This is a genomic window from Metabacillus sp. RB-C-LZQ-3-1, from assembly GCF_058315175.1.
In genome coordinates this window covers 57,672-115,342 of sequence record NZ_JBZFLI010000007.1, presented here as the reverse complement: position 1 = coordinate 115,342, position 57,671 = coordinate 57,672, and the positions used below count along the sequence as shown (strand labels likewise).

The following is a 57,671-nucleotide window of genomic DNA, read 5'->3' as shown; positions in this document are numbered from 1 at the left end:
ATTTTCTGAACGATACTGAATATCTAGGAAGCTTTCACGTACACGCTGAACATTTCCAGCTTCAACCCCTGTTCCAATTTGCCCTGGAATTTGCGGACGATTCAACCCAAGTGACGGATAGGATTCTGTAGCCTGAAAGTTCACACGTTGACGTGAGTATCCTGGTGTATTGGCATTTGCAATATTATTCCCTGTCGTATGAAGAGCACTTTGTTGAGTAAACATTCCTCGTCTTGCGGTTTCTAATCCCATAAATGTTGAACGCATGATTTTCCCTCCTAACTTTTAAGCTTTTGAGTCAAAAATTGATCGACGTTGTTTCTCTGGCGTTTTATTTGCCGGTTTATTATAGTTAATCTCAGTTTCTTGTGGCATTAACATATCAAGTGTCATAGCATTCAATTGCAATGCTTGTTTTGTTAATTCTTTATTCAGGCTGTTGCTCGCTTTAAGTTTATCCATAATCTCAGTAAATTCTTTTAAAATGACTTTCAGCTTTTCACTATCCGTGCCAGTGGCCTTTTCAATACAAGCTGAAAGAGTAACTTCTTCATTACTGCCTAAGTATTCTTTTGTTAGAATAACCCGTTCCTCTTCTAGTTGCTTTATCGCTTGTAAATACATTGTCTCTTTTTTAATAAGTGCTTTTAAATCTTCTACTTGGTCATTTTTCAATATCTCTGTCTTTTGAAGGGTTACTTCAAGTAAATGTTGATGAAGCTTTAATAGCTTTTCTAGCGATTGTATTAATTTCCCGGCTGACATCCATAACCCTCCTTCATTCATTATTTTCGATAAAAGTTAAGCAAGCCTTTCGCAATTTCCTTTGGTTCAATCGTATAATTCCCGCTCTCAAGCTGAGTTTTAATTGCTTGGACCTTCTCTTGTCTAGCTTTAACCAATTCATTTGATTGCTGTAAATCGATTGCTTTTGAAGAGATTTCAACTTTATCTGCTTTGGATTGCGCTTTAGGTGTTGCTGCTGCGTTTTTTTCTAGATTTTTTTTGTATGGATTAACACCCATTGAACCTATATTATTAATTTTCATGAATACCCCTCACTTTCATAGAGTACGTTCGTTGTCGTTATGTTTAATATCGGCATTTATCTAAAAACATTAAGCTTTTCGTTACTTTTTAGGACTTTGAGAATAGAAGGTCGTTTCTCTAGTTGATTGTTTGTTTCGTTCACTAATCATTTTTTCTTGTTCTAATTGATTAATTTGCTTATGGATATTACTTTTGCAATCTGCACATAAACGATCTTCTCGAATTGTTTTCCCACATTTTTCACAAGGATATCCTAGATTCGGAAAATTTGAAAGCATGATTCGACCTTGACGGATAAACTTAAGAATCAAATCTTTTGACACTCCGGTTGTTTCCACTACAACATCTAGCTCTGCCATACGATTCTCTCGTTTTCTTAAAAATTTATATACCGTCTCATAATCCTGTTCTTCTTCTTTAAAACATTTATCACATACAGTTCGAAACTGCGTCTCCACATACAACGCATTACACTTCGGACAATTCGCTAATTCACCCATCGTATATTCTCCTATCGATTTGTTATCTACTTATTATATCGGCTAGGATTTTCACTTTTTAACTTCTAATTAATGTCAAAGAAGAAACCGATGCTGCTCCATTTTCTTTTAGACGTTTTGCCGCGTGTCTCAGCGTGGTCCCTGTTGTATAAATGTCATCGATTAATAAGAGATTTTTTTCTTCTATTATACTATGGTCAGTGATCGAAAACACATTTGATGAGGAGAGTCGTTCTTGTCGGGATTTTTTTGATTGTTTTTCATGATGGGTTCGTTGAAGGATTTCTAGCTGCGGGAGGGGGAGAAGGTTTGCTAAAAGCTTTGCTTGGTTAAAGCCCCGTTCGTAGAGTCTTTCTGGACTTAATGGTATGGGAATGGCTGCATCGATTGTTTTCATGTGGAAGTTCGCTTTGAAACTTGTTTGAAAATCTTTTTGAAAGACAGCTGCTAGTGCTGCATCACCGCGGAATTTATATGTGGAGAGAACATCCTTCATAGCGTCGTTGTATTCGTAGACAGAGACATTTCGTTGCAGAATTCCTTTCCAATTGGGGTCATTTTCCCACGATTGACAGTCTGGGCAAAGATCTTGGTTACTTTGGGGTCTAAAACAGCTCGGACAAACAGGATCGTTAATTTTCACGAGAGATTGATAGCATGAGGAACAGGTTGTTGTTTCTGTAGACAGCAAAAAGCTTTTCCATGTAATTTGAAGTGATAGTTGTTCCTTACAAATTAAGCAGTACGTAATCGAAATCTACTCCTTTATTGGTAATTATCACAAAGCGGGTTGTCAGACACAATTTTTGCGCATTCAGCTAATATGACTAATAGAGATGTCATTTCCTGTTTATCAATAAACTGAGCTTTGACATACATCACTTTCTCCATATTTGTTACGTATCGAGGAGTGATTTTGTTCAGGCTCAATGCAAGAATATCGTCTAAGCATGTACTGCATGTACACTTTAATTGTAAACGATGTTTGTATTCCTCCAATAATTCCTTCATCATTTGTTCCATCGCATTTATTAGCATCTATCTCGCTCTCCTCAATCATCCAGTTACGATTATTATGCCATATAGAGGAGTTTTCTGAAAGTATCTACTATTTTCAAAAATACCCACCTTGTTTTGCTTCCTCGTTCATTTTCATAATATGTTTTCTTGCATCCACCATCGCTTGTGATTTGCCATAGTGAAAGAAAGTAACATGTCCACTAGGATATTTTGCACTTCTCCCAACTCTACCTGAGATTTGCACAAGAGCACTTTCTGTAAAAATATCATCCTCACTGCCTAACACTGCTACATCACTATTCGGAATGGTTACCCCTCTTTCTAGAATGGTGGAAGTGACGATCACGATCATTTCTCCGCTTCGGAATCTTTTTACCTTTTCGCGTCGGTTAGGGTCTTCTGCATGGACTCCCTCTATTCTTTCATCAAGTTTCCTGCAAAGCTTAACAACTTCGTCGATAATCGAGACTGAAGGGACAAAAAGAAATGCTTGCTTATTACCTTCAATTCTCGTTTTTAGCCAATTAATTACTTTTGGAGGTAATCTCCCTTTTTCAAGCTGTTTTTTCCAATTGCCAACCCAAACATACTCAGGAACAGGCAGTGGATGTCCATGATACCGGGCTGGTATTCGGACTGCTTGTCGTTTATTTTGCTGAACTTCCTGCTTCCATTTTTTATTCGGAGTTGCAGTTAGATAGATAAGGGAGCTTTTTTCTTTACGGGATTTTTGCACAGCGAATTGGAGAGAGAAATCGGCTGAATATGGAAAGGCATCAACTTCATCAACAATGATGCAATCAAACGTTTGTTTAAATCGTAAAAGCTGGTGTGTTGTTGAAATGGTGAGGGATGAAAAGGTATGCCGGTCTTCACTGCCGCCATATAACGCAGAAATAGATGTTGAAGGAAAGACCTTTTGGAGGCGTGGTGCTAATTCGAGGACAACATCTGTACGAGGAGTTGCAATACAAATTCGTTTGTGATCAGAGAGTGCCTGTTCGATTCCTTTGAATAGCACCTCGGTCTTCCCTGCACCACAAACTGCCCAAACTAGTAACTCGCTGTCCGTTTTTACAGCTCTAACAACACGATCTGATGCAAGAGCTTGTCCTTTGGATAACTGCCCCTCCCATGATAGGACAGAGGGTGAGGATTCCTGGACAGTTGGACCGCTCCAGCTATAAAGTGGTGTACATTCACTCACGCGGCCCATCATGATACAGTTTCGGCAGTAGTGGCAGTTTGGTTCCCCACATTTTGAGCATGCGAAAGATGCAAAGAAAGAAGGATTGTAATTTCCACAGCGATTACATGTTAAGCTCTTTTGTTTCTTAACAATCCCAGCATTTAGTTTGACATAGCCTTGCTCATAGTGAGCCTGGACTATATCCATTTGGAAAGGGATCTCTGTTAGGAGTAACTCTTTTCCTGCTAAATGCTTTTGAAGGTCAGTTGAAAATGGAAAATGTGGTTGAGTGGTCACCTCAGGTATTTGATGATAGCTTGAGATTGGCAGGCCTTCTTTACTGGAGAATATCGGGGTCAATATATTATTTATCAGATTAAATCTCATGAGTCACCTAAATGATTTTGGCAAATTTTTCGATAACGCTTTTCTACACTGATAGGTGTACGTGATAATTGTTCAGCTATATGTCTAAATTTCATTCCACTATTTCGTAATTCTAATAGCTTTCGGTCTTCAAGGGTTGTCCAATGACGATACGTTCGTTTTTTTTCCTCATTTGCTTGCATGGTTTGGTTTGAAGTATTAGCCAATGTTTCAAAAGCCTCCTTGCATTTCTATACAATTTCTATACATAGTATGAGGGAATATTAACCATATGTCTATGAATGTTAACGAATATAAGAAGATAGTACCATGAATGAATGGTACTATCTTCTCATAAAAACTTATTTTTTATACCATCCAATCCCCATTGCACCTTCACCAAGATGCGTTCCGATAACAGGTCCGAAATAACTGACCATACATTCAATATGGTTATACTTCTTAGAAAGTTCCTGTTGCAGCTTTTCCGCTTCTTCTTGGCGATTTGCATGAATCACGACAACACGCATTGGTTCATTTTTCTTTGCTACATCATCAAGAAGCTCTAACACTCGATTTAATGCTTTTTTACGGGTACGTACCTTCTCAAAGGGAACGATCACTTTTTCTTCAAAATGAAGAATCGGCTTTACCTGCAGCAAGCTGCCGATTAAAGCCTGAGCTCCGCTTAATCGTCCGCCTTTTTGAAGGTTGCTTAAATCATCTACCATAAAATAAGCATCAATTGTTTTTTTCATTTCATCCAAGCGCGCCAAAATATCTTTAGGATCTTTGCCTTCACGGGCCATTTCCGCTGCTTCAAGCGCATAGAAGCCTTGTACCATACAGCTAATTTCGGAGTCATATGCATAAACCTCGATGTTTTCTACCATTTCACCCGCTGACGCCGCTCCGTTGTATGTTCCACTAATTCCGCTTGAGAGGTGAATCGAAATAACCGCGTCATATTCTTTTGAAAGACTTTCAAATAATTCAACAAACTTCCCTACCGGGGGCTGTGATGTTGTTGGAAGCTCTTGTTGTCCTCGCATTTTTTCAAAAAACTGCTCTGAGGTGATTTCCACTTCCTCCTGATATGTTTCATTCCCAAAGTTCACACTTAAAGGAATCATATGAATGTCGTATTCTTTGCGAATCGATTCCGTTATATATGCTGTACTATCTGTAACAATAGCCGTTTTCATGTTTTTATTCCTTCCTTGTCCATTATCATATTCTACCTCTCATTTTAACGGAATATGTGTGGAATTTCACTATTCGTTTAGTATATGGGTTAAGTTCGGATAATTATGAATTTAAAACAAAATTAGAGGAGTTTTGATTTGCTTAGAGCAAATGAATAGAAAGAGCTTTTTCCTTTTTAAATTGGTTTATATGGTTTGTACCTATGGTGGCTGGAGCTAGACATGAAAACTTAGTAAAGGGATTTGGTCTTCATTAGAACGATGAGGACTTTTTCTCGGGTTTTTATATAGAGATCTGGTCTTCATGACGGCGATGAGGACTTTTTCTCGGGTTTTTATATTGAGTTTTGGTCTTCATAACGGCGATGAGGACTTTTTCTCGGGTTTTATTTTGAGTTTTGGTCTTCATAACGGCGATGAGGATATTTTCTCGGGTTTTTATTTTGAGTTTTGGTCTTCATAACGGCGATGAAGACATTTTCTCGGGTTTTTATATAGAGATTTGGTCTTCATAACGACGATGAGGACTTTTTCTCGAGTAAGGGTTTTAGTCTTCAAGAAAAGCTCGAGGAGCAATATCTTTAAAAGAGGAGTCTAGTTATACAAAAAAGCCAGAACCTAAAAAGGTCCTGACTCTTCATCCTTATTTCACTTCAACCCAACCATTTTTAATCGCAACAACAACTGCTTGTGTACGATCATTTACATTCATTTTTTGAAGAATGTTACTTACATGGTTTTTGACTGTCTTTTCACTAATAAATAAAGCTTCTCCTATGCCGCGGTTGCTTTTTCCGTCTGCCAGCATTTGAAGAACCTCGCATTCGCGACGTGTTAAGATATGTAGTGGTCGACGAATTTCTGGCTGTAATGGCTGCATCGATGCAGCTTGTCCATTTGATGCGGCAAGTCGTCTAAATTCATTGACTAAATTATGTGTTACCTTTGGATGCAAGTATGATCCACCATCTGCGACAACCTTGACGGCTTCAATTAATGTATCAGCATCCATTTCTTTCAATAGGTAGCCTCTTGCACCAGTTTTTAACGCATGTGTCACATAGTTTTCATCATCATGTATGGATAAAATAATGACTTTTGTGTCTTCGTTGGCTTCAATCAATTGCTTCGTGGCTTCAACACCATTTACTTTCGGCATATTAATGTCCATGATTACAACATCTGGTTTGTGTGCATCAACAAGTGCTAATGCGTCCTCTCCGTCATCACCTTCTGCAATTACCTCAAAGCTTGGCTCGAAATCTAAAATGCGTTTTACACCTTCACGAAATAATTGATGATCATCTATAATTACAATTTTCGTCTTCATGCTTACGCCTCCCCATTATCTCTTCTAGTCTAGTTCCCAGTACATTCCTACGTCAATATGCCTATAGTCATGCCACTCGGATTAATTCCCATTAAAAGGTACTTGGAACATGATAAAAGTCCCTAAATCAAGTTTGGAGTCAATTGTCATTTTTCCTCCTAATAGATCAATCCGTTCCTTCATGCCAATAAGCCCAAATGATTTCTTATCTTTATTTCCCATAGCTTCTTTAATATTAAACCCTTTTCCATTATCTTTTATGACCATGGTAATATTCTTACAGGTGACTTCAACTTTAATGGATATTTCTGTTGCTTCTGCATGCTTTAACGCATTTGTAACAGCCTCCTGCGCAAGCCGGAATAGAGCCACTTCAAAACGAGGCGGGAGTCGCTTATCTCCCATTTCACCTATGCTCTGGAAATCAATCTTAATTTTGCCATTATATTCTTCGATGGTATCCATATATTTTCTGAGGGTCGGGATGAGTCCTAAGTCATCTAACGCCATTGGCCTTAGGTCATAAATAATTCTCCTTACCTCATACAGGGCGTTTCTAACATTTACTTTTAGACTCTTTATTTCCTTAAAGCCTTCCTTAGTCCCACGCTCACGGAAAATCCGTTCAATAAGTTCTGAACGCATCATTACATTTGCAAGCATTTGTGCAGGTCCATCATGAATCTCTCTTGAAACACGCTTTCGTTCTTCCTCCTGTGCTTCAATAATTCGCAAGCCAAAATCCTGCTTTTGCTGTGCATCCTCTAAAAGCATCCCCACCTGGCGTAAATCACTATTTAAATAATTCAGCACAACTGAAATTTGTCTAACAAGACCCTCAGATCTTTCAATGATTTCCTGAAGGCCTAAAAGACGTCTTTCCAAATCATCGCGACGATCACGAAGCTGCTTCTCATGGTGCTGAAGCATCGAGTGTTCAACCTGAAGCCCATGCGCCTTTTCATAGGCCTCCCTAATTTCGTCCTCAGAGAATTCCTTGAAATTTTTACTCACCTGTGAGAGACGATTACGAGCAAGCCGGGTTTGGGCTTCAAGCTTGTCTCCTTCTTCAATGACCCTGCTCACCTGAATTTTTATTTCTTTTAGCTCTTCAACCAATGATTCGTATTGCTGCCTGGACTGCTCACCAATTTTAAAAATTTCATCCTTGCTCCCTGCAACGGTTCCAATCATCTTATCTAATACTGCATCAAGCATTTTGCTATCTATTTTTTTATGGGAGTTCATATGTATCCCTCCTGTGTTTCGACAGTTATTTTTATTTTGCCACATTTTTTACGATTGAAGTAAAAATTATGTCGTTTTATAATAATAGAATGTGCTATTCTAATTTTGCTTGCTTGTCAGGAGGTGTACAAGCATGCTTTCACATTATTATACCGTAAAAGGCTATGGAGAGCATGAGATAATTATCCAAAAATCACGTTTTATTTGCTATATAGAAAGGGCAACTTCCGAAGAAGAAGCGATTAGCTTTATTCAGAAGATTAAAAAGAAGCATCATGACGCAAATCATAATTGCTCTTCGTATCTTATAGGTGAACATGATCAAATTCAAAAAGCAAATGATGACGGTGAGCCGAGCGGTACAGCTGGAGTTCCAATGCTTGAGGTCCTAAAAAAGAAACACCTTAAGGATACTGTGGTTGTTGTGACACGATATTTCGGCGGGATCAAGCTGGGTACAGGCGGATTAATCAGAGCCTATGGAAAATCAGTATCAGAAGCATTACAAGCAAACGGTATTGTTGAACGTAAACTGATGCGTATCATGCATACAAACATTGACTATACATGGCTGGGGAAAGTGGAAAATGAATTACGTTCTTCCACATATTTAATAAAGAAAATTCACTATTTAAATGATGTAAATGTGGAAACCTATGTAGAAGAAGAGAAAAAGACTGATTTTATCGAGTGGATGACAGAACTGACGAATGGGCAGTGTAAGATTTCGGAGGGGGATGTTGTTTACCTCGAAAGCCTTGTATAAAACTTAGGGATGTTAGGAGTTACTAATTTGAATAAAACGAGACAAAGTATGAAAAAAAGGAAAAGGAAAAAGCCTATCCTTAAACGATTATTATTCCTTCTTTTGACGGTATTAATATTTATCGTAGGATATGGTGCATATATAACATATTCTGCTTTACAGGCTGCTGATAAATCCTACTCGGAACTTGAACGCGGAGAGAAATCAAAGTTACGTGTTGAACCAGTTAAGGTATCAACAGATCCCTTTTCTATTCTGTTACTAGGAGTTGAAGACTATTCCTCTGGTGGCGAAAATGGACGAACTGATTCGTTGATTGTGGCTACAATTGATCCAAAAGCACAAACAATGAAAATGCTTAGTATCCCTCGTGATACACTGGTCTATCAAGAAGAGCGTGGTAAGGAAGACAAGATAAATCACGCATATGCTTTTGGAGGAAAGGAAGCAACGATTAATGCGGTAGAATTTTTATTAGATATACCGGTCGACTATTATGCAACAGTGAATTTTAAAGGCTTCAAAGAAATCATTGATGAAATAGGCGGAGTTACGGTTGATGTTCCCTTTGATTTCTGGGAAAAGAGTGACATTACAGGAAAGCACCTGCAATTCTATGAAGGCGAGATGGATTTAAACGGTGAAGAAGCTTTAGCATATGCAAGAATGCGTAAAAGAGATCCTCGAGGTGATTTTGGTCGTAATGATAGGCAAAAACAAATTATTACTGCGGCTGTTGACCAAGTAATGAAACCAAATAATTTGTTAAAAATAGATGATATTGCTTCTCATATTGGGGAAAATGTCGAAACAAATTTACGTGTATCTGAAGCCTTAGGACTACAACAAAACTTCGGCAGTTTCAATTCTTCAGATATAGAACAACTTACAATTGAAGGTTCTGACGAATATATTAATGGTGTATATTATTTTATTCCTGATGAAGAGGAATTAGAAACGTTAAAATCAGAACTAAAGTCTCACCTAAATCATACTGTAGAATCAGATGAATTAGAAAATTAAAATCAAAAAGCATGGTTACCTAGATTCGAAAATCTAAGCAGCCATGCTTTTTCTCTTTTACTAACCCTCTTTTAGAACTTCATTCACCATTTTATTAAAAATAATATTCCAATCTTTTTCTTTAGCAATATCTATTCTTCTTTCAATGTTTATGTCTTTTTGGTCAAGTAGCTTTTCACATTTTGATATGAAGTTACTTGTTGTCACATCATCAATATATTCAAATACATTGCTTTCTGCGTATTTCCTAGTGGAGGGTAAGTTCATTCCAACTACAGGCTTCCCAACAGCTAAAAATTCAAATAATTTTAGTGGAAATACAGCTTGATTATAGACTGATTGTTTATAAGGTAGAATTCCTATATCAATCTTTTTCATATAGGCTGGTACTTCACTAGGCGGTACCTTATCGATCCATTTAACATTATTCAAGCTTTTTAAAGCAATAAACTCTTCATCACCATTTGTTCCATCTGGTCCTACCAATAATAAATCCCAATCAGGTCTTGATTTCATTACTGAATTTAATAAAGCAAAATCTAACTTCGGCTTTATTCCTCCAATAAAACCTAAGACTGGTTTACTGCTGATTGATAAATCGTTATCCCTATTCAAAGTGTCAACATTAGTAAACAGGTCAAATTCAACTCCATTTTCTAATGTCATGACTTTATCCTTATCAACACCATTTACTTTTAAAACATTATCGTGCAAGAAATCAGAAGTGCAATAAACTGTATCAGCCCTGTTAATAATTCGTTTTTCTGCTGACAATATGCTTTCTTCTCTTAGCTTGAGAACAATATTTTTGCTGCCGGTCATAGATGTCGCCCATAAATCACTACAATCATATGTCACTTTTGTCCAATTATGGGCATATCCTAAATAAGGAAACCCTGGAAATGTATACCATAAATAGTGATTATATTCACTTTTTGATTTTAAATATTGTACCAATTTATTTAAATGCTTCTGATTAAATAAATCAAAATATCTAGCAAATCTAAACAATCTATTTTTATGTAGATCAGGTACATGAAATTCCTTTATCCCATTTTCAAGCATGATGAATTGATCATTTTTTCCACCTGCACTTGGACATACCCATATTACTTCTGCTGTGTGGTCTAGTTTTGTTAAATATTCCGCTAGTCGATGTCTTCTGTATCTAAGGTTATCTAAATTCCATACTCCCGTTGCAACAATTACATGAATATTTTTTTTGGATTGATCTGTCATAGTTATCACCAGATTTTTTATAGTCTTTTCTTTAATGCGTTAAACGCATAGTTAAAAATATACCAGCTAGCAGAAAGTACATTCAGATTCTCAATTTTTCTATAAACGTACCAATTTTTTTTAATCATGTTAACTTTATTACTTGAAACAGAGCCAGGCACTATACGGTAAATTGCTAGTGATTGCTGTAGACCATATGCCTTAAACCCGCGCTTCAAAATTAACAACCAAAGAGCAAAGTCTTGTCTAGCACGAATATTCGGCATTTGAAAATCCCCTACTTTTTCCTTGTCAATCATAACAGTCAAGCAACCTATAATCGTATTTTTCAGTAGACCGTGATAATCAATCTCTGTTGGAACATGAACAGACTTGTCCAATAACTCCCCATTCTCATTCATTAAATCATAGCTTGTAAAGCTGAATGCATAATTATTATTTCTCATAAAGTCTAACTGAGTCTGCAGCTTATTTGGCTTCCATTTATCATCACTATCTAAAAAGGCTATATATTGCCCTTTTGCTAGTTTTATTGCTGTATTTCTTGCTACCGCTGCACCGCTATTCTCTTGTAAAAAATGTATTTTTACTCTTTCTTCATCTCTTGCAAGTTTTTCAAGTACAGCTCTTGAATTATCAGAGGAACAGTCATCTACTATAATCATTTCCCAATTAGTATAAGTTTGTTCTTGAACTGACTTAACAGTTTCTCTAATATACTTTTCTGAATTATAGGAAGGAGTAATGATAGATACTAATGGTTGTTTTTCAGTCATTGTATTTGAACTCCTTTTTAGAATTAGTCTTTTCTAAATACTTCAGGAATAATGATAAACCCAGCCATAATCGTGATTCCAATTAGTACCCCTAGAACGGCTCTTTTCTTCGGGGATAACTCTTCTCTTGATTCTGATGTAACAGAAAGAGGCTCTGTTATTTTTGCTTCTTCCATTGAAAAAAGCTTATCTTTTAGTTCATAGATAAACCTTAGTTTTTCTGCCTCGTCGCTAACAGTCGCTTCTTGCATATTAGTCAGGTTATCTTCTTCAAATTCTTTACGTTTTTGGTATTCTTCCTTATCTAAAGATAAAAACTTATTTGTAACATTTTCAAGAACCTCTAGAGCTTCCTCTTCATTTTGACCTGTATAGCTAATTGAAATTAACCTTTGATTGATCGTCTCTACATTTAATTTTTGAATGATATTGCTAATTTCTTCTTCTGTTAAATCCGGAAAATTCTCTGATACAAAGTGATTCCCTGTAATCATTAATTTAACATTTCCAGAATCATTAAATTGAGCATTATTATATGAGCCCAATGATATTTTAACGGTAGAGGTTGCACTAGTTGGTTCGGGTTGATTTCCTTGAATAAAGTATCCAAGGGCACCTAATAACAAAGGGATAATTAAGACAAAAAGAAAATACTTTCTTGCTCTTACTAAGACATTCTTAATTGTACTGTTCATATATATACTCCTTTTTGTTAACCTGATGGTAAACTTTTATTATCTTTACTAATTTTCAAGTAATTTATTGTTGCTATAACGAAGGACAATAGAACCCAATGAAAGAATAGATTTGAAACTGAACTTGGGCTAATACTAGAAACAATAAAACAAACTAAAGAGCCTAGGAGGGCTTCTATAATCAACTTATTCTTCGAACCCATTTTTCGATTATAGGTTTTAAACAAGAACCATATAAAATAGCCATATAGAAGAATATACCCTAAAAAAATTAGTATTCCAAAGTTCACAAAAATCTCAGCAAACCAAAAATGAATATTTACGATATTGTCTGTATCGTAAATTGGTCTTTGACTCATATAAACTTCCGCATTACCAGCTCCTATTCCCATACCAAATGAATCTAAAATAAAGTGAAAAGCATTTTTCAAAAGATTTGCCCTTCCCACATTAGATGACATCGGTTCTGCGAAATTATGGTGGATTTGGGAAGCTAAAAACAGCTCATAAAACTTGTTGTATATTTTATCATAAAAGATGACAAATACACCGACAATTCCTACTAATGCACCCCAGATACTAATTTGTTTAAGAAGCTTTGGCAAAAGAATAAAGATATAGAAAGCAATTCCTACAAATACTCCCAGCAAAGCAGCTCTAGAATCTGTAGCATAAAGTAGATATAGTAAAGCAAAAATGATAGTGAAACTAATTCCTTTAACAAATCCATTCGTCGAGTTCTTAACAAACGAAATAAAGAAAAAGACGGATATAGATAAGTATGTAGCAAAATCATTTTGATTAAAAAACACTGCAGTTGGATAATGCTGCTTATATTCAGGCCCTAAATACAGCGTAGAACTTGGTAAATGATTCTCAGTAATGTGATTCCAATATCCAATTGCCATTAAAAACACAGTCATGATCATCCAAATATAATGAAAACCAACTAAGCGATCTATTTTGTTTAAATAAAAAACTACAATAAATAGAAATAAAATTCCCATCACTAACAGTGATAGATATTTAATTCCTTCTATTACTGAAACAGACCAAAGTAGACTAATTGCAGCATATGCTAGCCAAAAGATAAAAAATAGTAATATATTTTTGACCTTAATCTGTTCCCATAGATACTTATGCGATTGATCCATGATAAATTTATAAACAATGATACACGTTACCAAAACCAGTACGATCCTATAAGGAAATAAACTAAAAAAACCGAGATTTATTTTAAAGAATGCGTTATTAAGAAAAGTTGAAGCAATCATTAAATAAATCATCAAAACGACAAAGAATTCACTCTTAAATATGGGTTTAGCCAATAATAAGATGACTAAACCTATATTAAACAGGATAATTATTGGATACTGGTCAAACCCCTTTAAGGATAAAAAATAAGTACTTATTCCACCAATAAGTGTTAGAATGACCAATGAAAAATAATCTAATAGGTATGGCTTTTTAATCATACTTCTCCTCCTAGTGTCACTTCCCAAAGATGGTGAATATCCTAGAGTTAGTATAACACAAAGATTTTTCGATATTACTCAAGAACAAGAGCGCAAGCGCCTTGATCAGTCTCAGGCAAATAAGATGATTTAGAATAGAAGGCGTTCTTTTCCTTCTATTTTAAATTAGCTTATGACCTCGAGGCAGTCTAAAATCGCGACGTCAATCTCCACGACCGCACTTGCACGTCCTGTGCTTCGGGGCTAGGCGCAGGAGCTGGATGTCGTGCGCTTATCCACATTTCGAAAATTTTGTAAATTCCTTAGCATCAAAAAAGCTGCTGACTCTTGTCAACAGCCTCTGATGATTATAAAGAATAATTAACTTTAGAATAAAACTCTAATGTTTTTCCTAAGCCGTCTTTTAAAGTATATTCTGGATTCCAATCTAATTCTCTTATCGTTTGCTCATTGCAAAGAGTACTATCTCGGATATCACCTGAACGTGCTGGCTCATAAATTGGGCTTAATGAGGCTCCTGTAATTTTGTTCATAATTTCAAATAGCTCATTTACAGTAATTGAATCATTTCTAGATACATTTAACACCATTCTTGAGCCTTTTGTAAGAGCTGCAATATTTGCATTTGCAACGTCCTCAACATAAATAAAATCACGTGATTGGTGCCCGTCACCATAAATAACAGGTGTTTCATTATGAGCAATTTTTTCGGAGAAGATTGCAACAACGCCACCTTCACCTTTTGTATCCTGACGTGGACCAAAAACATTACTGTATCGTAAAGCTGTATAATCTAAGCCATAAATCTCACTAGCGAATTTTAAATAGTGCTCTACAGTAAGTTTTGTTAAGCCATATGGAGATTCAGGATTTGTTGGGTGATTAGTGTCAACCGGTAAATACGATGGGTTTCCATAAACAGCCGCCGAAGATGCAAAGATAATTTTCTTAACATTTGCTTCAGCTGCACCCTTTATAATATTTAATGAACCTTGGACATTGATTTTCTCATCATAATACATATCTTTCATTGACTCACTGACACTGACTTGAGCAGCTTGGTGAATGATATAGTCAGGTTGAATTATCTTAATTAAATCAACCACACTATCGTCACTAATATCTTGGTTATAAAATTCTACATCATTTAATGAAATATTGTCTTTATTTCCAGTTACTAGGTTATCTATTACAACAACATGATAGTTCTTTTCGAGTAATTTCTCAGTTATGTGAGAACCAATAAAACCACATCCACCCGTGACCAATACCTTTTTCATACTATCACACCTTTTTTATTTATCGAAAATACTAACGACTTATTTTTAACATTCATTTAATGAACTTTATAATACTGACTTCTTAGCCTTTTTTATTATAATCAATATTATGTAAGTTCCTTAAATAATCAATAACCTCTTCTCTTAGATCGTTTCGATCTAAAGCAAAATCAATTGTTGCCTTTATAAATCCAAATTTATCTCCAACATCATATCTTTCACCAACAAAGTTATATGCTTTTATAGGTTGTGCATAATTTAGCGAATTAATAGCATCCGTTAATTGAATTTCTCCACCAGAACCCTTAGGAGTATTTCCTAGAATATCAAAAATTTCCGGTGTAAGAATGTATCTTCCCATAATAGCAAAATTTGAAGGAGCTTTGTCAATTTCCGGTTTTTCAACAAGTCCATTCACATCAAAAATTTGATGATCTTGCATGAAATTCCCAGGATTAATAATTCCATACTTGGACACCTCTTGTTTTGGCACTTCTTGAACACCGACAATAGAGGTTTGATGAGTATTAAAGGCATCAATTAATTGCTTTAAACAAGGCTTGTCTTTTGTTTTAACAATATCGTCGCCTAACATGACTCCAAACGGTTCATTTCCAATAAATTTTCTAGCAACCCATATAGCATGGCCTAGTCCTAGAGGTTCCTTCTGTCTGATATAATGGATATCTGCCAAATTTGCAATTGATTGTATTTCCTCAAGCATTGCGTATTTTTCTTTCTTTTCAAGTGTTTCTTCTAATTCGTAGGATTTATCGAAGTGATCTTCTACCGCTCTTTTCCCTCTGCCGCTTACGATAATAATATCTTCAATACCAGATGAAACTGCCTCTTCAACTATGTATTGAATGGTTGGTTTATCCACAATCGGTAACATCTCTTTTGGTTGTGCTTTTGTTGCTGGTAAAAATCTTGTACCTAGTCCTGCAGCTGGTATAATGACCTTTTTAATTTGCATACTAATCACCCTTTTACCTTGTTTATTGTTTTGGCGTACAATTCTTTTAACTTACTTGCATTTAAATCAGCATTATATTCGTGTGTAACTTTGGCAAAAAGATCTTCAATTATTTTTTCTGAATAAGCTGAACCATCAATATAGTCTAATACAGAATTTTTAATTTGTTGAGAAGATTTAGGCTCAATTAAAAGATGACTATAGTCACCAAACAATTCAGGTACTCCCCCAACATTAGTAGAAATGACGGGTTTTTTTAATGCGAGTGCCTCAATTAAAACTGTCGGCATGCCCTCACTATATGAAGGTAAAAGAAATATATCTGTTTTAGATAAATATGTAGTAACCATTTCATTAGGAACCTGTCCAGTAAGCATGATTTTCTCATTTAGATCAGGATCTTTAATTAAATGTTCTTTAAGTGGACCATCTCCAATAAAGATACAATAAAAGCGTTCGTCTAAGCTTTTTAAAGCTTCAGTTAATTCCAGTATTCCTTTTTCTTTGACAAGACGGCCAACATAGGTTAATATTATTTTTTCTTTTGGAATTGCTATGTCTTCGGTCCCAGTTATATCCTTCAAACTAAAAGTAGATAGATTTATTCCAATCGGCAAAACAAATGGTTTTCTATTTGTTAATTCGTTTGTCTTTAAAGATAATTTCTTACTAACCGCTACTAATTCAGAAGCATTTACAATAGCATTTTTAAATGCCTTCATAGCAAAAGAGCTATAGTGAGGGTATACATTAACATCACTCCCATGTAATGTTACAATGTATGGTTTTCTAAAAGCCTTACTTATTATATTGCCAGCTCCACCAGAAGGCATAGCAAAATGGGAATGAATTAAGTCAAACTGTAATTTTTCTTGTTCAATCAATTTTCTAATTGACTTTGCTATCCTTCGATGTGGCTGAGCCCACTTAAGCTGTCCAGGGAGAGCCGTATACGAAGGTCTATAAACATCAACACCGTTTACTTTTTCATGGCGTGGTAGTTGTGTATTTTTTTGGTTGCTTAGCTTGTACTTTTTATCAAGCAATTCAAATATTTTAGGGAGTTTAGGTACCGGCGTAATAACCGTTACTTCAACTCCTTGTTTAACAAGAGCATCGATTTGTGTTTTATGAAAAACTCCCGCTCCTGGGGCAATATCACTTGGATACTGAGTGGTAATCCATAGGACTCTCATGCTTTTTGCCTCCGAAGTCTTTTTCTTAATAGCATCCGCAAATCAGGATAGCCATAGAATAGTAATAGTGAATATATACATATTCCCACAAAAACTAATATAGCTAAATTAACCAATGGAATATTAGATATATTAACCAAAAGTTTCGTATTTAAATAATAAGTAATGACTCCCATAATCAAAGTAATGATTAATGGTTTTAAAATGGTTTTAAAATATTTTTTAAATTCCATATCGATTACGACTTTAAGCAACCATCTACCAACAAAAAAGTTGATAAAACTTGTCACAACATATGTCCAGGCAACAACTTCTAAGTTATAATTTGTTGCAATGTATAAAGTTACTCCATACAAAATCATAATACCAAAATCCCAATAAAAGGCGAAATTGGCTTTACCTTTTGCTAACAAGACAGACCCATTTGGATTCATAAGAACCCGTAATATCCCTACAATAGCTAAAATATTTATTATTGGTACAGCGTCGAGCCATCTTGCACCAAATACCACTTCAACAAAAACATCTGATATACTAATTAATCCGATCAAAATCGGGAAAGAAACGAGCGCTAATGCTTTTGTTACATTTAAAAATCCTTCAGTAAGTAAAGCATTATTCGCTTGATTCTTAGAAAATACCGGAAAAGCCACCCTGGTTATGATCGGATTTATTTTCAACACCGGAATTGTAATAATTTGATAGGCAAGCGAATATATCCCTAGGGCTTCTGCTCCTAAGAATCGTCCAATTAATATATAATCAATATTTGAGCCAATACGGTTCACTAGCCGTGACAACAATTGATAAAATCCAAAGGACAAAAATTCCTTTATAATATTTATTTTTAGAACAAATTTTGGTTTCCACATCTTTGAATAACTGTAGAAGTAATAAACTCCTTTAAAGGAATTCAGAAAAACAATTGATATGACATATGCCAAAATTTCTTCTATAAGAAACATTAAAGAAATTAGGAGCAAAAATGCTAAGATATTCGAAATTACTTCAATTTTACTTAAAAGATTGAATTTTAAATCCTTTTGAATCAAATACTGAAATTGTTGTCCGATTGGTGCAATCAAAAACATAAGTGAAAGGACCTTTATTAAACCTTCTAACAATGGTTGATTGTAAAAATTAGAAATCAGACCACTGCTAAAAAACAACATAAAAAAAAGAAGAAGACCAACTATTATATTTAACCAATAAAGAGTAGATAGTTGATCATCTGAAACTTTTTCTTTTTGTATAATAGCAGCTCCAATTCCCATATCAAGAAGAATTTGGGTAAAGATCGTAACAGTTGTTATCATACCGACAAGACCAAATTCTTCCTTAGTAAGGATATTTCCTAATATAGCAAATTGAACTACTTGAATGACTGTAATGATTATAGTAGAAATACTGGTCCATTTCGCTCCGGCTAGAATTTGTTTTGTAATACTAGACATATTTACAACTCTTTTCTTTATCTTGCTCCTTCACCAGTAAAAATTACTTTAACTGTTTTAAAAAGGATCAGCATATCTAATTTCCAATTCAAATTTTTTATATAATACATATCATATTTTAGTTTTTCCTCAGGTGAAATTTCATATCCACCATTCACTTGAGCCCATCCAGTTAACCCAGGTTTAACAATAAGTCTATCTGTGAAACCAGGGATATCTCTATTGAACTCCGCTGTAAAATTCGGTCTTTCGGGTCTAGGCCCAATTAGGCTCATATCTCCGACTAGTACATTCCACAGTTGTGGCAACTCATCGATTCTTGTCTTTCGGATAAAGGCACCGATCCTTGTAATCCTTGGATCATTTTTTTCAGCCCACTTAGCTCCGTACTTTTCAGCATCAATTTTCATCGATCTTAATTTTATAACCTTGAAGTATCTGCCTTCTTTCCCAACCCTTTCCTGGGTATAGAAAGGAGAACCTGGACTTTCCAAACTGATTAAAAATGAAAAAAGAATAATAAAAGGTGCTGCAAGAATTATTCCAATTAGTGAGAATATTACATCAAACACCCTTTTTGCTTGTAAATATTTATGTGCCGTTTTGCTTAAATTTAATGAATATTTTTGTTGTAATGAGTAATCTCTATAAAGATTAAAACTTTTTTCAGCACTCATTAAAGAACACCTCTTCTATTATGGTTAGGACATCTGTTTCAACAGTACTCGGAAATTATTATAACATAACCGTTTTTTACTTATGTTGAAATTGGACAACAGATTTTGACAATTTTATTTCAATTTTATTAAGAAAGAGATATGTTTTGTATTATTGTTACCAGAGTTAAGGGTTATTATCTACCCTTCCGATATTATATCAGAACTTAAAATAATTTCTATAGTTTTTTTTAGTGGGGAAATCCTAAACAAACTTAATATTCAAGACTTTATGATTTGTTAAAATTTCTTACTCCTCCTTTTAAATACTATAAAATTAAACCAAATACATAATTTTTAAACTAAGGTTCATAATAAAAAAGCACACGTAAAAATTAAAAACGTGTGCTTTTAATAAACCTATATATCATGAGTAAGGTTCAATATCCTATTCATAATAATTTTTAATCCCTTCATAAATCGCTTGAGCTGCTTTATCACGGTATGAAGGATCCTTTAATTTTCTTGCATCTGAGGAATTTGAAATAAAAGCAAGTTCAACGAGAACACTCGGCATTGTACTATTTTTAATGACAAAGTAATTTGCTTCTTTTACTCCTCGATCCCTTGTACCAAGACGAGTAACTAATCTACTTTGTATTTCCGTCGCTAATGACTTACTTTGTGTTCCAGAATATGTTGAATTCCAATATGTCTCTGTTCCGTTTGCACTAGAGTCTGTAAATGAGTTTGCATGGATACTGATAAAAGCATCCGCATTTTTACTTTTTGCAAATTCAACTCTTTCCTCTAGCTCTAGGAAAACATCTTGATCCCGTGTCATATATGGAACAACGTCGACATTCTTCAGTTTATTAGCTAGTCGTTTACTTACATCCAATACAATATCCTTTTCCTGTATACCATTCCCTACTGCTCCCGAATCCTGGTCCCCATGTCCAGCATCAATGACTATACGTTTCCCAAACAATGGTGCAGAAATTCGATTTGTAACTGCAGTCGTTACAGACTTTGTCCCGCCTAATACTGTTATATTTCTGATACCTCTATCTTTAATTAAAGTAACAGTAGGCCCTGGTATTCCTGATGAACCTGTTAATAGTATCGGAGAGTTTGTCTTAGCAGCCAAGACCGACCCTGATAATGCATCAGCAAAAGCTTGACCATTGGACATAAATGATGTAGATGTTGATAAGTTAAACCTTTTGATAATATTAACGGCTACTTCATATCGATCTCTTCCACCAATTCTTTCTGGTGAAGGTAAAGAATTAAACACATTGGTGCTTACGCTATTCTCACCACCGACAACGATTGTATCCTTTATCCCCTTTGAACTAAGAATGTTCTTCGTTGCTGAAGGAATACTATATCTTTCAGTTAGCAAGATCGGGATACGATTTCTTGCAGCATAAGGTGCAATTGATAATGCATCAGCAAAAGTATGTCCATATGTTAAGATTGCACGGCTCGTACTTGGCATTTCCTTTGCAATATTTGCTGCAACTTCAAATCGATTTGCTCCCGAAATTCTTCGAACATTTGAGATCCCAAGATTTTTTATGCTCCTCATAACAGATTCCGAAACACTCTTGGGGCCTCCGATAACAATTACTTCACTTGGCTTTAACTCTTTTATTCTATTACTTGTTACATACGTTAATATAGTTGAATTAGTTAACAAAATCGGAGCATTCTTCATGTACGCGAGAGGAGTTGCCGCTAATGCATCAGCATATGCCTCACTTGAAGTAACAACAACCGTATTTGCGCTAGTCCACCCTTTTTTGGAAACATTAACAGCAACCTCAAAACGATTTGCCCCATCAATTCTTGTTGTGTTTACACTGGCATTTGTTTCCGGTATAAAGAGAAAAAAGCACAATGCAATCAATACTAGACTTCTAAAAACACTCTTCAACATTCTTCCCCCCTAAAAATTCACCATAAAGACACAGACAAAAGGAAGTCGGAATCGACTTCCCAAGCTGTTAGTATGATGTAAGTTGTGTACCCGGATAGTAAAAGTTTAATATTTCTTGGTAGGTCTGACCACTATTAGCTCTGTTATTAGCCCCATGTTGACTCAGTCCAACACCATGTCCAAACCCACTACCTTTTAATATGTGTTGATAATTTTGGTAGTTAATAGCATTTATTAATGTACTCTTGATTTCCATCGTTCCGAACAATGATCTAACCGTATTTGCTGGGACCGTAATGTCTTTTACGAACCTATTATAGTTAGATCCTTCCTTAACAAAATAATCAAGGTTGAAAATCAATGTTGTTGCACGACCGCTTGAATTCGTTTCTCCAATTTTAATTGAATTAATTAATGATACTTTTATTTCTGCATTAGGATGATAATTATCAACTAACCATTTTTTTAATTTCACTAATTTGGTCTCTTCTGACTCTTTGTATTTGGTCCACCAATTACCTGGATCCTTTATTTCATCTTCAGTTAATTTAATTTGGTATTTATTAATTTTATACTCCCAAACAAATTCTTCATCAAAAGAGTCCCGTTTTGTAATTAAATAAGGAACTTGGGTTGTACCCCATGCATTTGAATTAGATTCTAGCTGTCCACCATTACTCGCTGAGAAAACAGCATCAATTAATCTATTATTATATTTTAAAACTTTACCTTTTGTTGCTTCGATAGCATTATTTGTTTTGGTATACCATTCATATCCACCATAAACCTGGTATGCTTGAGAATCTACAACAGTTTTTCCTATACTGCTTGCAGAATAAGTTCTCGCTGCAACGGACTGTGCTTTTAATGCTTCCTCTGCAAAATAAGTAGGCATTTCATGCGGTACAACGCCTTTTAAATAATCCTCAAAAGGAATATTTTTGTTTACGGGACGAACATATTTACTATTATTAACTGTTTCAATCCCAAATTCCATTTTCCCTAGATACTCCCTGCCATTTACCGATATTCTATTTATCTCACTATAACTAGATGGTGAAATTGTAAACGCAGAAGTACCAAAATCTTTAATTTTTTCAGACCCTTGATATAATCCAATACTGCCAGATGAAATCTTTACTTTGTAAGTTACATTATCTTGTAGATAAAGCGCATTAGGAAGTTGATTTTCGACAGAGTAATTTATTGAAACAGGTCCGCCAAGTAGTACAAAGGACTTGGTCGAGCTTTCCGAAATAATATTTTTAATTGGATCTGGAAGTACAGATGCTTTTGTTAATAGAAGTGGTTTGTTCTCCAGAGCAGCTACTACTGATCCAGTTAATGCATCTGCAAATTTCTCTCCATTTGAAAGATATGTCTTACTAGCATCCAGGTTTAATTCTTTAACAATGTTTGCTGAAACCTCATATCGGTCTCTCCCTCCAATTCTATTAGAGAAAGATGAGCCAAGTTGGTTTTGAACATTTTGGGTTACACTTGCTTCACCACCAATAATGGTGACATCTTCTTTATTATTTAAAGCTTGTTTTGTATAGGACGGTAATTCATTATTTTTTGTTAATAGTACAGGAATTTGGTTTTTTGCTGCATATGGAGCTATTGAAAGGGCATCTGAAAACACATAACCGTTGGTTAAAATAGCCTTTTCTGTTCCGCCTAGCTCTGTTGAAATATTTTGAGAGACTTGGAATCTATCATTTCCATCAATCCTTCTTACCGAAGCTATTAATTTTAATTGGCTTTCAACTGATGATGATATGCTATTTTTACCACCAATTATGATGATCTGATTTGGGTTAAGTTCATGAAGCTTTTGTTTTGTTTTCGTTGGAAGTTCATTTGGTTTAGCCAATAATATTGGAGCATTTTCTTTATAGGCAAGTGGTGTAGCAGACAATGCATCTGCAAAAGCCTCATAATTCACAACAACAACCGTATCAGCCGTCTTCCATTGACTTGATGCTATATTATATGCTACTTCAAAACGATCCGCTCCTGAAAATCTAGTATTACTATTTTCTAGTTTATAAGAACCAGTTGTTTCAATTGGAACTTCAGTTTTATTTCCTAAATAGTTCACAAGCTTAACCGAGATAGTATCTGCCGCAAATGTTGATGTCGGAGAAAAAAATAGTAGCATAGCGATCATTACTATCAATATTCTGCTGAATTTTTTCAATTTCCTCAATTCCTCCCTGCACCTTTTGTTTTAACATGTATAAATTTATCAAAATCTGTAAATCTAGTAAATACAAATTATATATTTTAAAGTGTATTAATCTATAGGTGTAATTTCCTTTATTTCATATCTTCCATTATCGTTTTCAAAGTATGTGAAATTAACAGAAACTCCATCTTCTAATTTAAGGATCTCTTCAGCTATAGCTGGTGGTGTATAAAATGTCTCTCCTTTTCCATCAATGCTAATTTCGACTGTATGGCCATCTATTTGGCCAACATAAACACCACTTTTTTCAAGGACAGTAGTTGTTTCTTCCTTACTATCAGAATTTACTTCTTTTGAAGTTTCTGCTTGTTGCATCCCACAAGCAGATGTAATAACTAAAATGAATAGAACCATTACACTTGTTATTTTTTTCATTATAAAACCTCCTAAAATTCTATCCGTAGTTTACAACCTAATAAGTATAACAAACTATTGTTTGATATAGTTTATTAATTAATATTTTATAAATTATATCTTCTATATTAATAGTATCGGAAAATAATCAATATCCTTTATAATACTAGTAAAAAAATAGAAAAAATTTAGATAAAATTTACTCCTAACCTAAAATTATGTATTTATAATTTAGACATTCTCACTCGAAAGGGGATTTTACCTGGAATGAAAAAATTGATTTTTTTATCGTTTATTTTAAGCTTTTTTCTTTTGACTTCCCAAAAATCATTTGCAGAGGAACCAAATACCGCAAATAATTATTTAATCTTATTTGAAGATAAGATTGATGAAGAATTTATTGTCCAAAATGGTGGAACATTAATTGAAAAATATACAAATATACATGCAGCCAAAGTGTCATTACCTGAACATTCTATTAATCGTATTAGAAATCATCATGAAATTATTGCTGTAGATCATGAACAAGAGGTGAAACATTTAACACAAAAAATTGATTGGGGTATTTCTAAAATAAAATCAAGCGAAACTAACAGTTCAACATTTACAGGTGCTGGTGTAAAAATTGCCATCATTGATTCTGGTATATCCCCTCATGAAGACCTGACTATTTCAGGTGGTAAATCCTTTGTTCCGTATACAAAATCATATTACGATGACAATGGTCACGGTACACACATCGCTGGAATTATTGCAGCGAAAGACAATAATATTGGAGTTGTTGGAATTGCTCCTGGTACAAGCTTATATAGTGTAAAGGTGTTAGACAAAAATGGTGAGGGATTACTTTCTGATGTCGCATCTGGAATTGACTGGGCCATTAATCAAAATATAGAGATTATTAACCTCAGTCTAGGTTCAGACACACATTCCTCAGTACTAGAGGCTATAATAAAAAAAGCTGAATCCAGAGGAATACTCATAGTTGCAGCTGCAGGTAATCACGGTAGTAATCTTTATGAAAACACGATTGAATACCCTGCCAAATACCCATCTGTTATCGCAGTAGGTTCAATTAATAAATATAACAAAAGATCATTATTTTCTGCAACTGGTCCCGAACTTGAAGTGGTTGCGCCCGGTGAATCAATCTATAGTACTTTGATAAATAATCAATATGCAGTTATGGATGGCACCTCTATGGCTTCTGGTTATGTATCTGGAACTTTAGCACTCTTAAAAGAAGCTTTTCCTAGATTAGATTCATATAAAATAAGATCTATTCTCTCTTCTCAATCACTTGACTTGGGCGTACCTGGAAAAGACCGGTTATATGGAAACGGACTAATTCAAGCCCCAAAATTACCGGAAAGAATAGATGGAAAAGATCGATTTGAAGTTGCAGTAAATATCTCTCGTAAAACCTGGAAAACAGCTGACACAGTATTTATTACCAATTATTTAGCATTTGCTGATGCCCTCTCGGCTTCACCGCTAGCATATCAAATGAACGCACCGATTTTTTTATCGAAACCTAATCAAATTGATCCTAACACATTAAATGAAGTTAAGAGATTAGGTGCTAAAAAAGCAGTTATTATCGGTGGTGTAGTCAGTATATCAAAAGATGTTGAAGTTCAATTAAAAAAACTTGGAATTGAAATCAGGAGAATAGGTGGCAAAGATCGATTTGAAGTATCAAGTAAAATAGCAACCGAATTAAATAATTGGGAGAAGGTTTTTATTTCAAACGGGTATGTTTTTGCTGATGCATTAACAATTGCTCCTCATGCTTCAATACTAGGTGCACCAATTCTATTAGTAAAAGATAGTGAAATACCTAGCCCAATAAAAAATCAACTATTAAGTCATCCAATTAAGGTCAGCGAGATTATTGGCGGAGAAGTTAGTGTTGAAAATAGTGTCTTTGATCAATTGCCAAACCCTGTAAGGATTGGTGGTAAGGATAGATATGAAGTCGCATTAAACATCTTCAATAAATATGCTAATTCTGATCGACCTACTTACCTTGCTTCAGGTCTCACCTTTACAGATGCATTAACTGGTTCAATATTAATTGCTCAAACAAAAGGATCCTTATTATTAACAAAACCAAATATGTTACCTAACAACGGAATAAAATCAATTGTAAATTCTAGATCTATCACAATTATTGGAGGACAGGCTTCCGTTAATAACGAAATCTTTTTAAGCAAGTAACGTTTCTAGAATGAGTCCGGCATAAATGCGGACTCATCTTTTTTCTGTATGAATACCCGCTAACCATTTTACCTCAAATATAAACTTTGTCTAATTCAATATACTCGTTATTTACTCTTCTGCAATAGTTCAAGCTTCTTCTTTAGTTTTTCATTTTCTGCCTTCAAATGACTATTTTCTACTTTTAAATCCTGTACTTCCTTCTGTACGTCTGTTTGGTTTTCCTTTGAGGTACCACTGCTCTCATCATTTGAGCAGCCAGCTACCATAAACGCTAATGCAAGAGTAAACAGACCAATTATAGCTTTTTTTTTCATAGAAAATCCTCCTGGATAAGACCATTACTTTTGAATTCTAATCGAAGAAGGGGACTGGCGAACACCAGTCCCTTCATATATAATACGCTTTACGTTTTTATACAATAAAAAATATAGAAGCTCCTACTAGAAGTATCACTTTGTAATAGGTTAAACATGTTCGTATTTAGAACTTATTGGTTCATCATTGACTGATGTTTCACTAGAACCTGCTGACACTGTTGTCTGGTGAATCGTAATTGTCAATTGCTTTACCACTATCTTGTTGCTTGTGTATTTTATTAAATAAGACATATACGAAATATGTTCCTATGTGTTACTTTACAACAAAATATTCAGTTAAATACTCCGCCCAAATAGCATAGCCCTTTTCATTTGCCTTATTATCACTGGTTAAATAGTCTTTCATTTTCACATCATCTAATTCTGGCCAGTTATCCCAATGATTTAAATAGATCAACTCATTTTCTTCAGTAAACTTTTGTAATTGTTGTACCTCACTCGGATAATATGTAGCTGCATATAATGGGTTAGGTGGCTGAACCATTAATACCAGTTCTTCATTTACCTCTTGCCATGACTCAAACATTTTTTCAAGGTTACTAAGTGTATTGCTAATTCCAACGTTTCCGTTATCCTTAAGCATAGGCGGCTCAAAAAGCAAGACATCCGGATTTAGCTGATTAATTTCTTCAAATGTACCTTCATTGACTATCTCACGTGTTGAGTTGTCACCAGTTGATATCACCGTGATATCGAATACTTCTTCCCCATAATTAGCAGCTAATTCTTTTGTAAACGAATCGATCCAAGTACCCTCTGCTTCAGATGTACCGAATATCACAAACTTTACCGGTTTATCAGAACCTATAGCTTCTTTTATTTTTTCTTGTAATTTTTCAGGAAGATTGGCAGCGTATACTAAGCTATCAGACTCAGACTCTACCTGTTCTTCCTTTTTATTTTTATCTGCTTGCTCAATGTTGGTTGCTGTCGATTCACCTTGTGCGGATATTTTTTCATTCCAATGAAGATTACCAAGTATAATTGCAGCTCCGCACACAATAAGTGTCACTATAACCAATACCTTTTTCACTATGAAACCCCCAATTTTTCGACATTCCTAGTAAAATTATACACAAAATATAAGAACCTACAAACAATTTCCATATTTCTATTAATAATCAATAGTAAGAAATCATTTGTAGATGCTTCATCATTTCGAGCTCTTTTATGTGTTTTTGGTTGTTTATCTCTTTATTAAACGTAGTCATACATTCTTCTAACGTCATACACATCCCGCTTTCAACGAGGTTAAGCATATTTTTGATCGCCGTTGGGGTTAAATATGTTGGTGGAATCGGGGATTTAGCCAAATCCTGTAAGATCTTAAAACGTAATTGATCAAGTTCATAAATCGACATGGTTGATTTTGCTTTTGTTTCTGTCTTGCCTTCCTTTGCACGATCCTTCATGAATATTTTTATTACAATTGCATAAAAACCAATAGCTAAAAAAATTTGGCCAATAGTGATAGATAAAAGAACCGACTTTGTTACTTGAATGAAAAAACTAAATGTAAGTGTAGCTATGAGGATAACAGCAACGATGCCAACAATATATATAAAATGCCATATTAGAGGAATTGTTTGCTCTTTTTCCTGTCTCTTCTTTGATTTATAGTCTTCATAGCTGCTCATCAAGGTTGACAGTAATTTATGTACATATTTTAAGTGGGCTGTTAACTCTCGTTCTATCATCTCTACTCCTTTAATGCTCTGATTTCCAAATGAAATTCACAAGTAATTATTTCTCTATTTATTTCGGTCAGATTTATATTTTTTTTAGTATCATTTAGTTAAAAATACAAAAAAGAGAGCCGTTAAGCTCCCTATTTTGTATTATGCCCGCTTCCTTTTTTGAATCAATAGTATGACTCCACCGAACACTAATAACATAACTCCAATTAATAGTAAATTATGTGTCATAGTGGCAGTTTGCGGAAGCTCCTTCTTTTGTTGAATAGTAGATTCTTTCTTTTTCTTTTCAATCTTTTCTTTTTCTGATTGACTCGGCTTGCTTACTTTTATAGGCTGTGCCGGTGCATTGTCTTGATTTTTATCAAGTTCCTTGTCTTGTTCCTTATCTTCATCTTGACCATCTTGATCCTGTTTATGATCATTTGGTACTGTTGGTGGTTGTTCTCCCCCTTCCTCATCTAGCACAAAGAAAATTGGATTTATTGTATAATCGTCATCAGCTGCGATTTCAAACTGGAAGGCGACGATCTCTCCCTCAGCTGTCACAAACACAATTTCATACTTCCCAACTGGAAGTGTAAATAGGTCAACTGCTTCTTCTCCTGTATGATCCCATAGTCTGCCGTCTTCATCAGACCACCCATAGAAGTATTGTTCTTCTGTTTCTGGATCAATTCCGTATAAATCAAACGCTATGTCAACTTCTGGTTCGTCTGCTGTTTTATAAGCATATAAGCTAACATCCTTCACAGATCCTTCAACTGGGAGAGTAGTGATTTCCGCAAACAAATAACCATAATACTCTTCTGATTCAACCATGATTTCTACTTGATAATCTGTGTTTGGTTTAAGCTCAGAAAATTGATAGCTTGTTTCATCTCCTGTTAACTCTGCTTCTTGAACTAACTCCTCACCATAGTTCGCATAAAGGCTCACCTTATATACTCCATCATCTGTATCTATGTCTTTCGGCAACATCGGATCCCATGAGATCGAAATGGATGTGTCGGTGACTTCATCAATATAAAGATCTGGTGTGTTATCCACCTCAAGATTTACTTGTACACCGTACTCTCTTAGTTCTTCTATTACTTTTAGAGCTTCATCATCCAATGGAACACCATATAGAGATACAAATTGCAGACTGTACATTTCTAATAACGGTGCTACATCTTTAACATTTGTTTCATCTAATATTAAATCAAATACGTTTTCAAACTGAGCTAAAGCTGAAATATCTTCAATCGGATTGCCTGTTAGATCTAAAGCGTACAGTTGATCTTTTGTTGCAAGCAATGGAGTAAGGTCTGTTATATGATTATTTACAAGACTAATGAAATTTAGCTTTGTTAATGCCGAGAATGCCGAAATATCTTGAATGCCGTTATTCTGCAGAGTAATATCAGATAAGTTTTTCATTCCTTCTAAAAAGGATAGATCCTCAAGCTGATGATGAATGATACTAAGTGATTGCAGATTTTTCATGCTCTTCAAAACAGAATAATCTTTAATCGGTGTTGCCTCTATGCTCAAATAATATAATTCCTGCAATTGAGCTAATGGAGCTAAATCTAACTCTGACACATTTCCAAAAACATGGAATTCATATAAATTTGTCGCATATTCCAAGCCCGATAAATCCTCAATATTCTCTTCAAATAAGTATAGAAAATCAAGGTGCTCCATATCACTTTCTTGTATATCACGTTCTAAACCTAGCTCTGTTTTAATAAGCTCCTCAAGAGTTTGATCTTTAAATGGAATCACAATCCCTGTTGGTTCATCCCAAGTTGTTGCTGATACAGTACTGCTAAAAAGCAACTCTTTTTGAGCATTATAAGCATGGACTTCAATTTCATATTCTGTATTAGAAGTGAGCTCTTTTACATGTAAAAATGTTTCCTCAGCAGGCAAAGTATTGATAAGCTTTCCATTTAAAAATATTTCATAGGTTGAGATTTCCTTTTCTCCATAATAATCAATATAAAGCTGCATTGAATTCTCTGTCATTGCTTCTACATATACATCAAACCATTCTTCTTCCTCAGAGTTTTCATACTCAACATATACGCCTCTTTGTTCAAGTAATTCGATCACCTTCATGGCGCTAAAATTTCCTGCTAAATCAATACCATAAAGAGACACATAATCTAAATTTGAGAAATCTATCAATCTATCTATGTTTTCAAGCAAGGTGTAACTAAGATTTATGTCTCTTACGTTGGGTAACTGACCAAGATCATCTAGAGAAGTAATTGGATTTTCATCCGCAAAAAGAGATGTTAAATTCCCTAATCTTTCTATCCCCTTTAAACTTGTTAGCTTGTTATCATAAACAGAAAGGTATGCTACCTGACCTAATACAGGAAGTGAATTCAAGCTATCTAACTCATTATTTTCTAATGATAGATCTTCCAATCTTTGTAAGTTGCTTAAAAAGGCTAAATCCTTAACTCCAGTGTTTCCTAACCCTAAGCTGACTAAGTTTGTTAATCCACTTAAAGGACTGAAATCTGAAATTGGATTACCATCCAGATATAGATACTCCAAGTTTTTAAGTGATGCTAATGGATTGATATTTGAAATTTTGTTTGCCGATAAGTATAAATATTCAAGGTTTGTGGCTGTTTCAAGTCCTGTTAAATCCGTAATTCTCTTGCGTTCAAGACTTAACTCCTTCAAATGCTTCATATCACTTTCAACAATATCACGCTCTAGACCAAACTCATTTTTAATCGCTTTTTCTAATTGTGCATCTTTGAAGATCACTTTTTCTCCTGTTGCATTGGAAAGAGTTTGGAAGGACTCAGTAGCCTGTCCAATCAATTCTCCCTTGCTGTTATAGGCAACAAGCTGTACTTTATATTCAGTATTTGCTGCCAGCTCGTTTATCGTATAAGTTGTTTCATTAGAAGAGATCGTTGCGACCTTATCATCTAGCTTTATTTGATACTTGTCTACCTCTTCTTGACCTTCATATTCCCACTCGATGATTGCTCTATTTTCATTTACTTTAATAGATGAAAAATATATTTTGAAATAATCATCATGTAAAATCTCTATATTTTCTTGCTCTAGAAACGATACTTCATCTTTTAATAGAAAATAAAGATCTCCATACATCGTTAAAGTTGTTAGTGATAAGTCCTTTAGTGGCATAATCGAAGCCAGTTCTAGGTAACTAATATTTACATCCTTCAAGCTTTTCAATCCTGCTAAAGGAGTTATATCTGTGACACCAGTAAAGCTTATGTCCAATGTTTCTAGCTTTGATAAACCTGAAATCGAATCAATATTTTGAACAGGTGAATCTGTCAAAATTAATGTTTTTAGGTTTGTTAGCTTTGACAAAAAATCAACCTTACTACCTAAAAAGTAGGACATATCTATATACTCTAATTTTGTTAAATTTATTAATGGATCTGCTGTTTTAATTTCGTTTCCTGCTAGTTCAAGCTTTGTTAAATTTACTGCTTTTTCTAGACCGTTAATATTTTTGATATTTTGATAGGAGGCATTAAGCTCTGTGAGACCTTCCATGTCCGCCACAGTGATTTCATCACTCTGAATACCTAATTGACGCTTAATCAAACGCTTTAATGCTAAGTCAGGAATAGAAACAGCTTCAGAGGCTGCTATTTTGATTTCTTTTGAGCTGTTTTGTGCTGCTGCTTGAGTTTTTGTTTCATCAGAAGTACTTTCTTGTTCTTCCTGAACTTCAGCCGCTTTTGTTTTCACTGTTTGTGTAGCTTCTGTTAAAATTTTTTCGTTTTGGATTGCTCGCACACTTACTGAGTAGCTTGTTCCACTTGTAAGTCCTTCTAATTCATATGGAGTTGCTTTTTCAAACTGATCCACAACTTTACCATTTACGACTAAATGGTAGGAATCAGCTTGTTGAACGTCTGACCATGAAACAGTCATAGAATTTTCTGTTATGTTTGTTATATGTAATGTTAATTCTTGAACATCCTGTTTGTACGTTACGCTTATGGGTTCTGTTTGAAGAGAAGGTTCACCTGCTTTTTTCACAGTATAGGTGTACTCTTCGTCAACAACATCTGTATCTAGAAGCTGGTATGTTCTCTCAATTTCATTTTGTTGATTCTCAACTGAATCAAGTTGTTTCATTGTTTCTGTAGAAAGCTCTTCATTATTTTTCTCGACAACAAAGACTTCCTCATCGGGTGATGCAGTAACTGTTTTCCACTGGAGTTGAATTCCTTCATCTGTGCTCTCAGCAGGTAAAAATGTGATGCTGCTTTCCTGTGCATCTACTTTCTGCACAAAAGGAACAAAAATGGTAAATAGTAAAGCAAAAACTAATACTAGTGAAACAAGACGATTATTCAAGTTCGACTTTCCTCCTAAAAAAATTCTATATTTTAACAAATAAATTATAATTTTTTAAATCTCATCTGCCTATCATATTATTTAGACAAATTTCTACAAAGGCTGAAACCTTTTGATACTTTCATTCGTCATATCATTTGGAAACATTTTTTTACAAAAAATGATTGTGATAATAGTCTCATAGCAATATAATCTTAATAGGCTATTGTGAAAAAACTTTAAAAGGATGATATAGAAAATGAGAGCAAACAAAAAGAAGAAGAAAAAGTGGCTATGGATCACATTAAGTATCATCGGCCTCCTTATTTTAGGTACAGGCGGCTATGCTTTTTATTTATATAAATCAGCTGCAGATACAGTTGCCAGCATTCAAGAAGATCTTGATCGAGATAAATCAGCGAAACGAACAGAAAAAGTTGAGTTCAAGGAAAAGGATCCAATTTCAATCCTTTTAATGGGTGTGGATGAACGTGAAGGGGACCGTGGTCGATCTGACTCATTAATTTTAATGACCGTAAATCCTAATACAAATTCTACCCAAATGGTCAGCATTCCTCGTGATACGAGAACTGAAATTGTAGGGAGAGGCACACAAGATAAAATCAACCATGCTTATGCATTTGGCGGCACTGAAATGGCTGTGAATACTGTTGAAAATTTTTTAGATGTACCTGTAGACTATTTTGTAAAAATCAATATGGAAAGCTTTAAAGATACAGTTGATGCTGTAGGCGGGGTTACAGTAACAAACACGTTGAACTTCTCTTACGAAGGATATGATTTTCCAGAGGGCGAGATCACACTTGATGGTAAAAAAGCTTTAGCATATACAAGAATGCGTTACGAAGACCCTCGTGGTGATTTCGGTCGTCAAGATCGTCAACGTCAGGTCATCGAAGCCGTTATTAATAAAGGTGCCAACATTTCTTCAATTACTAAATTCGGTGATATGTTTGGCGTTGTCCGTGATAACGTAAAAACGAACTTGACATTTGATGAAATGTGGGATATTCAAGCCAATTATAAAGCAGCAGCACAAAATCTTGAGCAATTCCAAGTAAAAGGGTCTGACTCCAAGATCAATGGAATCTACTATTACATCGTTCCAGAGGAAGAACGTTTGACTTTATCAAACCAGCTAAAGGATCATCTTGAATTAAAATCAAATACTGCAAGTTCAAATTAATTTTCAGGAAGTTAGCCCTGATTTAAACGGGCTAACTTTTTTAGTATCCTATTTGGTATAATTCATAAGAATAGGGAATTTCAATCAGAAAATACGTTGGCTTTTTTCATAAAATCTAGTAGGAATAATTTGATGCGGATTCCATATTCTTTAAAGAAATCATCTGTAGGGAGGGATCATTTTTGGAATTTTCTTTTGGATTTATTATTTCGATTATTATCGCCATTTACTTAGCAATTGATGCTCCAAAGCATGACCGAAATCCATGGCTTTGGGGAATTTTAGGCTTCCTATTTGGCCCAATCGTGTTAGGTATATACTTAATTGTTACTGGCAGAAAAGTGGCTGGTTGGATCATCTTAGTTATTTCGATCTTGCTTATTGTTCTTGTTATTCTGTTATTTGCAGTTGGGATGTACTTTCTTTTTAATAGTTATTAATAAAGTGAAACTTCCATCAGTGGGGTGTTTTCTTCTTCCCCCACTGATGGCTAGTTAAACCAATCGGACTTTTACGGTCAAGTTTTCCCCCACTTTAAGCTTCTTTGTAAACTCAGAAGCTTAGTGGGGGCCTTACTGCCCGTTAAGAGTGGGATAAACATTACGGGACAGTCTCCCTCACAAGAGACTGTCCCCTTTCAATTAAAATCCCACACAATTTTCCATTCATCATCATGTTGTACCGCATATACATCTTGTAAGACTGTGAACGTGCCAAATTTGCTCTTAAATTTTAGTTCGATTGTGAACCGGTAGGCCGTTTGGAATGCTTCTTGATCTTTGGCCATTTTCCAGTTTTGAACCTCTTCTTCGTCTAAAATCTTATACTGAAATGTTGATACTCCATAGTGGCTCATATAGATATGGGAGCGCTCTGTTACATAGGCATTTTTTGAAAAATGCTCCTGCATGACAGGGTGAAACAGTTCCCACGCGCTGCCAAAGTCACCCTCCTGCTCATCATGATAGAAGCTTGAGACAACATCCTCTGGTTCACTTTTGCCAAAACCTGATATTAACCGAACTGATACTATAAGCAACACGATCACAATGATGATTGCAATTATAAATGGAATTGAATTTTTTGAACGTCTTCTCAATTGCCACACCTCGCTGTCTGACTAATACAGCGTATGTAACGAGTTGGACAGATATTCTTCTTACCTATTGGAACAAAAGCGCAAGCGCCTTGAACAGTCTAGGGCAAATAAGTTACAAATGAATAGAAGACGTTCTTTTTCTTCAATTCATTTGTGACTTATGACCTCGAGAGGCTTAGAATTGGCGAGAAGCCAAGTTTTTCTAATTGTCTAGGAAATTAGAAAATTCTTGTACTATGGATAAACTCGCGGCATCCAGCTCCAGCGCCGGGAAAAGCCAAGTTTTGCTTATACTATCTTCCATAAAATTTTTATGCGTTCTGATAGTATACAAAAACTGGTATAATATAAGTTCATAATTCCTACGGAGAAATGAGTGATGAAATGAAAGAAGGAATTTTATTTCTTGTTGAGATCGTAAACAATTTGCACGATATCTTAATCGTGATCATCAATGACATTTTAGGCTTACAAATGACTGATAAAGATATGCATTTTTGGATTATGGGTGTGATCGGGATGGCGACCTTCGCAGCAGTCTATATGATCTCAAAATGGCTAGCTAAGTTTCCATTCGGCCTTCATTTGATTGCCTTTTTATATACATTAACATTTATGTTCGTACTCGTTTTCGCCATTGAAATTCAACAAGCGATTACAAGCAGAGGAAATATGGAATTTATTGATGCTATTATTGGGTTATGGGGATATATTGCCCTATTCCTTGTGTACGTTGGAATTATGGTGTTTTTTATCCTTATAAAAATGGTGTTCAAAAACGGCAAAAAGAAAAAAGACGATTTGGATGTGTAAGAAGTAACAGCCTTGCTGTTGCTTTTTTTTTCAAGATCCGCGTTTCCCTCTTTTTTGTAAGTTCGGTCCACTTTATTGCGACTATTTGAAGTTCTCTAGCAAACTTTCAAATATTTTTGCAAACTAGAGGACAATTTTGCAAATACCGGCCACTTTTTTGCAAACCATATGCAAAAGCCCCTCATCATTGATTACAACCTCAAAAAATTGACAAAACTAATCATGAGAGGAGGAATTACCATGGATTTAAGAAGAATCACGATCTTTGCTTTTATTCTGTTGTTTATTTTATTTTTAGCTAGTAAATATGCTTTCACTGGTGCGGAAAAGCCTGTTACGATTCACAGTCCTCAAAGAGACATTTCAAAAGAATTATCTGAGCCGAATAAATCGGTTTTTCGTCAAACACAGGTTGAACATGTTGCAGTAACGAAGCAAAGTAATTCACTAGATGAGATAAAAGGAAAATATAAAAAGAAATTTGAGGGACTGCAAGCAAAAACAACCAAACAGATTGACTCATTGGTTGAGAACGCCATCCATGATTTCCAAGTCTACCTGAGCGAGGAAAGTCATGATGATTCAATAAGAACACTCTACCAGAGCTATTCGTCTGAAGGGAAAAAAATAGAGCAGCAAACAGAGGAGAGTTTTCAAGTTTTATATAAGGAGCTTCTCACAGAGCTTGTTCAAAATGGCTATTCAGAGGATGAAGCTCAAGAATTCAAATTGGAATATGAGCAACAAAAAGAAGATATGAAGTCAGAAATACTGAAAAAGGCTATGTCAGTTGTTAGTCAATAAACAGAGTGGGACAAGGGACCTGTCCCCTTGTCCCACTCCCTTACATCCCAGCTAACTTCTTCTTTAAGTCTGTTTCCATCATTGCTAAGTCCTGTTCAGCTTGAAGTCGTTTGGCACGGCCTTCTGCTTGGATCCGCAATGTTTCCTCTAGAGTTGAAATTAAATGATCTTGAACCTTTTTCAATGTATCCACATCTACAAGCCCTCGTTCATTTTCCTTCGCTGTTTCTACTGTGTTTACCTTTAGCATCTCTGCATTTTTCAATAATAAATCATTTGTCGTTTTCGATACGAGCTTTTGTGCCTCTACGGCATCTTTTTGACGAAGTAATGTAAGTGCGATTGCCACTTGATTTTTCCACAATGGAATCGCGGTCGTAATAGAGGACTGTATTTTTTCAACTAATGCTTGGTTGGCACTTTGAATTAAGCGAATTTGCGGGGCACTTTGCATCGTGATTTGTCTGCTTAAGACAAGGTCATGTGTCCGCTTTTCCAATCGATCGGCAAATTGCATAAGGTCATTGACCTCCTGAAATGCCATTTGATCCTGTGTAAGTTCAGCCTTTTTCTTTAGCTCGGGAATCGTTTTGGTTTGTAATTCTTCAAGCTTAAGCTCGCCAGCAGCAATATAAATATTTAACGCATGAAAGTATTCTTTGTTTTGCTCGTAAAGCTGCTCAAGAACCTGGATATCTTGAAGTAATCCTGTTTTCGAATGATCGAGCTTTACGCTAATACGGTCGATTTGAGCGCCGGTTTTTTGATATTTCGTTAAAACTTCCTGAACAGAGTTCGAGATTTTCCCGAACATCTTTGAAAGAAGTCCACGCTTTTCAGGCTTTAATGCATCAGGATTTACCTGCTCGAGCTTCTTCATTAAATCCCCGATGATTTGTCCAATTTCACCTGTATCCTTTTTTTGCACATGATCTAGCATTGAGTGTGAAAAGTTCAATAGTTTTGATTGTGCTTGTGTTCCGTACAGGGCAACAGCTTGCTGGTTTTTCGGATCAATTTGCTCTGCAAGCTGAATCGCCTTTTGACGGTTTTCCTCTGGCAATACATCAAGCAGCTTAACAGGCTTTCCTGGATCTGCTTCTTTATTTACAACAAGCTCCTCCTCCCCAAACGGATTTGAAAGCAGTTCATCTAGTTCGTTTTTTGGATTGTTCACTTATAGACCTCCTTTTATTTTTAGTTCTTTTTTAATAAATTGTTGTTTTTAATAGCTTCTTTGAACAAAAACTATTTAGGTTGATTGGAGCGAAAGGTGCGAGACTCCTGGTAGAAATGCGAAAGCGCCTTGGTCAGCCCCGACAAGCGTAAGACGATTTAGAATAGAAGGCGCTTGCGCCGAGGAGGCTCACCGCACGCCCCACGGAAAGCCAAGCATCCTGTAGCGGAAATCTACCACTCATATACTTCTTATAAACAACAAAGTTTGTGAAAATAGACTATTTTTTCACCGACTTATCAATCGTAAGCTTTGCAACATCCAATTCAAAATTCAACTGAGAAATATCCTTCGATAATACATCATGCAAATCCTGTTCGAGTGAATCCGAAAGCTGTGAAATCGTTCGGCGTGTTTCAGTTAATGATTGTGACAGCTCCCTTGTTTTCGACGGCTGTCCTGCTAAAAACGCGTATTTTTCACTTAACTCAACAAGTGAATCTAAATGTGAATAATAAAACGATTCAGCTAAATAAAAACGCTTAGGCTCTTTCTTGGTAATCGAGTAAATCCGATTGACTACTCGGTATATCTCAATATTTTGCTTAATCGTTGAAACTGTACGTATGCTAAAAAGCGCCTTACGTAGACGTTTTATTTTTTGATCTGCTTCCTTTAAATGACGTTTAATATACGCATACTCTTTTCTCGACAGCTGATTTTGCTTTAAAAAATGCCGATGTGTTAAAGCTTTTGTTGAAAAAAATACGGCAGTTCCCCCGCCAAGGGCATATGCGCTTGACAATAAAAACGTCTGATCTAATGGGAAAAAGCTAATCAACCAAATCGTTCCGGTTGACATGGTTGCAGCTGTTGACTGAATAAAAAAATGGACAACTTGCTTCATCAACATCGTCTCCTATAGGTAACTTTCACTTCCTACTTATTAGTACGAACAATTTACGTATAAAGTTTCAATTATTATAAAGTTTTCATCTTATGACTTGAACATACCTCAGCTTTTGACTAAAATCTAATTTTGTATACTTTGCTCAATATAAAAACTTAGTTTAATATATATAAAGGATTAGAAAAGCGCAAGCGCCTTGATTAGCCCCGACAAGCATAAGACGATTTGGAATAAAAGGCATTCTTTGCCTTCAATTACAAATTGGCTTATGACCTCGAGGGGCTAGGCGCTGGAGCTAGACACAAATACTAAGTACAAAATTTATATTCCTTAAACGTTTAGAAAAGAATGATAGGTGATGAAAGTGGAACCAAGACGAAATGACCCGTGTATATGTGGAAGCGGGAAAAAATATAAAAAGTGCTGTATGAACAAATCCAGTGTCATTCAGCTTCACGAAGTAAAAGAAGAACGATTTTACCAGCAAAAGCACGGGCTTACTTTAAAGGTAAAAGACTTTATATTTAAAAAGATGTCCGTCAGTCAGCAATACAAATTACATAGTGAGTTTAAACGAAGAACCAAACACTCATTATCCAGCAAAAATGATCAGCCATTTTTTGAATTCTGGCTTATTTTTTTCCATCGCTATGAAAATGGATTGCGCGGAATTGAATGGTTCATCTTAGAACAAGGAAAACGCCTCCCGCAGGATGAACATGAAATGGCTCAAACATGGCAGTCTCTGACTCCAAAGCTTGTTCAAGCTGTTGACCATCGAGAAAACAGCATTATTTTTAAGGATATGTTTACAAATGAGCATTTCCCACTAGCAAATATGAAAGAAAATATTCAAGATCTTGTCGCACCATGGAACGGTACTTTCGGTCTTATCGAACCATTTGACACATTATACTATTTTAATGGGGTGCGATTGTTTGCTGGTCCAGAGAATATCGACATCGCGATGGATTATGTAAAAGATCTTCAAAAGGAGAAAAACCTTGCTCCTGAAGAGATTATGACAGACTATTATCCTGAAGTGTTAGCAGCATTCAATACAGGTAGAGTTCGTGAAAACGAGGAAACAAGTGAAATCACACAATTTATCCAAAAATATCAGATTGTCAATCAACAGGCACTTTACGAATTGCTTCAATCTGAACCTCAATTTTTAATCGATAAATGGGAGAATCAGCTAAAAGTAAGCAATTGGGTGAATACTTGGTATCAATATACTGACAGCTATCTGTCAGAACCCATTCATATTGGAAATGTAATTGGTACTCTTACGATTGAGAATGATACTTTAACATATGTTACCTTAGAAGAGGATACAATAGCGGAATTCCAAAACATATTTAAGCCGGATGTCATCACATTGCAGGAGCAGCACCAGAAATCACTAGAAGTTCCAACAAATATCGTGATGAAAAACACGGTTGCTTCCCTGCCAGAGGATGCTCCACAATATATGTTAATTTACGCAAACCATGATGTTCGCTTAGATTTGGATTTACCTCTTCCACATCTAGGTGATAAATCTGTACGTGAGCTGATTAGTGAAGGGCAAACAGAAAAGGTTGAAGCGTATTTACAACAAAGAGAATATAATTTATATACGCAAGCACAACGTGAATATGGACAAGTCGAGATCACAGCGGATTTCAACAGTGTTCGAAAAGAACTCGGTTTCCCTCTTTCTCCATTTGTTACAGGTGGAGCCGAGCGTGAAACAGCAATTAACGAAATCACACCATCTGCTTCAGGGAAATCTGTTGTAAAAGAAGAGGATATACCAGTCTATGAATTACTAGGCTTTACACCAGCAACGGTAAATAACTTTTATTCAGAAGATCTTGTTACATTCTTTAAGGAAAAAACAGATGGAAAATCAGATCTAACTTTGAGAAAATATCGCAATTGCTTATTTGATCTAAGAGAAATTTTAGAAGGACATTCTGTTGATAGCTGGGATGCATGCAATGAAGACTTTTGGAAGCAAGTCTGCTTAAAAGATCTTCCTTCCCTATATGATCCGTTAAGTAAAACGGTTGTAAGAGATTTTATTAGTACCATGAAAGCATTAGCGAAATGGCTTGTCAAAGAAGAAAAAGCTTCTGCCATTTCAAAGGCCGTTGTCAAGGTAGCAAAGGATGCCGAAGAACAATTAATCGAGTATGTTGAAGAACAAAAAGTAAAGTAAGTTTCTATTTAGGGACTGTCCCCGATACTTGAGGACGAGTCCCTTTTGTTTTTGAAAACGAATCTTTGGTGGGGATGGTTAAGCTAGTGTGAAGCACCTGCTCTTGTGTTTCGGTCGATTTTCTTTCATATTGCGAGAACAAGTTTTAAGCAAAAAAAAAGAAGAGTGCGAACTCGCAACTCTTCCTACGCAGCAACCTCTTGATGATCAGGTTGATTTGATGTTTTTTTGATAAAAGCACCAATGATCACTCCCACAATCGCTGGTAAAATCCAGCCTACACCTTGTTCATAAAGAGGAATAGTCCCTAATATATCATTTAACATGCCATTTAAAAACGTAGTATTCATTGTTTCAGTGATACTAAAAACAGCTGTAAAAATCGTTGCAACCAAATACACTGAATGACTCACACGGTTCCCTGCAAGTCCAAGTAAAATCAACACAACAGCAATAGGATATATAGCCCCTAAAATCGGAACTGAAATTGATAAAATTTGGTTTAACCCTAAGTTTGCAACTAGTAAGCTAAGCAAAGCAAGAATGACAGCCCACTTTTTATACGAAAGCTTAGGAAATAGATTGGTAAAATATTGGCTGCATGAAATAATAAGACCGATACAAACACATAAGCAAGCCAATGTGAATAACAGACCAAGTAAAACAATTCCAATGCCGCCAAATAATTGATTCATGACAATTGTTAATCCTTGAGCACCATTTTCAGCTTCACCAAGTGCAGCACTTGACGCACCTAAGAACCCTAAAATTGTATAGATGGAGGCAAGCAAAATTCCGGCACCAAGACCAGCAAAGCCCATATATTTAGAGACAAGCTTTGTATCTTTGACACCTTTTGCTCGAATCGTATTTGCCACAACAATTCCAAACACTAGGGCAGCTAATGCATCCATTGTTAAATAACCATCCATAAATCCTTGGAAAAACGAATTATTTTGATAGGCACCTGTTGCTTCTGTAAAGGCACCCATTGGCGTAATGAGGCTTTTTACAAAGATTAAGGCGATCATGATTAACAATAGCGGTGTTAATAGCTTTCCAAAACGATCGACAAGTTTAGATGGTTGTAAGCTTAGCCATAATGTTAGAGAGAAAAAGACCACCGTATAAACACCTAACATGACTGGCTGATTCATCATTGTTTCAGGCAGAAACGGCTTCATCCCCATTTCATATGCAATCGATCCTGCTCTCGGTATCGCTAAACCGGGTCCAATGGATACATAGATTAATAATGGAAATAAAAAAGCAAAAAATGGATGAACGCGGTTTGCGAGTGTATGAAAACTACCAGCCTTGGCAACAGCTAAAACACCAAGAATTGGCAGACCAACAGCTGTCGTAATAAAGCCTGCTAGAGAAAGCCAAACATCTTCTCCTGCAGATCTTCCTAAAAATGCTGGAAAGATAAGGTTTCCTGCACCAAAAAACATCGAAAAAAGCATAAAACTAATAAAAATAAGTTCATTTTTCTTTAGCATGGTTACCAAGCTCCTTCAATATAATAGGCTGAATTATAACAAGGAGACGCAATAAAATCTAGTCTATCAAAAATAGATAGAGTATTAAAACAATTATGATTATTCTAATATAAGTATTATTAACTGGAAGTTATTATAAAATTTATTTTTTTCTATAAAATTCTTATAATTTGTGCTAAACTATCCTTTGTGTCGAATTTTAGGGAATTTTATTACTATAGTTTTTCAGGAGGAAATTATGATAAAAAATCAATCCGGTAAGCAAACACTTGTTATCGGTTTAATGCTGTTTGCGCTCTTTTTAGGTGCTGGAAATATGATTTTCCCACCAGCAATGGGGCAGCAGGCTGGTGAACATATTTGGTTAGCTACTTTAGGTTTTTTAATTACAGGTGTGGGGCTTCCTTTTCTAGGCATTGTGGCTATTGCTTTATCTGGAAGTGACATACAAACAATTGGAAACAAAGTTCATCCAACATTTGGTCTGATTTTTCCGATTATTTTGTATTTAACAATTGGTCCATTTTTTGGAATTCCAAGAACAGCGACCGTTGCATTTGAAATTGGTGTAACTCCGTTTCTACCAAGTGAGTTCGTCGGACAGAAGATTCCTCTTCTTATTTATACAATTATTTTCTTTACGGTTACATTCTGGCTTTCGCTCAATCCTAGTAAGCTTGTGGATCGCATAGGAAAAATGCTGACACCTGCATTGCTTATTATCCTTGTATTATTAACAGGAAAAGCATTGCTCACACCAATGGGCAGCCTCCAAGAGCCACAAGGAGCTTATGTTGAAGGAGCCTTTTTCAAAGGATTTTTAGAGGGCTATTTAACAATGGATACGTTAAGTGCTCTGGTATTTGGGATTGTTGTGATCTCTGCGATAAAAGAACAAGGAATAAAAGACCGCTTGGCGATTACGAAGGTTTGTATAAAAGCAGGGCTTATTGCAAGCACAGGGCTTGTTTTTGTGTATGTGTCATTAGCGTTTATCGGTGCAACAAGTGTTTCAACGACAGGATACTTAGACAACGGCGGCGCAATTCTTTCGTCAACAGCGAGCGTTTTATTCGGTTCACTTGGAAAAACAGTGCTGGGACTCGCGATCACGTTTGCTTGTTTAACAACAAGTGTTGGCTTAGTATCTGCTTGTGGAAATTACCTTTCAAAAGCATTTCCACGTTTATCATATAAAAAAGTGATTCTTATTTTGTCAATTTTTAGTGCGTGTGTAGCAAACTTTGGGTTAACACAGCTCATTTCTGTGTCTGTTCCATTATTAATTGCTATATATCCTTTAGCCATTGTCTTAATTTTTTTATCGTTTTTAAACTATGTGTTACCGACAAAATCGATTGTTTATGTTATTAGTTTAGGTATTACAGCTGTTTTCAGTATCATTGATGGATTAAAGGCGGCTGGTGTAAATGTGAATGGCTTGAATTTAGACTTTATCCCGCTATTTAATATTGGGATTGGTTGGTTAGTTCCTGCTGCTATTGGTACTATCATTGGTTATATGATAAGTATGTTTAAACAAAATTAACCCTTGGAGGTCATTTCCTTCAAGGGTTTTTTTGTACAATTTGTTGATTTTGAATTTGGATAGGGTATGAATGATTCCTTCTCCAGAGATGCTCATCTTAAATGGGGCGTGCGGTGAGCCTCCTGATATGAGCGAAACTGTCTAGGCTCCCAAACGGTAGTTACAAAGTTCTTTTACTTAATATTATTTTAGATCTTGATTTCACTCAGCGCTTCTCATTGCTCTGCGCCGATCGTGCAGCACCATCAGGATGACCATTCCCATCAAAACTCCCAAGACGCTACCTAACTCCGTGGTCAGTTCATGTGCAAGCGGGTACTCCAGTGCAGGTTGTGTATCGGGACGAGTGGCAGATAAGCGATTGAAGAGGTTATAAGAGAACAGCATTCCCGACGAGATCCATGCTGCGGCCATAGGTGGGAAAAAGCTCTTCGACCCGCGACGGGTGGTCAATACCCATAAACCCCAAGACCCTACAAAGGCCCACACACCGGTACTCAACGACAAAAGGTGCCACCATAAATCTCGGTTATCCAACATAGCTGGGTTGATGCCAATCGTTCCACCAGCCGCCCAGAAAACCTTAATAAATCCAAGAAGGATACAGCCAGCTGAGACAAGTCTAGCTAAGGTGATTTGCAGTTTCTGGCTGTTTTCTGGAAGTAATTCGATATCGATTGGACCAGTAAATACCTCTGGCCAACGGATCTTAGTGTATCCTGCTAAAGTGAAAGGTAGACAGATCCCGACCCCAATCAGTGAAACTATTACGAAAATTTGCTCATATATCCAAACATCGGCAGCCCCTGCCTGCTGATCACGTATGATAGCAGCAGGACCAAGCACCGGCGCCAACAACAACATAGGAATAAGTAAACCAGTGCCTACCCAGACGGGAAAGGCAACCAACCAGGCAGGTAGCTTCTCTCCCCACCGCATGCTGAACGCAAAAGCTACCGAAATACCAACCGCGGCGAGAACGATTGTGATGGCGTTTGCAGTACGCCAACTTGGATCTCCCATTTGTTCGGTCGGCATAAAGAGTCCGAAAGTCCAGGCTATTTTGATGAACAGATAAGGCATTATTGCTACAGCAGTACTATAACCCCAAATTTTACGCTTCTTAATCAATTGAGAAATTGTCTTCTTTACTGTCATGAGAGCACCTCACCATCGAAATCCTATCAAACTGCTCCTCTCGCCAAAATACTAACATCATATTCCAACCACAAATCCCTTATTCTAAAAATCTAACAAAACAAAAAGCTTCGCCTTCATCGACAACATTTCACCTATATAAAAATAACAACCTTATAAAAAGGAGTCTTTCATTAATAAGAGAAGTTAATAATGAATACATTTAAAACAGAGACATTCGTGGGTCAGGGGGACAGGTTCATTGTCCCATTCTATTTGGGACAATGAACCTGTCCCCGCGTCCCGCAAAGGAGATGAGGAGTATTCAGCACATTCGGCTAAAAGCGGCTATTGATCAGGAGCAAATTCAAGATCGCATAACCTATCACCCAGATATTATTGAGCTGCATTTAACAGAGAAAAATCTGCAGAACCCAAATGAAATGGTCAGTTATATTCGGCTATTAAAAGCTATGGGGATTCGCGTCTATCTTCATCATCCAATGAAACACCATGGACGCTATTTAGATATCATTAGCTCCAGCCCTGAGATGCGGCAGTTTTATGATTGGTCTTGTGAGCTACTAGCGTTTATTTGCCGGGAGGAACATATTAAATGTATCATCCATTGCCATTACTCAGATTCTGAGTCTACATTTATGGACAAAGCAAATCGATATGAAATGAGAAGGCGTATTGAAGAAATTTTACATATATGTGATCGATCCTTTCTATGGGAGGATACAACACACGGAATATTTTCAGCTCAAAACCCACACCTGCTTACTGAAATTGTCCAACCGCTTCATTTGCCTTTAAATATTGACATCAGTCATTCATTTATTGCGTTAAAGGGAAATAATAGAGCGTTAGAGCAACATCTGGAAACATTCGCTTCCCACGCCCACTACTTCCACCTTGTTGACTCACTCGGAATTGAACATGATTCATTGCCGCTTGGAAAAGGAAACATCAACTGGAAGATGGTGAAGCCATTTATTGGAGATACTGACTTCATTTTTGAAATTGATTTGAGTGAAAGCCATTATCTTGATTGTCGGCTAATGATTGAAAGTGCGGAGTATTTTCATAAGGTGTAAATTAGAAGAGTGCAAGCACCTTGAATGACTTAAACAAACGTTTATTTATAAAATAAATAAAGCCATTGTTGATAAAAATCATCCAAATTCACTGATTCATTAACCCCCTTGTAGCTCACTTTACAAGGGGGATTACCTTAACAACCTTCGTACATCCTCCTCAGGCAGAGGCTTACTAAAATAATAGCCTTGCCCTAATTTACAGTTATTTTTCAAAAGAAAAGCAACCTGTGTCTCTTCTTCAATTCCTTCAGCAATAACAGTAAATTTCATAATATGTCCAATATCAATAATGGCTTTTGCAATTAAGCCATTGTGATTTGGATCCACAATATCATCCACAAAGGATTTATCAACCTTGATTTTATCAATGGGAAGATGCTTTAAATAGCTAAGTGAAGAATATCCTTTACCAAAATCATCAATCGCTATTTTTACACCTAGCTTCTTTATATCATTTAATGTAACAATTGAATGATTAATATTTTGCATAATGCTTTCTGTAATCTCAAGCTCAATCATTTCCGGATTCACTTGATATTCGTCAAGCACTTGCTTCACACTTTTCACAAATCCCTGATCCTGCATTTGTCGTACGGATATATTGACTGCCATCTTTATAGGCCTAATTCCGTTTTGTTTCCATTTAGTATGATCGTGGCATACTTGTCGTAATATCCACTTTCCGATTTGAACAATAAGTCCTGTTTCTTCTGCAAGTGGAATAAATTCAATAGGAGAAATTGGGCCAAGCTTTGGGTGCTCCCAACGAATCAATCCTTCCACACCAATGATCTTACCTGTTTCTAATTCATACTGCGGCTGGTATACCATCCTAAACTGATTCGTTTCAAGTGCTTTTCTTAATCCAACCTCCAACTCCATTTTTCTTGTTGATTGGGTGTTAAGGCTTGCATTATAATACTGAAAATTATTTTTCCCACGCTCTTTCGCCAGATACATGGCAGTATCCGCATTCTTAATCAATGTTTCCTGATCTTCCCCATCATATGGATAAAGGCTAATGCCAATGCTTGTTGTGACAAATACCTCTTCACAACCAATAAAAAATGGACAAGAAAAAACATCAATTATCTGCTGGGCAATCGTTTCAATCTCTTCCTTTTTCTTTCCTTCAAGGAGAATCAAAAATTCATCTCCCCCTTGTCGTGAAACAAGGCCATCACTTTTGACGACACTTCTTAATCGATCCGCAACATCCTTTAATAGAAGATCTCCGGTTGAATGCCCTTTTGTATCATTTATCACCTTAAACCGGTCCAAATCTAAAAATAAGATCGCAAGCTCTTGATTTGGTTCATTTTTTGCTAAGCTATTATTTAGATGTTCCTTAAACATATTCCGATTTGGAAGGTTTGTGACCGAGTCATAGTAAGCCATTTTATGAATGATTTGCTCAGCCTTTTTTCGCTCTGTAATATCCCGGCCAACAACAAGCTTTGCGGCTCTTCCTTCATATAAAATCTTCATGAGTGACACTTCCGCATCAACGATACCATCATTTGGCAGTGCTAGCTGACATTCGAAATGATTTTTTTCAATATCTTTATCATCCATCTCTTGGACAATATCCTTTATCCTGTTCACACTTTCAGGAGAGACAAATTCAAATACATGGCGGCCGATAATATCAGAAGTATTAAAAAGCTCGCTGCCCGCTTTATTGACAAACACAAACTTCCAATCCCTAGTAACAGCAATAATATCAGAAGACATCTCCACTAACCCGCGATAGCGTTCCTCTCGCTCCTTCTGCTCTGTTACATCAAATAAAACACTTGTAAAATAAACAAAATTTCCTTTTTCATCATAGGTTGGAATACCTCTATCACGAATCCAACGGACCTCTCCATCCGGCCGAACTATTCGATAAAAACTTGTAACAGGCTTCTTTTTGTTTAATTGCTCTAACCGATGATCAATAACCTTCTGATCCTCCGGAAGGATCACCTTTCTCCATAAAAGATGGTCCTGATAAAAATCATCCAAAGAATACCCATACAGCTTTTCGATTCCAGGTGTAATTAATAAATTATTTGATTTCATATCATGTGACCAAATCGCGACATCTAATGAATCAAAAATATTATTTAATCGACTATTACTATGACTAAGCTCTTTCGTTGTTTTATTCATCACAAAAATAAGAATTAAAATGAGGACAAATGTAACGATACTAACAGTGATATGTAAGATAGATAACGCCATATGTTTAATAGGAAAGAAAATATATCCAATTTGCGCTAAAATCTCTATTAACACAACTAAGCTTATCAGCGACCACTTTGATTTCAATAAAAACATATAGACCCACCTACCTTTAAAACAGACACATTTGAACAAATTTAGACAAAATCATAAGTGTGTTTTTATTATCTCCCATTATACATGAAGATATATGTCAAAATATAGAACTACTCTAGGAAGACAGACCCTTTTTTTGTATACTATTTTAGTAGAAAAGGTTGACAATGTTAGTATGGTATATTGAATAGAGGGTTGGTTTCTTCCTTCAAGAATAGGATCAATCAAAGGGAGTCATTTTTTCCATACCCAATGATTATAATGTAAACGTACCTTTATATATGAAGCTCTATCCACAGAAGCTTATTGAAAATTGCAGTGCTTATGTTTCCCAAACATAGCCATCTTTTAACAGGTGTTTGAAATGGACAAACATTTCTTCAGCATTTCATAGGAGGATGATCAACGAATTTGATTGCAGTACTCTACTAGATAGTTAGAGTAAAAGATGATCGTGAGTCAGTTCCCAAACAACAAACAGCACTATGCTGAACGATACGAAAAAATGATGGAACATAAAGGGAGGATACCAAAATGAATCTCATTGACGTTCAACCTGTCAAATTTAGCTTTTTTGAAAAACCGCCAGCTTCATCTATTAACCAAGCATTTGTTTATACAAATGAACAAAACAATTTTCAGGTTGTAAAAAATGGCGATCGCTTGAGCCGAAGTGATCTTCGTGCTGGAAAATACACAAAGGTTTACATCGTGAACATGGCAACTCAAAGCTTTCAAAATGAGGCTGAGTACCCTTCACTAGATAGAGGCCGCGACTTTTTAATTGATCTATCGATTGACTACAAAGTAGTTGATCCGATTTCCTTAGTTCAACAAGGTGCAGGTGAAATTGTGACTTTTATTAAAAAGAAGCTACCGTATTGGCTTGAGGAAATTACATCTGATTATCCAATCTCAGATGCCAAGCGAGTGAAAAAGCATATTGAAGATCTTCATGAGCACTCTTCTATGGTTGCCGGGTTAAAGCAAGTGGGGATCGTCATTTCAGATATCAATGTCCTTGTGAAGCAAAGCAGAAATGATCAGGAGCATGACAAAATGCATTGGAAGCAAGATCAAGATAGTGAGCTAAGAATTCATGAAAAAGAAATCAAAATGCGTGAAGCCCGCTTTGTTGCTGGGGAAATCCAGAAGGAAATCGAAAAAGGAAATCTCCTAAACGCACTCTTCATTGCTGAGGATCATAAGCCTGCATTAGAAGTTGTTCAAGCCCGGATTAAAAATGAAGAAGCGTTTAGACTTGAAGTACAGCACCAGGTGAAAAGGCTAATGATTGACCCTTCTGTCGACAAATTTGAAGTAGCTCAACAAATTGAAAAAATCAAAGCCTACTTCCCATATGAACAATTTGCCGGCAAACAAACGACTCACTCAACTAGACGGACTGAAGAGGATCCCCTTAATGATTTGAGGGATCTATATCAATCAACTAAAGGAGAGTAACTTAAGTGGAAACCATTATTCAGCAACTATTCTGGCTATGGGTACCACTTGCCCTGCTGCCCATTTGGCTTAGAATTGCTATTTTTACGTTTATCGTGGTCATTCTAATGCGACCTGTCCTCTTTCTGATAACACCAAAGCTTATTGAATGGGGCAGTATTCTCTTTTCTAAAGCTGTTCATTACCTGTCCTATCCGGTCATGGTTTTGTTTCATAAGTTTTTGACCAAGAGAAGAAATGAAGGCAACTATCATATTCCTGCCTGGCTTGAAGGAATCGAAGAGCTTTTTGCCTTGCTTCTAAAAGCATTTAGCAAATTACAAAAGCTCCCTAAAAAGCGTACACGTTACAAAGCAAAATGGAAAAGAACATTCCGTGTCATTGGTTTTACCCTTGCCATTCTTCTACCACTTGCCATCATGAATAATCCAACAAGCTCCTACTCTAAAACATGGGACCGCTTTGACAAGTGGATGACAGAAGAAAAGGTTAAACATGAATTAGGCTTTGATATTAAGGGATATCAAGGAACATTTCTAGCAAGGGTGAACTCAAAGGAATACACATTAGCCGAACAATACAAAAGCGGCGGAAACATCCGCGCCACTCCATCACTAAACGGAAAAATCGTCGCAGAACTAGGTGCAAACGAAACGGCCACATACTTAGACGAGCAAACCACAGACGACCGAGGCATCACATGGCTAAAAGTCGAAACAAAAACAGGCAAAATCGGCTGGATCTCCGCAAACATCGTCGAAGAAAAATAGGGACGGAGGGACAGGTTCGTTGTCCCAGCTCACCTCAAGGTTTTGAATAATAGCTGGAACTGAGTGTCAGTGAACGATACCTTAAAATAGACAGTCTAATAAAATAAAGAAACATATCCTGCCAACAGATGACTTCGGTAATTGAACCGGAGTCATTTTTTTATCAATGAGGGGGTGGGGCAATGGCTGGTTCTCATTGTTCCCCTATCCTTTTGGGACAATAAACCTGTCCCCTCGTCCCACCGAAAAAAATTTTTAAATTTCACGCTACTCTCCTAGCCTTTTTTTATATATAAAGGGCGAAAGGAGGTGATCAGCATGGCAACTCAAGTCATTCTTGATTCTCAATTAAGCTTAGTCTTCGACATGGGTGTGGATGAGAATGGAAAAGCCATTTTAAAGCGTAAAAACTACAACAATGTGAAAACAACAGCAACACCTGATGAGCTGCTTCAAGTCGCTCAAGCGATCGCTAGCTTACAAACTGAAACACTTTCAGTCATCGAGCGTAACGACTCTAACCAAATTATCCTTTAATCGTGAAAGCAAGAGAGTACATGAAAGAAAGGAGGTGACATCATGGCCAAAACATTAGAACTTCAATTTTTAAACACAGAAGGAAAAACAGTCAAACTCAATGTTGACTCACCTATCGAACCTGTCGATCCAGCTGCAATTAATGCAGCAATGGATGACATCTTAGCTAGCAACATCTTCTTTACTACTGGTGGTGAATTTGTAGCTAAGAAGGGGGCGCGAATCGTTGAGCGTAATGTAACAGATATTGGACTTGCCTAAACCTAATGAGGGCTGACGAGGAGTCATTCTTGTCAGCTCTTTGTTATTCTATATGAAAAGAGGTGGAAAAGATGGATCAATGGTTATCGGTTATCAGTGAGGTTGGCTTCCCTATTGTCGTGACACTTTATCTGCTAAATAGGATTGAAAGCAAGCTTGATACGTTAAATCAATCCATTCAAATGCTGCCATCGCAGTTAGGAAAAAATTAACATAAGATAAGCAAGGAAAGGAGAATCGTTTATTGCGGTTCTCTTTTTTTGAATTGCCAAAAAATAATGGGTCAAGGTGCCTGTCCCGTCGTCCCACAATATGCTAATATAATAAAAGTGTGGATCTTAGAATAGTAATTAATAATGAATAAAATATTGAGGAGTGTATGAATGAAAGTAATAGAGAGTATTATTAGTGGGACGAATACATTATTGTGGTCTTATGTATTAATTATCATGTTAATAGGATTAGGATTATACTTTACGTTCCGTACAAAGTTTGTTCAATTTCGTTTATTTGGTGAAATGATTCGTTTATTAGGAGAGGGTGCAAGAGCTGATAAAAAGGGTGTGTCCTCCTTCCAAGCATTTTGTATTAGTACTGCTTCCCGTGTTGGTACAGGTAACTTAGCCGGTGTTGCCATTGCAATCACAACCGGTGGACCTGGGGCTGTATTCTGGATGTGGTTAATCGCCCTAATTGGTTCAGCATCTGCATTTGTTGAAAGTACATTAGCACAGATTTACAAGGTAAAGGATGGAGACACATTCCGCGGCGGCCCTGCATACTACATGCAGAAAGCTTTAAATGCCCGCTGGATGGGTGTAACATTCGCTGTCTTAATCACACTTACCTTCGGATTAGCCTTTAACTCTGTTCAAGCTAATACGATCACAAGTGCTTTTCACTCATCATTTGGGATTAACAAAGTAGTCATTGCGATTATTTTATCCATCATTACCGCTATCATTATTTTTGGCGGGATCAAAAGAATTGCAAAAGTATCAGAAATTCTCGTGCCAATCATGGCAGGAGCCTATATTCTAGTTGCTCTATTTATTATGGTTATAAACATTACAGAAATTCCTAGTGTTTTCGTATTAATCTTTGAAAGCGCCTTTGGATTGAAGGAAGCCGCTGGCGGTGCATTAGGTGCAGCTATGATGAACGGGATTAAACGCGGATTGTTTTCAAATGAAGCTGGTATGGGTAGTGCACCAAACGCTGCTGCTACAGCTGACGTTAGTCACCCTGTTAAACAAGGTCTTATCCAATCTCTTGGTGTATTTGTTGATACGCTTATCATTTGCAGCTCAACCGCATTTATTATCTTATTATCCGGGCTTTATACTGCAGAAGAACCAAACGGAATTGTGTTAACACAGCAAGCACTTTCTACTTCAATTGGTTCATGGGCAGCTATTTTCTTAGCGGTAATCGTTCTATTGTTTGCATTCAGCTCGATTGTTGGAAACTATTACTATGGTGAATCAAATATTGAATTTATCGAGAAAAATAAGATTTACCTAACTATTTACCGAATCGCCGTTGTATTTATGGTTGCCTTCGGTTCCCTAGCTTCCCTTGATTTTGTGTGGAGCTTAGCCGACATGTTCATGGGACTTATGGCGATTATCAATTTAATCGCGATTGCGTTACTTGGTAAAATTGCCTTTTCTGCCCTATCAGACTATACGAAGCAGCGTGCAGCTGGTAAGAATCCTACCTTTACTGTAGATTCGATTAAAGGGTTAAAGAATGTTGAGGCTTGGGGAAAAGCTTCAGAAGAACGTAAAGGATAAAATGATACTTTCATAGCGGGGGTTACTTCACTTCCCACTGATGGTTAGTTGAACCAATCGGACCTTTACGGGCAGTTATCCCCCACCTCCTCTCTTTGTAAACTCAGATGCTCTGAGGTGGGGGTTTTACTGTCCGTTATAGTTGGATAAAAAACATAACAAGGCCGACTCATTATTTGGGGTCAGCCTTGTTTTTATTGAATGAAACACAGGTACATGCTGTCTACCACATGTCACTTATCCATAAATAAATTTCCTTACCTCACCCTTATCCGCAACATACTCCGATTGCTTTAAATGAACAAATACATGATCACCGACGGAAAATGTTTTATGGAAATCTTGATGGATGATCCACTGCTTACCTTCAATTGTAACGGTGTAATGAATCTCTTTTCCCTGGTATTGTACATTCGTGATGATCCCTTTTACACCACCCTCATATAATGAGATCTTAAGTTGTTCCGGACGTGCTGGATAAATATTCTCCTCCCTTAATTCCGGAGTTACTGCAGCCCCTTCCCATTTAATTGAAGGATGATGTAACGGATAAAATGTTGTACCTTCCCATTTCCCTTTTATTAGGTTCGCTTTTCCTACAAAGGAAGCTACAAAAGTTGAGGTCGGTGAGCTATAAATTTCTTTTGGCGTTCCTACTTGTTCAATTTTCCCCTTATTCATGACAACAATTTTATCTGCCATTGCCAAGGCTTCACCTTGATCATGAGTAACATACACAATGGAAGCCCTTGTTACACGGTGTAGCTCCTGAATTTCCCTTCGCATTGACATCCGTAATTCTGCATCTAAGCTGCTTAAAGGTTCGTCCATCAATAATAAGGCAGGCTTTGGAGCAATTGCACGAGCAAGGGCCACCCTTTGCTTTTGACCGCCCGACAGTTCACTCGGCATCCTGTCCCAAAGATGATGTAAATCTACCATCTTTAACACTTCATCTACTCTTCTATCAATACCTGACTTAAGATCTTCACTTAAAAATTGATGATGCTTCAATGGAAAGCGAATGTGTTCCTTCACATTCATATGCGGCCACAAAGCAAAGGATTGAAACACCATTCCGATGTTACGCTTTTCAGGAGGAAGAAAGGATTTTGCATCAGCTACAACTTTATTTTTCATCAAAATCTCACCTGATGTTGGTGAATCAAAGCCTGCTAATAATCTTAGCAATGTTGTTTTCCCACAGCCTGACGGACCTAAAATCGCAACAAACTCTCCTTCTTTTATTTCTAAGTCAATGTGATGCAATGCTTTAAATGATCCAAAGCTTTTTTCTATTTTCTTAATTTGTGTGCTCATTATGCAACACCTTCCTATCCCACAGCTTTTGCAAAATGGTTAAAATAAAAAAGGCTAACAAGATTAATAGAACAATTACACTTGAAAATGCAGTTGAATAGGTTGAATAACCTGCCTGTTCAAAATTGAAAATAACAAGCCCAATCGTTTCAGATCCGCTGGACCATAGTAGGGAGGATACAGTTAATTCTGTTAGTGCTGTTAAAAAGACGAGTAACGCACCACTTATGACTCCGGGTATGATCAAAGGCAGCAGGATTTGTTTCCACTTATAAAAACCATTTGAACCGCTCACCCTAGCAGCTTCCTCAATCGAAGGATCAATCTGCATAAACGCTGTAATGCTTCCCCTGACCTGTAAAATTAAAAAACGTGTAACATAAGCGATGAATAGAATCATGATCGTACCATATATACCTGGATTCCAGCCTGGGATAGGCTCCATCCACGCAAAGATCATCGCTAATGCTAAAACAGTACCAGGTAACGCATAAGGAATTCCGATCACCATTTCTAACCCTTTTGTTATCATCGAAGGCTTCTTTGTTCTAAGATAAGCAATTCCTGTACCTGCCACTAAACAAAAAACGGTTGTGATGATGGCTAAATTTGCACTGTTCTTTAAAGATGTAATGGCTTTTTGATTCTCCAGCAACACAAATTGATAGTTTTTTAAACTTATATTTTCGGGTGCAAAAGGTAAACCATAAGCCTTTATTAAAGAGGCCGAAAGCATTGATACAAGAGGGATCATTGTTGTCATTAGCAAAAAAGCCCATAAAAAAATTTCAACCGTTAGACGCTTTCTCTTATGAAATAGAAATCTCGGCTCTTTATCCTCAACAGCTGTTTCAATATTTTTTGATTTCTTCAACAGTAACCACTGAAAAAAGGTACCTATTAATGCAAGGAACCCTAAAATGACTGATAAGGTTGCTGCTCTTTCAAAGGAATTCGGCCCAAGCCCCACGATTTGTTCATAAATGTACGTGCTCAGCACTCTGATATTTCCCGGTATCCCTAGAAAGGCAGGTATGCCGAAATTATCTAAGCTCGCAATAAAAGCTAAAAATCCGCCGCTTGCTATTCCAGGCAACGCAAGTGGTAATGTAATTTGTCTAAACGATTGCCACTTACTAGATCCTGAAACCCTTGCTGCATACTCAAGGTCACGCGGAATTTTCCTAAGCACCCCCACTGTTAATAAGTAAACAAGCGGATAATGTGATATCCCCATCACGATAATGATTCCATGTAAGCTATACATATTGATTGGTTCTAATGTTCCAGGAAGCAGACTTAGAAAGTTTGCGAAAAATCCATTTTTACTCATAAACTGAGTCCACGCTAATGTCGTAATATATGAAGGGATAATAAAAGGTAAAAAAACAAATAATTGAATAAGCTTTTTCTGCCTAATATTTGTATACGCCACAACCCAAGCAGTGAGAACCCCTAAGATGATCGCGATTATCGACGAACCTAACACAACATATAATGTATTTTCAATCGTTTTCCATGTTGAACGGTCCTGAAGAACTGACATATAGTTCCCTAAGGTTAAACCACTTTCAGAAGAAAAACTTAAAAAGAATAGCCTAAATATAGGCAGAACAAAAAAGATAAAAACGAATAAAACACCAATTAAAAACCACCATTTATTTTGGTTCTGAATCCGACTAGCAACGCTTTGCCACATTAGTGATTTCTCTCCTTAGATGATATTGAAAATAAGGCTACTCAAACAAAGAATTTGAGCAGCCTCATTCATTTTATTGACCAAAAATTGTTTCAAATTCCTTTTTATCATCTTCTCTGGCTTGATATAACTCACTAATATCTGCGTCTATTACGTTCATTTCCTCAATTGTTTGTAAGCCTTCTGGAGCTTCAATACCTTTACGGATTGGTGTGTATCCTAGGTCGGCCGCTAATTGTTGGCCTTCCTCTGATAAAACAAAATCAACAAATGCTTTTGCTGCTTCTTCATTTTCAGCATCCTTCATAATCCCGATTGGTTCAGTTATTACTGGCACCCCTTCTTTTGGATAGATCAGTTCAACTGGGGAACCTTCTGCTTTTGCACGTGCCACAATAAAGTCCACAACCATCCCATATGATTTTTCACCATCGGCAACAGCCTGAAGTACTGCCCCGTTTCCTTTTGTCACGGTCATGTCATTTTCCTTTAAGCTCTTAAAATAATCCCATCCAAACGCTTCATTTCGTGTGAATACACCCAAATTGTAGGCTGCAGCACCTGAATAAAACGGACTTGGCATGATCGTTTTACCTTTTGAGCTCTCATCCGTTAATACATTCCATGAGTCAGGCATTTCGGTCACATTCGACGTATTCGCGACTAATGCTGTAGCCATTACTTTTGTCCCTGCATACATGCCATCTGGATCAACTAAATTTGAAGGGATCTCACTTAGCTCCTCTGACTTATATTCAAGTAATAAATCCTCTTCCTTCAAATCCTCAAAGGTAACAGAATCTGCAACAAGCAACACATCTGCTTGAACATCTCCCGCTTTCTGTTCAGCTTTAATTTTACTAATGACCTCTTCTGTTCCAGAACGATATGTTTGTACCTTTACATCTGGATATTTCTCAGTGAATGCATCAACTAATTTTTGAGCATCTTCATCTGGTTGAGATGTATAAAAGGATAAATCTCCTTCAATTCCCGCTTCACTTCCGCTATTTGTGCTGCTTTCTTCACTCCCGCAACCTACAAGTGCAAGAGATACAAGGGATAATAGTAATCCGCTTTTTAATTTATTCATATTAACTTCCTCCTTAAGCATGTTGTTTTTGTTTAAATGTTAAATCCATCGTTTTAATTGATCTCTTTCTTTTTTCATAGATTCTTCATAATCTTCACCATATTAAAGTTTAATAGATTGATGTTAAGCAACATTATACGGAAAGTTAATATTTTGAAAATTTTTTGTAAAGGGAATAATTGAAATTCTAGCGTTAATAGAATTGACAGGGGATTATGGTATTTGAGAGGAAATGAGACTTTATTAAAGATAGTCTATTTTTATTTGCACACAAAAAAA

At 36.2% G+C, this 57,671-nt stretch carries 52 protein-coding genes (1 of these 52 only partly in view); 16 read left to right on the top strand and 36 right to left on the bottom strand.

Translation table 11 applies throughout. The features are described 5' to 3' along the window. The 11 genes from flgK to degS form a co-directional block, all read right to left on the bottom strand. Positions 1-267, bottom strand: partial view of a flagellar hook-associated protein FlgK gene (flgK, locus tag AC4GZ8_RS13265; protein WP_491082345.1) — the start only. The gene continues 1,320 nt to the left of window position 1, outside the view; 267 of the gene's 1,587 nt are visible here — the first part of the coding sequence; its start codon is at positions 265-267; its stop codon lies off the left edge, out of view. An 18-nt stretch (positions 268-285) separates the two neighbouring features. Then, on the bottom strand, positions 286-765 hold the full coding sequence (locus AC4GZ8_RS13260; protein WP_491082344.1) for a flagellar protein FlgN: 480 nt from the start codon (positions 763-765) through the stop codon (positions 286-288). 20 nt (positions 766-785) lie between these two features. Next, the gene (gene flgM / locus AC4GZ8_RS13255) at positions 786-1,049 is read right to left on the bottom strand and encodes a flagellar biosynthesis anti-sigma factor FlgM (protein WP_491082343.1); all 264 of its coding nucleotides are present in this window, start codon (positions 1,047-1,049) and stop codon (positions 786-788) included. A gap of 81 nt (positions 1,050-1,130) precedes the next feature. Then, on the bottom strand, positions 1,131-1,550 hold the full coding sequence (locus AC4GZ8_RS13250; protein WP_491082342.1) for a TIGR03826 family flagellar region protein: 420 nt from the start codon (positions 1,548-1,550) through the stop codon (positions 1,131-1,133). A gap of 58 nt (positions 1,551-1,608) precedes the next feature. Then, positions 1,609-2,241, bottom strand: a complete 633-nt coding sequence (locus AC4GZ8_RS13245; RefSeq protein WP_491082341.1) for a ComF family protein — start codon at positions 2,239-2,241, stop codon at positions 1,609-1,611. Positions 2,242-2,315: 74 nt separating this feature from the next. Beyond that, positions 2,316-2,588: a late competence protein ComFB gene (gene comFB / locus AC4GZ8_RS13240; RefSeq protein WP_491082340.1), complete on the bottom strand. Its 273-nt coding sequence runs from the start codon at positions 2,586-2,588 to the stop codon at positions 2,316-2,318. Positions 2,589-2,664: 76 nt separating this feature from the next. Continuing rightward, positions 2,665-4,146, bottom strand: a complete 1,482-nt coding sequence (locus AC4GZ8_RS13235; protein WP_491082339.1) for an ATP-dependent helicase ComFA — start codon at positions 4,144-4,146, stop codon at positions 2,665-2,667. After that, positions 4,143-4,352, bottom strand: coding sequence for a hypothetical protein (locus AC4GZ8_RS13230; RefSeq protein WP_491082338.1), 210 nt, complete (start codon positions 4,350-4,352; stop codon positions 4,143-4,145). The genes AC4GZ8_RS13235 and AC4GZ8_RS13230 overlap by 4 nt, the downstream gene beginning before the upstream one ends. Before the next feature lie 135 nt (positions 4,353-4,487). Next, complete coding sequence (locus AC4GZ8_RS13225; RefSeq protein WP_491082337.1) at positions 4,488-5,330, bottom strand: DegV family protein; 843 nt, start codon at positions 5,328-5,330, stop codon at positions 4,488-4,490. A 643-nt stretch (positions 5,331-5,973) separates the two neighbouring features. After that, complete coding sequence (locus AC4GZ8_RS13220; RefSeq protein ID WP_491082336.1) at positions 5,974-6,660, bottom strand: response regulator; 687 nt, start codon at positions 6,658-6,660, stop codon at positions 5,974-5,976. Between the two features lie 81 nt (positions 6,661-6,741). Beyond that, entirely contained in the window at positions 6,742-7,908 is a 1,167-nt protein-coding gene (gene degS, locus AC4GZ8_RS13215) for a two-component sensor histidine kinase DegS (RefSeq protein ID WP_491082335.1), read from the bottom strand. Between the two features lie 133 nt (positions 7,909-8,041). Here degS and AC4GZ8_RS13210 point away from each other — a divergent pair, with 133 nt between their 5' ends. Continuing rightward, positions 8,042-8,674, top strand: coding sequence for a YigZ family protein (locus AC4GZ8_RS13210; RefSeq protein ID WP_491082334.1), 633 nt, complete (start codon positions 8,042-8,044; stop codon positions 8,672-8,674). A gap of 27 nt (positions 8,675-8,701) precedes the next feature. Continuing rightward, positions 8,702-9,697, top strand: a complete 996-nt coding sequence (locus AC4GZ8_RS13205) for an LCP family protein (protein ID WP_491082333.1) — start codon at positions 8,702-8,704, stop codon at positions 9,695-9,697. Positions 9,698-9,757: 60 nt separating this feature from the next. Here AC4GZ8_RS13205 and AC4GZ8_RS13200 read toward each other — a convergent pair whose 3' ends face one another. The 12 genes from AC4GZ8_RS13200 to AC4GZ8_RS13145 form a co-directional block, all read right to left on the bottom strand. Continuing rightward, positions 9,758-10,936, bottom strand: a complete 1,179-nt coding sequence (locus AC4GZ8_RS13200) for a glycosyltransferase (protein ID WP_491082332.1) — start codon at positions 10,934-10,936, stop codon at positions 9,758-9,760. Between the two features lie 17 nt (positions 10,937-10,953). Then, the gene (gene tuaG / locus AC4GZ8_RS13195; protein ID WP_491082512.1) at positions 10,954-11,736 is read right to left on the bottom strand and encodes a teichuronic acid biosynthesis protein TuaG; all 783 of its coding nucleotides are present in this window, start codon (positions 11,734-11,736) and stop codon (positions 10,954-10,956) included. Continuing rightward, positions 11,736-12,407, bottom strand: a complete 672-nt coding sequence (locus AC4GZ8_RS13190; RefSeq protein WP_491082331.1) for a hypothetical protein — start codon at positions 12,405-12,407, stop codon at positions 11,736-11,738. The genes tuaG and AC4GZ8_RS13190 overlap by 1 nt, the downstream gene beginning before the upstream one ends. A 17-nt stretch (positions 12,408-12,424) precedes the next feature. Beyond that, the gene (gene tuaE, locus AC4GZ8_RS13185) at positions 12,425-13,882 is read right to left on the bottom strand and encodes a teichuronic acid biosynthesis protein TuaE (RefSeq protein ID WP_491082330.1); all 1,458 of its coding nucleotides are present in this window, start codon (positions 13,880-13,882) and stop codon (positions 12,425-12,427) included. A 347-nt stretch (positions 13,883-14,229) separates the two neighbouring features. Further along, complete coding sequence (locus tag AC4GZ8_RS13180; RefSeq protein ID WP_491082329.1) at positions 14,230-15,162, bottom strand: NAD-dependent epimerase/dehydratase family protein; 933 nt, start codon at positions 15,160-15,162, stop codon at positions 14,230-14,232. 82 nt (positions 15,163-15,244) lie between these two features. Continuing rightward, the gene (gene galU, locus AC4GZ8_RS13175; RefSeq protein WP_491082328.1) at positions 15,245-16,138 is read right to left on the bottom strand and encodes a UTP--glucose-1-phosphate uridylyltransferase GalU; all 894 of its coding nucleotides are present in this window, start codon (positions 16,136-16,138) and stop codon (positions 15,245-15,247) included. 5 nt (positions 16,139-16,143) lie between these two features. Next, positions 16,144-17,334, bottom strand: coding sequence for a teichuronic acid biosynthesis protein TuaC (gene tuaC, locus AC4GZ8_RS13170; RefSeq protein WP_491082327.1), 1,191 nt, complete (start codon positions 17,332-17,334; stop codon positions 16,144-16,146). Next, complete coding sequence (tuaB, locus tag AC4GZ8_RS13165) at positions 17,331-18,788, bottom strand: teichuronic acid biosynthesis protein TuaB (RefSeq protein ID WP_491082326.1); 1,458 nt, start codon at positions 18,786-18,788, stop codon at positions 17,331-17,333. Before tuaB ends, tuaC begins: the two co-directional genes overlap by 4 nt. A gap of 17 nt (positions 18,789-18,805) precedes the next feature. Beyond that, on the bottom strand, positions 18,806-19,465 hold the full coding sequence (locus AC4GZ8_RS13160) for a sugar transferase (protein WP_491082325.1): 660 nt from the start codon (positions 19,463-19,465) through the stop codon (positions 18,806-18,808). A 427-nt stretch (positions 19,466-19,892) separates the two neighbouring features. Next, entirely contained in the window at positions 19,893-21,386 is a 1,494-nt protein-coding gene (locus AC4GZ8_RS13155; RefSeq protein ID WP_491082511.1) for an N-acetylmuramoyl-L-alanine amidase, read from the bottom strand. A gap of 70 nt (positions 21,387-21,456) precedes the next feature. Further along, positions 21,457-23,592 carry a SpoIID/LytB domain-containing protein gene (locus tag AC4GZ8_RS13150; protein ID WP_491082324.1) on the bottom strand — a complete coding sequence of 712 codons (2,136 nt, stop codon included), beginning with the start codon at positions 23,590-23,592 and terminating at the stop codon, positions 21,457-21,459. 96 nt (positions 23,593-23,688) lie between these two features. Continuing rightward, the gene (locus tag AC4GZ8_RS13145) at positions 23,689-24,015 is read right to left on the bottom strand and encodes a LytA/YqiH family protein (protein WP_491082323.1); all 327 of its coding nucleotides are present in this window, start codon (positions 24,013-24,015) and stop codon (positions 23,689-23,691) included. A 246-nt stretch (positions 24,016-24,261) separates the two neighbouring features. On the opposite strand from AC4GZ8_RS13145, the gene AC4GZ8_RS13140 reads away from it, so the two are divergent. Beyond that, a complete protein-coding gene (locus AC4GZ8_RS13140; protein WP_491082322.1) occupies positions 24,262-26,214 on the top strand; it encodes a S8 family serine peptidase in 1,953 nt (650 codons plus the stop codon). Positions 26,215-26,321: 107 nt separating this feature from the next. Here the strand turns inward: AC4GZ8_RS13140 and AC4GZ8_RS13135 are convergent, their stop codons facing one another. The 4 genes from AC4GZ8_RS13135 to AC4GZ8_RS13120 all read right to left on the bottom strand — a co-directional run bounded on the left by AC4GZ8_RS13135 (position 26,322) and on the right by AC4GZ8_RS13120 (position 32,644). Next, positions 26,322-26,531: a hypothetical protein gene (locus AC4GZ8_RS13135; protein WP_491082321.1), complete on the bottom strand. Its 210-nt coding sequence runs from the start codon at positions 26,529-26,531 to the stop codon at positions 26,322-26,324. Positions 26,532-26,847: 316 nt separating this feature from the next. After that, positions 26,848-27,627, bottom strand: a complete 780-nt coding sequence (locus AC4GZ8_RS13130; protein ID WP_491082320.1) for an SGNH/GDSL hydrolase family protein — start codon at positions 27,625-27,627, stop codon at positions 26,848-26,850. Positions 27,628-27,715: 88 nt separating this feature from the next. After that, on the bottom strand, positions 27,716-28,291 hold the full coding sequence (locus AC4GZ8_RS13125) for a hypothetical protein (protein ID WP_491082319.1): 576 nt from the start codon (positions 28,289-28,291) through the stop codon (positions 27,716-27,718). Between the two features lie 141 nt (positions 28,292-28,432). Further along, a complete protein-coding gene (locus AC4GZ8_RS13120) occupies positions 28,433-32,644 on the bottom strand; it encodes a leucine-rich repeat domain-containing protein (RefSeq protein ID WP_491082318.1) in 4,212 nt (1,403 codons plus the stop codon). A gap of 238 nt (positions 32,645-32,882) precedes the next feature. Between AC4GZ8_RS13120 and tagU the strand changes: the two genes are divergently transcribed. Both tagU and AC4GZ8_RS13110 read left to right on the top strand, forming a co-directional pair. After that, positions 32,883-33,830 carry a polyisoprenyl-teichoic acid--peptidoglycan teichoic acid transferase TagU gene (gene tagU / locus AC4GZ8_RS13115; protein ID WP_491082317.1) on the top strand — a complete coding sequence of 316 codons (948 nt, stop codon included), beginning with the start codon at positions 32,883-32,885 and terminating at the stop codon, positions 33,828-33,830. Positions 33,831-34,012: 182 nt separating this feature from the next. Further along, complete coding sequence (locus AC4GZ8_RS13110) at positions 34,013-34,270, top strand: hypothetical protein (protein WP_491082316.1); 258 nt, start codon at positions 34,013-34,015, stop codon at positions 34,268-34,270. Positions 34,271-34,467: 197 nt separating this feature from the next. Here AC4GZ8_RS13110 and AC4GZ8_RS13105 read toward each other — a convergent pair whose 3' ends face one another. After that, a complete protein-coding gene (locus tag AC4GZ8_RS13105) occupies positions 34,468-34,929 on the bottom strand; it encodes a nuclear transport factor 2 family protein (protein WP_491082315.1) in 462 nt (153 codons plus the stop codon). A gap of 372 nt (positions 34,930-35,301) precedes the next feature. Between AC4GZ8_RS13105 and AC4GZ8_RS13100 the strand changes: the two genes are divergently transcribed. Continuing rightward, positions 35,302-35,742 (top strand): hypothetical protein, encoded by a 441-nt coding sequence (locus AC4GZ8_RS13100; RefSeq protein ID WP_491082314.1) that lies wholly within the window; start codon positions 35,302-35,304, stop codon positions 35,740-35,742. Between the two features lie 240 nt (positions 35,743-35,982). After that, positions 35,983-36,546, top strand: coding sequence for a hypothetical protein (locus AC4GZ8_RS13095; RefSeq protein ID WP_491082313.1), 564 nt, complete (start codon positions 35,983-35,985; stop codon positions 36,544-36,546). Between the two features lie 40 nt (positions 36,547-36,586). Here AC4GZ8_RS13095 and AC4GZ8_RS13090 read toward each other — a convergent pair whose 3' ends face one another. Together AC4GZ8_RS13090 and AC4GZ8_RS13085 are read right to left on the bottom strand one after the other, a co-directional pair. Then, positions 36,587-37,723 carry a toxic anion resistance protein gene (locus tag AC4GZ8_RS13090; RefSeq protein WP_491082312.1) on the bottom strand — a complete coding sequence of 379 codons (1,137 nt, stop codon included), beginning with the start codon at positions 37,721-37,723 and terminating at the stop codon, positions 36,587-36,589. Positions 37,724-38,003: 280 nt separating this feature from the next. Further along, positions 38,004-38,630 (bottom strand): 5-bromo-4-chloroindolyl phosphate hydrolysis family protein, encoded by a 627-nt coding sequence (locus AC4GZ8_RS13085; protein ID WP_491082311.1) that lies wholly within the window; start codon positions 38,628-38,630, stop codon positions 38,004-38,006. A 361-nt stretch (positions 38,631-38,991) separates the two neighbouring features. On the opposite strand from AC4GZ8_RS13085, the gene AC4GZ8_RS13080 reads away from it, so the two are divergent. After that, on the top strand, positions 38,992-40,839 hold the full coding sequence (locus tag AC4GZ8_RS13080; protein ID WP_491082310.1) for an SEC-C domain-containing protein: 1,848 nt from the start codon (positions 38,992-38,994) through the stop codon (positions 40,837-40,839). A gap of 185 nt (positions 40,840-41,024) precedes the next feature. On the opposite strand, the gene brnQ (AC4GZ8_RS13075) is transcribed toward AC4GZ8_RS13080, so the two are convergent. After that, positions 41,025-42,341, bottom strand: a complete 1,317-nt coding sequence (gene brnQ, locus AC4GZ8_RS13075; RefSeq protein WP_491082309.1) for a branched-chain amino acid transport system II carrier protein — start codon at positions 42,339-42,341, stop codon at positions 41,025-41,027. A 238-nt stretch (positions 42,342-42,579) separates the two neighbouring features. Here brnQ (AC4GZ8_RS13075) and brnQ (AC4GZ8_RS13070) point away from each other — a divergent pair, with 238 nt between their 5' ends. After that, positions 42,580-43,890, top strand: a complete 1,311-nt coding sequence (gene brnQ / locus AC4GZ8_RS13070; protein ID WP_491082308.1) for a branched-chain amino acid transport system II carrier protein — start codon at positions 42,580-42,582, stop codon at positions 43,888-43,890. Positions 43,891-44,091: 201 nt separating this feature from the next. On the opposite strand, the gene AC4GZ8_RS13065 is transcribed toward brnQ (AC4GZ8_RS13070), so the two are convergent. Beyond that, positions 44,092-45,048: a hypothetical protein gene (locus AC4GZ8_RS13065; protein ID WP_491082307.1), complete on the bottom strand. Its 957-nt coding sequence runs from the start codon at positions 45,046-45,048 to the stop codon at positions 44,092-44,094. A 293-nt stretch (positions 45,049-45,341) separates the two neighbouring features. Here AC4GZ8_RS13065 and AC4GZ8_RS13060 point away from each other — a divergent pair, with 293 nt between their 5' ends. Beyond that, positions 45,342-46,127, top strand: coding sequence for a TIM barrel protein (locus AC4GZ8_RS13060; RefSeq protein ID WP_491082306.1), 786 nt, complete (start codon positions 45,342-45,344; stop codon positions 46,125-46,127). A 132-nt stretch (positions 46,128-46,259) separates the two neighbouring features. On the opposite strand, the gene AC4GZ8_RS13055 is transcribed toward AC4GZ8_RS13060, so the two are convergent. Then, the gene (locus AC4GZ8_RS13055; RefSeq protein ID WP_491082305.1) at positions 46,260-48,452 is read right to left on the bottom strand and encodes a sensor domain-containing protein; all 2,193 of its coding nucleotides are present in this window, start codon (positions 48,450-48,452) and stop codon (positions 46,260-46,262) included. A gap of 534 nt (positions 48,453-48,986) precedes the next feature. Between AC4GZ8_RS13055 and AC4GZ8_RS13050 the strand changes: the two genes are divergently transcribed. From AC4GZ8_RS13050 to AC4GZ8_RS13025, 6 genes are all read left to right on the top strand, one after another. Then, complete coding sequence (locus tag AC4GZ8_RS13050; protein WP_491082304.1) at positions 48,987-49,916, top strand: hypothetical protein; 930 nt, start codon at positions 48,987-48,989, stop codon at positions 49,914-49,916. 5 nt (positions 49,917-49,921) lie between these two features. Continuing rightward, positions 49,922-50,686 (top strand): SH3 domain-containing protein, encoded by a 765-nt coding sequence (locus tag AC4GZ8_RS13045; protein ID WP_491082303.1) that lies wholly within the window; start codon positions 49,922-49,924, stop codon positions 50,684-50,686. A 318-nt stretch (positions 50,687-51,004) separates the two neighbouring features. After that, a complete protein-coding gene (locus tag AC4GZ8_RS13040; RefSeq protein WP_491082302.1) occupies positions 51,005-51,223 on the top strand; it encodes a DUF1659 domain-containing protein in 219 nt (72 codons plus the stop codon). A 42-nt stretch (positions 51,224-51,265) separates the two neighbouring features. Beyond that, positions 51,266-51,484, top strand: a complete 219-nt coding sequence (locus AC4GZ8_RS13035; protein WP_491082301.1) for a DUF2922 domain-containing protein — start codon at positions 51,266-51,268, stop codon at positions 51,482-51,484. A 71-nt stretch (positions 51,485-51,555) separates the two neighbouring features. Continuing rightward, positions 51,556-51,696, top strand: a complete 141-nt coding sequence (locus tag AC4GZ8_RS13030; RefSeq protein ID WP_491082300.1) for a YvrJ family protein — start codon at positions 51,556-51,558, stop codon at positions 51,694-51,696. Positions 51,697-51,867: 171 nt separating this feature from the next. Beyond that, complete coding sequence (locus AC4GZ8_RS13025; RefSeq protein WP_491082299.1) at positions 51,868-53,280, top strand: alanine/glycine:cation symporter family protein; 1,413 nt, start codon at positions 51,868-51,870, stop codon at positions 53,278-53,280. Positions 53,281-53,517: 237 nt separating this feature from the next. Here AC4GZ8_RS13025 and AC4GZ8_RS13020 read toward each other — a convergent pair whose 3' ends face one another. The 3 genes from AC4GZ8_RS13020 to AC4GZ8_RS13010 form a co-directional block, all read right to left on the bottom strand. Next, positions 53,518-54,600 carry an ABC transporter ATP-binding protein gene (locus tag AC4GZ8_RS13020; RefSeq protein WP_491082298.1) on the bottom strand — a complete coding sequence of 361 codons (1,083 nt, stop codon included), beginning with the start codon at positions 54,598-54,600 and terminating at the stop codon, positions 53,518-53,520. Beyond that, positions 54,584-56,299 carry an ABC transporter permease gene (locus tag AC4GZ8_RS13015; RefSeq protein ID WP_491082297.1) on the bottom strand — a complete coding sequence of 572 codons (1,716 nt, stop codon included), beginning with the start codon at positions 56,297-56,299 and terminating at the stop codon, positions 54,584-54,586. The genes AC4GZ8_RS13020 and AC4GZ8_RS13015 overlap by 17 nt, the downstream gene beginning before the upstream one ends. Before the next feature lie 73 nt (positions 56,300-56,372). Next, on the bottom strand, positions 56,373-57,392 hold the full coding sequence (locus tag AC4GZ8_RS13010) for an ABC transporter substrate-binding protein (RefSeq protein WP_491082296.1): 1,020 nt from the start codon (positions 57,390-57,392) through the stop codon (positions 56,373-56,375). Positions 57,393-57,671 lie beyond the last annotated feature (279 nt).

Coding starts and splice junctions, on each gene's coding strand:
- AC4GZ8_RS13135 (WP_491082321.1), bottom strand. CDS start 26,531: ATGAAAAAAAAAGCTATAATTGGTCTGTTTACTCTTGCATTAGCGTTT.
- brnQ (WP_491082308.1), top strand. CDS start 42,580: ATGATAAAAAATCAATCCGGTAAGCAAACACTTGTTATCGGTTTAATG.
- AC4GZ8_RS13190 (WP_491082331.1), bottom strand. CDS start 12,407: ATGAACAGTACAATTAAGAATGTCTTAGTAAGAGCAAGAAAGTATTTT.
- flgM (WP_491082343.1), bottom strand. CDS start 1,049: ATGAAAATTAATAATATAGGTTCAATGGGTGTTAATCCATACAAAAAA.
- AC4GZ8_RS13145 (WP_491082323.1), bottom strand. CDS start 24,015: ATGAAAAAAATAACAAGTGTAATGGTTCTATTCATTTTAGTTATTACA.
- AC4GZ8_RS13200 (WP_491082332.1), bottom strand. CDS start 10,936: ATGACAGATCAATCCAAAAAAAATATTCATGTAATTGTTGCAACGGGA.
- AC4GZ8_RS13035 (WP_491082301.1), top strand. CDS start 51,266: ATGGCCAAAACATTAGAACTTCAATTTTTAAACACAGAAGGAAAAACA.
- AC4GZ8_RS13260 (WP_491082344.1), bottom strand. CDS start 765: ATGTCAGCCGGGAAATTAATACAATCGCTAGAAAAGCTATTAAAGCTT.
- AC4GZ8_RS13220 (WP_491082336.1), bottom strand. CDS start 6,660: ATGAAGACGAAAATTGTAATTATAGATGATCATCAATTATTTCGTGAA.
- AC4GZ8_RS13055 (WP_491082305.1), bottom strand. CDS start 48,452: ATGTTTTTATTGAAATCAAAGTGGTCGCTGATAAGCTTAGTTGTGTTA.
- AC4GZ8_RS13250 (WP_491082342.1), bottom strand. CDS start 1,550: ATGGGTGAATTAGCGAATTGTCCGAAGTGTAATGCGTTGTATGTGGAG.
- AC4GZ8_RS13015 (WP_491082297.1), bottom strand. CDS start 56,299: ATGTGGCAAAGCGTTGCTAGTCGGATTCAGAACCAAAATAAATGGTGG.
- AC4GZ8_RS13140 (WP_491082322.1), top strand. CDS start 24,262: ATGAAAAAATTGATTTTTTTATCGTTTATTTTAAGCTTTTTTCTTTTG.
- tuaE (WP_491082330.1), bottom strand. CDS start 13,882: ATGATTAAAAAGCCATACCTATTAGATTATTTTTCATTGGTCATTCTA.
- comFB (WP_491082340.1), bottom strand. CDS start 2,588: ATGCTAATAAATGCGATGGAACAAATGATGAAGGAATTATTGGAGGAA.
- AC4GZ8_RS13060 (WP_491082306.1), top strand. CDS start 45,342: ATGAGGAGTATTCAGCACATTCGGCTAAAAGCGGCTATTGATCAGGAG.
- AC4GZ8_RS13095 (WP_491082313.1), top strand. CDS start 35,983: ATGGATTTAAGAAGAATCACGATCTTTGCTTTTATTCTGTTGTTTATT.
- AC4GZ8_RS13160 (WP_491082325.1), bottom strand. CDS start 19,465: ATGAGTGCTGAAAAAAGTTTTAATCTTTATAGAGATTACTCATTACAA.
- AC4GZ8_RS13235 (WP_491082339.1), bottom strand. CDS start 4,146: ATGAGATTTAATCTGATAAATAATATATTGACCCCGATATTCTCCAGT.
- AC4GZ8_RS13210 (WP_491082334.1), top strand. CDS start 8,042: ATGCTTTCACATTATTATACCGTAAAAGGCTATGGAGAGCATGAGATA.
- AC4GZ8_RS13030 (WP_491082300.1), top strand. CDS start 51,556: ATGGATCAATGGTTATCGGTTATCAGTGAGGTTGGCTTCCCTATTGTC.
- AC4GZ8_RS13050 (WP_491082304.1), top strand. CDS start 48,987: ATGAATCTCATTGACGTTCAACCTGTCAAATTTAGCTTTTTTGAAAAA.
- AC4GZ8_RS13080 (WP_491082310.1), top strand. CDS start 38,992: ATGAAAGTGGAACCAAGACGAAATGACCCGTGTATATGTGGAAGCGGG.
- brnQ (WP_491082309.1), bottom strand. CDS start 42,341: ATGCTAAAGAAAAATGAACTTATTTTTATTAGTTTTATGCTTTTTTCG.
- tuaC (WP_491082327.1), bottom strand. CDS start 17,334: ATGAGAGTCCTATGGATTACCACTCAGTATCCAAGTGATATTGCCCCA.
- AC4GZ8_RS13025 (WP_491082299.1), top strand. CDS start 51,868: ATGAAAGTAATAGAGAGTATTATTAGTGGGACGAATACATTATTGTGG.
- degS (WP_491082335.1), bottom strand. CDS start 7,908: ATGAACTCCCATAAAAAAATAGATAGCAAAATGCTTGATGCAGTATTA.
- AC4GZ8_RS13065 (WP_491082307.1), bottom strand. CDS start 45,048: ATGACAGTAAAGAAGACAATTTCTCAATTGATTAAGAAGCGTAAAATT.
- AC4GZ8_RS13040 (WP_491082302.1), top strand. CDS start 51,005: ATGGCAACTCAAGTCATTCTTGATTCTCAATTAAGCTTAGTCTTCGAC.
- tagU (WP_491082317.1), top strand. CDS start 32,883: ATGAGAGCAAACAAAAAGAAGAAGAAAAAGTGGCTATGGATCACATTA.
- AC4GZ8_RS13010 (WP_491082296.1), bottom strand. CDS start 57,392: ATGAATAAATTAAAAAGCGGATTACTATTATCCCTTGTATCTCTTGCA.
- AC4GZ8_RS13085 (WP_491082311.1), bottom strand. CDS start 38,630: ATGAAGCAAGTTGTCCATTTTTTTATTCAGTCAACAGCTGCAACCATG.
- AC4GZ8_RS13225 (WP_491082337.1), bottom strand. CDS start 5,330: ATGAAAACGGCTATTGTTACAGATAGTACAGCATATATAACGGAATCG.
- AC4GZ8_RS13125 (WP_491082319.1), bottom strand. CDS start 28,291: ATGATAGAACGAGAGTTAACAGCCCACTTAAAATATGTACATAAATTA.
- galU (WP_491082328.1), bottom strand. CDS start 16,138: ATGCAAATTAAAAAGGTCATTATACCAGCTGCAGGACTAGGTACAAGA.
- tuaB (WP_491082326.1), bottom strand. CDS start 18,788: ATGTCTAGTATTACAAAACAAATTCTAGCCGGAGCGAAATGGACCAGT.
- AC4GZ8_RS13180 (WP_491082329.1), bottom strand. CDS start 15,162: ATGAAAAAGGTATTGGTCACGGGTGGATGTGGTTTTATTGGTTCTCAC.
- AC4GZ8_RS13100 (WP_491082314.1), top strand. CDS start 35,302: ATGAGTGATGAAATGAAAGAAGGAATTTTATTTCTTGTTGAGATCGTA.
- AC4GZ8_RS13020 (WP_491082298.1), bottom strand. CDS start 54,600: ATGAGCACACAAATTAAGAAAATAGAAAAAAGCTTTGGATCATTTAAA.